The following is a 57,671-nucleotide window of genomic DNA, read 5'->3' on the forward strand; positions in this document are numbered from 1 at the left end:
CGCTTCCTGGCACACGGTGTGCAGGTTCTCGCGTTCGACGAGGGCGGCGAGGTCCCGGTATTCGGGGCCTGTCCGCATCTGCACCTTCATCCACGACGGTTTGCGTTCGACCGGGGTCTGAGCGTTGCGGACTTCGAGGCGGAGCAGTCGGCGGCCGTCAGGGGCGAGCGGAGCGACGGGGAATCGTTCAGGGGCGAGCGGAGCGACGGGGGGTGACTCAGGCTGTGCAGTCATGTGGGGAACTCCTAGGGCCGGTCGAAACCGGTCGGTATGCGTCGTCGGACCCGCGCGGTGGACAGCGCGGAACCGGGGCAGGCGATTGGGGAGAGCGAGCACACTTCGACAACCGTTGCGGCTGCGGGCATCTGGGCTCTCATCGTCCGGCGTGTGCGGTCACGTCGGAGCGAAGATGCATCGAGGATGCCAAACGACGAGGACTTTTGGCAAGACCGTCGGTCCGAGGAGACAAACCCGCGGCGTCTGTGTACTGTTTGGCCAATCACAACTGAAGACGCCGTTGACGCGCAGCGGGAGAACCTCCGTTTCGGAGGCGCCGTAGGAGCAACTTCCTCCCCGGGAATCTCTCAGGCCCCAGTACCGCAGCGCAGAGGCAACTCTGGAGAAAGTATCGGCCGTTAAGCCGGAACTTACCGAAGGTGAAGAGCACGCCGTAGTTGCGGTGCGCCCAAACTCTCAGGTTTCAGGACAGAGCGGGGAGGTGCCCCCTTGTCGATGTCCGGTGCGGTCCGGACTCAACGAAACCGGAGTCACCTCGTGCCAGCAGAACCCCGCACCGCCACCCACGGCGTGCCCCTCACCAGCGACTTTCCGTCCCGCCACATCGGTCCTGACGCCTCCGCGTCGCGGCGGATGCTCGACGCCCTCGGTTACGACAGTCTCGCGAACCTGATCGACAGCGCGGTGCCGGACCAGATCCGCAGCTCACAGCCCTTGAATCTGCCCGCGGCGCGGTCCGAGCAGCAGGTGCTCGCCGACCTGCGGGCACTGTCGGAGCGCAACGAGATCCGCGTCCAGATGATCGGCCTCGGGTACTCCGACACCATCACGCCCGCGGTGTTGCGGCGGAACATGCTCGAGTCCCCCGCCTGGTACACCGCCTACACGCCGTACCAGCCGGAGATCTCCCAGGGCCGGCTGGAGGCGCTGCTGACGTTCCAGACCGTCATCGAGGATCTCACCGCCCTTCCGCTGGCCGGGGCATCGCTGCTCGACGAGGCCACCGCCGTGATGGAGGCGGTGCTGCTGATGCGGCGCGCGAACAAGCCGAAGGCCGGCACCAACCGCGTCGTCCTCGACGCAGACTGCCTGCCGCAGACGCTGGCCGTCGTCCGGGGACGAGCGAAGGCGGTGGGCATCGAGGTGGTGGTCGCGGAACTGTCCGGGGAACTGCCCGACGGTGACATGTTCGGGGTGGTCTTCCAGGCGCCCGGTGCGAGCGGCGCGGTGCGCGACCTGGCTCCGATGATCGCCGCGGCGAAGGCGCGCGGCGCGCTGACCACCGTCGCGGCGGACCTGCTGTCGCTGACGATCCTGACGCCGCCCGGCGAGCAGGGTGCCGACATCGCCGTCGGGTCGGCGCAGCGTTTCGGTGTGCCGTTGTTCTTCGGCGGACCGCACGCCGGCTACATGGCCGTGCGCGGCGGGCTCGAGCGCATGCTGCCCGGCCGCCTCGTCGGAGTGTCCGTCGACGTCGACGGGAAGACGGCCTACCGGCTGGCTCTGCAGACCCGCGAACAGCACATCCGGCGTGACAAGGCGACCAGCAACATCTGCACGGCGCAGGCACTGCTCGCCAACGTCGCCGCGATGTACGCCGCCTACCACGGTCCGGAAGGGTTGCGCGCCATCGCAAATAGGGTGCACGCCCACGCAACGACCATTGCCGGAAGCCTGCGCGCCGCCGGTCACACGATCGTGCACGACAGCTTCTTCGACACGGTTCTCGTCCGGGTCCCGGCGGGCGCCGGGGCGATAGTGGAGTCGGCCGACCGGGACGGCATCAACCTCCGTCTCGTCGACGCCGATCACGTCGCGATCGCCTGCGACGAGTGCACCACCGACGACATCGTCCGGCGGGTGGTTACCGTGTTCGGTGCGCAGCCGACGACCGTCGCGGCGGCAGAACTGCCGTCGGCACTCGCCAGGACGTCGAACTACCTGCAGCACCCCGTGTTCCACGATCACCGCTCGGAAACCGCGATGCTCCGCTTCCTGCGCACGCTGTCGGACAAGGACCTCGCGCTCGACCGCACCATGATCCCGCTCGGATCGTGCACGATGAAACTCAACTCCGCCGTCGAGATGGAACCCATCAGCTGGCCCGGGTTCGCGTCCATCCACCCGTACGCCCCGGTCGCGCAGACGGCCGGCTACCTCGAGCTCGTCGCCGACCTGGAACGCTGGCTCGGCGAGATCACCGGCTACGACCGGGTGTCGTTGCAGCCCAATGCCGGATCCCAGGGCGAGCTGGCCGGGCTGCTCGCGATCCACGGCTATCACGAATCCCGCGGCGACTTCGGACGCAACGTCTGCCTCATCCCCCAGTCCGCGCACGGCACGAACGCCGCATCCGCGGTTCTCGCGGGCATGAAGGTCGTCGTCGTCGCGACCGCGGAGAACGGCAACATCGAGTTGGGCGACCTGCGCGCGAAGATCGCGGCGCACGAGGACGCGGTGGCCGCGATCATGTTGACCTACCCGTCCACGCACGGCGTGTACGAGAACGACGTGCGGACGGTCTGCGATCTGGTGCACGAGGCCGGCGGGCAGGTGTACGTCGACGGCGCGAACCTCAATGCGCTGGTCGGTCTCGCGCAGCCCGGCAAGTTCGGCGGCGACGTGTCACACCTGAACCTGCACAAGACGTTCTGCATCCCGCACGGCGGCGGCGGTCCCGGTGTCGGGCCTGTCGCGGTGCGCGAGCATCTGGCGCCGTTCCTGCCCGGTAATCCGCTGGGCGGCGACGACCTCGGCACCCCGGTGTCGGCCGCCAATTACGGATCGGCCGGCATCCTGCCCATCACCTGGGCGTACATCGCACTCATGGGACCCGACGGGCTGACGAGCGCCACCGAAACCGCGGTGCTCGCCGCCAATTACGTCGCCAGGTCACTGGATCAGCAGTTCCCGGTCCTGTACACGGGCCCGTCCGGTCTGGTTGCGCACGAGTGCATCCTCGACCTGCGCCCGGTCACCAAGGCGACCGGCGTCACCGCCGAGGATGTCGCGAAGCGATTGATCGACTACGGCTTCCACGCGCCCACCCTGTCGTTCCCCGTCAACGGCACGCTGATGGTGGAACCGACCGAGTCCGAGGATCTGGCCGAACTCGACCGCTTCATCGAGGCGATGATTTCGATCCGCCGCGAGATCGACCTGGTCGGTGACGGTGTGTGGCCGCTCGAGCGCAGCCCGCTGCGTCAGGCCCCGCACACCGCCGAACAGGTGACTGCGGACGAATGGGACCTGCCCTACCCGCGTCACCTGGCCGCCTACCCCGTCGCGTCGCTTCGCGCCGCCAAGTACTGGCCCCCGGTGCGTCGCATCGACGGCGTCCACGGCGACCGCAACCTCGTCTGCTCGTGCCCGGCGCCCGAGGCCTTCGAGAACACCACCGACATCGACACTTCGGCCATTGCCGAGACCCCCGAGGAGGCCTTCGCATGACCCTCACCACGACGCCCGCGTCCCCGCTGCTCGGCGAGCACGGCGCGCTGGGAGCCCATTTCACCGACTTCGCGGGCTGGCAGATGCCGCTGAAGTACGACAGCGAACTCGCCGAGCATCACGCCGTCCGGACCGCGGCAGGGTTGTTCGACCTCTCGCACATGGGCGAGATCGCGGTCACCGGCCCCGAATCCGGAGCGGTCCTGGATTACGCTCTGGCCGGCGAACTCTCGAAGATCGGCGTCGGCAGGGCCAAGTACTCCCTCCTGTGCAATGCGGACGGCGGAGTCATCGACGATCTGGTCGTCTACCGTCTCGCCAACGAGCATTTCCTCGTGGTGGCCAATGCGGCCAACGCGCCGACGGTGCACCGCGAACTGGCGGCACGCGTCGAGGGTTTCTCCGCGAACGTCGACGATCAGTCCTCGGAGACCGCACTGATCGCGGTGCAGGGACCGGCCGCGCAGGACATCGTGCAGTCCCTCGTTCCCGCCGAGCAGGTCGACACGGTGGCGGAGTTGAAGTACTACGCGGTCACGCGCGCGGTGGTCGCCGGCATCGACGTCCTCCTCGCCCGCACCGGGTACACCGGGGAGGACGGGTTCGAGCTCTACGTGCCGGACGAACTGTCCGTGCCGTTGTGGCGCGCACTGCTCGACGCCACCACGACCCGCGGTGGCGTCCCCGCCGGGCTCGCGTGCCGCGACACCCTCCGACTCGAGGCCGGAATGGCGCTGTACGGCCACGAACTGAACCTCGGCACGAATCCGTACGAGGCCGGGCTCGGCAAGGTGGTCCGGCTGAACAAGGAATTCGTCGGCCGCGATGCCCTGCAGAAGTTGTCGGATCAGTCCCCGCAGCGGGTGCTCGTCGGCCTCGCCGGAAGCGGCCGCCGGGCCGCCCGTGCCGAGTACACCGTGTTGGACGCGTCCGGCGGATCGGCGGTCGGCACCATCACGTCCGGGGCGCTGTCTCCGACGCTCGGGCATCCGATCGCGCTCGCGTTCGTAGACGTCGCGTTCCGCGAACCGGGCACCGAACTCACCGTGGACATCCGCGGCAAGAAGGAACCGTTCGTGGTCACGCCGTCGCCGTTCTACCGCCGCTCCTGAGCCGTTCCCACCCACTTCAGCCCCGAAAGGGTCACACATGTCTTCGCACGCCTTCCCTGACGACCGCAGCTACACCGACGATCACGAGTGGGTCCTGATCGAGCCGGGCGCCACGCTCCCCGACGAGCCGGTCCGCGTCGGCATCACCTCGGTCGCCGTCAACTCGCTCGGCGAGCTCGTCTTCGTCGACCTGCCGGAGGTCGGTGCGACCATCGTCGCCGGCGAATCGTGCGGCGAGGTCGAGTCGACCAAGACCGTGTCCGAGCTGTATCCGCCGGTGAGCGGCCGGGTCACCCTGATCAACACCGCCGCCGTCGACGACCCGGGACTGGTCACCTCCGACCCGTACGGCGAGGGCTGGCTGTTCGCCGTCCAGCCGTCCGCCGCCGGCGAGCTCCTCACCGCGGCCGAGTACGCCGAGAAGAACGGGGTGCAGGCATGAGCGTCCTGAACCGCGATCTCGCGGATTTCGATCCGGACGTCGCCGCACTGATCGGCAAGGAGCTGGGGCGCCAGCGCACCGGCCTCGAGATGATCGCGTCGGAGAACCACGCACCGCTTTCGGTGATGCAGGCGCAGGGGTCCGTGCTGACCAACAAGTACGCCGAGGGGTACCCGGGCCGGCGCTACTACGGCGGCTGCGAGCACGTTGACACGATCGAGCAGCTCGCCATCGACCGCGTCAAGGCGCTGTTCGCCGCCGAATACGCCAACGTGCAACCGCATTCCGGTGCCACCGCGAACGCGTCGGTGATGCACGCGCTGATCAAGCCGGGCGACACGATCCTCGGACTATCCCTCGCCGACGGCGGCCACCTCACGCACGGCATGCGCCTCAACTTCTCCGGCAAGCTCTACAACGTCGCCGCCTACGGGGTGTCCGAGCAGGACTACCGCATCGACATGGACGAGGTGGCGAAGGCGGCACGCGAGCACCGGCCGCAACTGATCATCGCCGGCTGGTCCGCCTACCCCCGGCACCTGGACTTCGCCCGCTTCCGGGAAATCGCCGACGAGGTCGGCGCATACCTGATGGTCGACATGGCCCACTTCGCGGGCCTGGTCGCCACCGGATTCCACCCGTCCCCCGTCCCGCACGCACACGTCGTCACGTCGACGACGCACAAAACCCTCGGCGGCCCCCGCGGCGGCATCATCCTGACCAACGACGCCGCCATCGCGAAGAAGATCAACTCCGCAGTGTTCCCCGGCCAGCAGGGCGGCCCACTGGAAAACGTGATCGCAGGCAAGGCAACGGCATTCAAGATGGCGGCCGAACCCGACTTCGCGGAGCGTCAGGAACGCTGCCTCGACGGTGCGAAGGTCCTCGCCGAACGGCTCAGCCGACCCGACGTCAAGGAAGCCGGAATCAGCGTCCTCACCGGCGGCACGGACGTGCACCTCGTCCTGGTCGACCTGCGGGATGCCGCCATCGACGGGCAGCAGGCCGAGGACCGCCTCGACGCGATCGGAATCACCGTCAACCGCAACGCCGTCCCGTTCGATCCGCGGCCGCCGATGGTGACGTCCGGTCTGCGCATCGGCACGCCGGCACTCGCCGCCCGCGGCTTCGGCCGCGACGACTTCGTGACGGTCGCCGACCTGATCGCCCAGGCACTGGTCGCGCCCGCCGACGCGGACACGTCCGGGTTGGCCGCCCAGGTCCGGGTGCTCGCGGACAAGTACCCGCTCTACCCGGGCTTGTAACTCGTGACGATCAGTGTGTTCGACCTGTTCTCGGTCGGTATCGGACCCTCGAGTTCGCATACGGTCGGGCCGATGCGGGCGGCGGGCACGTTCGTCGACGACCTCGACACACTCGGCCTTCTCGGGGACGTCGCCGGTGTCCGTGTCGATCTGTACGGATCGCTCGCGGCCACCGGCGCCGGCCACGGCACCATGTCGGCGATCCTCCTCGGCCTCGAGGGGTATCGGCCCGAAACCATCGCCACGGAGGAGATGGAGACGCGACTCGACGAGGTGCGGGCGAGTCGGCGGATCCGTCTCGGCGGGACGGTCGACATCCCGCTCGCCGAAGACGAGATGGTGTTGCACCCGTTGACGGTCCTGGACTTTCACCCCAACGGCATGACCCTCACCGCCACCAGCGTGACCGGCCGTGAACTGCACGCGCAGACGTACTATTCGATCGGCGGCGGATTCGTCGTCACCGGCGCCGAACCGGAGCTGCCCGTCGACGCGGGCGCGAATTCGCTGTCGTTCGGGTCGGCGCGCGAACTGCTCGCCCTCAGCGAGCACTACGGTCTCACGATCAGCGAGGTCATGCTCGAACACGAACGCGCCCTCCGGCCCGAGTCGGAGGTCCGGGCGCGGCTCCTGCACATCCGCGACGTGATGGTCGAGTGTCAGCAACGGGGCATCAGCCGGGACGGGTACCTGCCCGGCAGTCTGCGGGTGCGCCGACGCGCCCGCGGCTGGTACGAGCGGCTGAATGTGGAGGATCCGGGTCGTGATCCCGCGTTCGCCGAGGACTGGGTGAACCTGGTGGCGCTCGCCGTCAACGAGGAGAACGCGTCCGGCGGACGCATCGTCACCGCCCCCACCAACGGCGCGGCCGGCATCATCCCGGCGGTGTTGCACTACGCGCTGCACTACACCCCCGCCGGGAACGCCGACCCGGACGCAACGACGGTGCGATTCCTGTTGGCGGCAGGCGCAATCGGATCCCTGTACAAGGAACGGGCCTCGATCTCCGGGGCCGAGGTGGGCTGTCAGGGCGAGGTGGGTTCCGCGGCGTCCATGGCCGCCGCCGGGCTCGCCGAGATCCTCGGCGGCAGCCCGGAGCAGGTGGAGAACTCGGCGGAGATCGCGATGGAACACAGTCTCGGTCTCACCTGTGATCCCATCGGCGGCCTGGTGCAGATTCCGTGCATCGAGCGCAACGCCATTTCGGCGGGCAAGGCGATCAACGCCGCCCGGATGGCTCTGCGCGGTGACGGCACCCACCGGGTCAGCCTGGATCAGGTGATCGAGACGATGCGGGCCACCGGCGCCGACATGAGCTCGAAGTACAAGGAGACCTCCACCGGCGGTCTCGCGGTGAACGTGTCGGTGAATCTCGTCGAATGCTGACGTTAGTCCGCGCGGACCAGTGAATGGACGCGGTGCCGGGGATCCGATCGGGATCCCCGGCACCGCGGTCACGCATGTGCGGGCTGCAACAGACCGATCCGGTCGAATCGCTCCGCACGGTCGGAGAGTCGCTGGGTGGTGTCTGCCGCATCGAGGAGCGACAGTTCGCGGTGGAGTACCGCACCCACCCGGGTGCAGAACGCCGTGGATTCGTCTGCCGCGTCCGGGAATTCGGGGATCACCTCGTCCACGATGCCGCTCGCGAGGAGATCGGACGACCGGATTCCCTGCCGGGCGGCCATGTCCGGAGCGTGCGCGATGTCGTGGTGCAGGATCGCGCTCGCACCTTCGGGTGGCAGGGGTGAGAGCCAGCCGTGCTGGGCCGCGAGCACCCGGTCGGCCGGGATCAACGCGAGCGCGCCGCCGCCGGTGCCCTGCCCGAGCAGTAGGGAGATGGTGGGGACGTCGAGCGAGACCATGTCGGCGATGCAGCGCGCGATCTCACCGGCCAGACCGCCTTCCTCCGCCTCCTTCGACAATGCCGCGCCCGCGGTGTCGATGACCGTCACCAACGGCAGGTTCAGTTCCGCCGCCAGCCGCATTCCCCGGCGGGCTTCCCGCAGAGCGCCCGGGCCGAGCGGCGACCGCGTGGTCTGCCCTCGACGGTCCTGGCCGAGCAGGACGCACGGCATATCACCGAACCGGACGAGGGCGAGGATCAAGCCCGGATCGACCTCACCCTGACCGGTTCCGTTGAGCGGAAGAACATCCGATGCGGAGTGGAACATCACCTCCCGCACCCCCGGCCGGTCCTCGCGGCGCGAGGCGACCACCGAATCCCAGGCGGGGACGTCCGGCAGACTCTCGTGGACGGGGGCGTCCGCGAGCGACGGCCGGCAGGCACGGCTGGAGGTTATGATGCGCAGCGCGCGGTCGACGATCTCGGCGAGCTGATCCGGCGGCCGCACCGCGTCGATGAGTCCGTGCGCGTGCAGGTTCTCGGCGGTCTGGACCCCCGCCGGGAACGGCGACTCGTACAGCGCCTCGAACACGCGCGGTCCGAGGAAACCGACGAGCGCTCCGGGTTCCGCGATGGTGACGTGCCCCAGCGACCCCCAGGACGCGAACACTCCGCCGGTCGTGGGGCTCCGCAGGTAGACGAGGTACGGCAGGTGCGCCTCCTTGTGCTTGATCACCGCCGCCGTGATCTTGACCATCTGCAGGAACGCGGTCGTTCCCTCCTGCATTCGCGTGCCACCGGACGTGGGCAGGGCGAGCAGCGGAAGGCGTTCGCGCGTGGCGCGCCGGATCGCGGCGACGAGACGCTCGCCGGCGGCCACTCCGATGGAGCCGCCGAGAAAGCCGAATTCGCAGACGAGGATTGCCGTTCGGCGGCCACGGATGGTGGCCACTCCGGTCAGCACCGCCTCGTCGAGGCCGGTCTTCTCCTGTGCGCGAAGAAGTTCGTCGGCGTACTCGGGGTCCGCCGCGACCTGGATCGGGGGCGTGTCCCACGACTCCCACGTGCCGGCGTCGACTACCAGGTCGAGCAGTTCGGGAGCGGTCAGGCGAGCCATCAGCTGCACTCTTTCAGCCACGACAGCACGGTGTCGTTGTCCGCACCGAGGACCGGTGGTGCGGTGTGCCGGGTCTCGGTGACCTCGGTGCCGTCCGGTTCGAAGAACCGCAGGGGCGGGCCCGGCAGCGTGATGTTGCCGAGTGTGCGGTGGTCGACGTCGACGAGCAGTCCCTGCGACTTGGTCTGCTCCCATTCGTAGACTTCGGAGATCGTCCGGACGCGTCCCGCGGGCACCCCGATGCGGTCGAGTTCGATGAGAAGTTCGTCGCTGGTGTACGCGCCGAACGCGTCCTCGACCAGTTCCAGGACCTGCTTGTGGTTCTCGACGCGTTCGGGATTCGTGGCCATTCCGGGGGTTTCCGGATCGAGGTGGAAGCCCGCGCAGAACCGCTTCCACAGTCCTTCGCTGCCGACCGAGATCTGGACGGCGCCGTCGGCGGTGCGGAACAGCCCGTAAGGCGAGATCGACGGATGGTGGTTGCCCTGCGCCTCACCGACCTCGCCGGCGACGGTCCACTTCGTCCCCTGGAAGGCGTGCACGCCGACGACGCTGGCCAGCAACGACGTTCGCACGACGCGGCCCCGTCCGGTGCGCTCACGTTCCTGCAGGGCGGCGACGACGCCGAACGCCCCGTACATGCCGGCGAGCAGGTCCGCGATCGGCACGCCGACGCGCTGGACGTCGTCGGGATTGGGGCCGGTCAGCGACATCAGTCCGGCCTCGCCCTGCGCGATCTGGTCGTACCCCGCGCGTCCGCCTTCGGGTCCGTCGTGACCGAAACCGCTGATGGACAGGACGACCAGGCGCGGGTTCAGCTCCGCGAGCCGTTCGGTGGTGAATCCCAACCGGTCGAGGACGCCGGTGCGGAAGTTCTCCATGAGGACGTCGGCGCGCCGGACGAGGGATTCGAGGGTGGCCCGTCCGTCTTCGGCCTTGAGGTCGAGGGTGATCGACTTCTTGTTCCGATTCGCGGACAGGAAGTACGTCGATTCCCGCTTGGAGTCAGCAGGGTTCACGAAGGGCGGCCCCCATCCGCGGGTGTCGTCGCCGCCGTGCGGGGTCTCGATCTTGATGACGTCGGCGCCGAGGTCGCCGAGCATCATCGCCGCGTGGGGGCCCGCGAGTGCGCGGGTCAGATCGACGACGACCACTCCTTGCAGCGGACCTGTGCGCTCCATCGTGTTCGTGGACATGTGAAACCACCCGTTACTTCCTGGCGAGAGCCGCGAGAGCTGGACTGTTGGTGCAGTGACCTAGTGGACTAGCCAATTAAATGAAACATCTGATTCGGCCGATGTCAAGAGGTGAAAAGTCGATGCAACGACGCGGGGAGGCGGGCCGGTCGCCTCCCCGCCGGCCGTCAGAGCCAGCCGGGCACCACGAGAATCGCCCAGGCCACGAGTGGCCCGATGGCCACGACGAGGGCGCTGTACTTCAGGATCTGCTTGTAGAAACGGTCTCGATCGACATTCTGTGCGTTCGCGAGGACCAGCGCTCCGTTGGTCGAGAACGGGCTTACGTCCACGATGGTCGAGGAGATGGCAAGCGCGACGATGACGCCCACCGCGCCCACCTCGCCGGCGAGGAGGAAGGGGACGGCGAGCGGAATGGTCGCTCCCAGAATCGCCGTGGACGACGCGAATGCGGAGACGATGGCCCCGATGTAGCAGAGCAGAAGAGCGACGAGAAGAGGCATCCCCAGGCTGGCCACCGCGTTTCCGACGTACTCGACGGTGCCCGCCTCCTGCAGGACCCCCACGAAGGTGAGCACGCCGCCGATGAGCAGAACCGTCGACCAGCTGATCTGAGCGATCGCACCCTTCTGCGCCTTAGGCGAGGCGAGCGCCAGGACGACGGCCACCGTCATCGAGATGAACCCCACGTCCAGGTCGAGGATCAGCGAGAACACCGCGAGCGCGGCGAGACCGACCAGAGTGAGGGCCTGATCGAATGTGACTCCGGGGCGTGCGGGTGCGCCCGCGAGGGTCGCCGTCGGGCGCACCTTGGTCGCGGTGGCCCCTCCGGACCCCGAGCCACCTCCGGTCGCGGGCACTCCTCCGCCCGAGCCACCGGCACCAGTTCGTTCGGTGTTCTCGGCGCCGTCGTCGTGCACGCTGCGCCCGATCAGGTCCCGACCGCCCAGGAAGACGAACAGGAGCACCCCGATAGCGGCGTTGAACAGGAGGCTTCCGAGGAACAGGGTGAGCGGGCTGTTGGTCAATCCCGCCTTGGACGCGATGTCGTTGACCGTGACGCCGTAGATGCTGATCGGCGAGAAGCCGCCTGCCTGCGCTCCGTGGACGACCATCATGCCCATCAGGAGGGCGTTGATCTTGTAGCGGGCGGCGAAGCCGAGAGCGATCGGCGCGACGATCGCGACGGCGGCAGGGCCGAGCGCGCCGATCGAGGTGAGTACCGCCGTGATCCCGAACATCACCCAGGGGATCAGCGCGACACGACCGCGGACCAGCCGGACCGCCCCGCGGACCATGAGGTCGACGGTCCCGTTGTTCTGGGCGATCGCGAAGAGGTAGGTGATGCCGACCAGCGTCAGGAACAGGCTGCTGGGGAATCCGGCGATGATGTCGTCGCTGCTCATGTGCAGCGACAAGGTTCCGACGAAGAAGGCGGCAACGAAGCCGAGAGCGCCCATGTTCACGGGCAGCACGGTCGCCGCCAGGAACATGACAGCGAGCGCAAGTATGGGGATCAACTCGGTCGACATGAAAGTCTCCGGTTCTGTGGCAGTGGCATCTGGTCTCGACCGCCGCCGGCGAGCAAATTGACTCAGTGGCAGATTGGCCTAGCCACTTCATAAAAGCAGTGTCGTGGATCACTGTCAATAGGAACTGTGGATGCGGTTACATGCCTGTGCGAGATACCGTGGAGTAGTTTCAGTGGAATGGAGAGTGGGTGGCCCAGTGGCTGAGCAACTGCGTCCGGTAGCACGACCGCGGCTGTACGAGGTGATCGTCGAACAGCTCTGCGCCCATATCGCCGACCACGAGATGACGCCGGGCGACCGACTCCCCGCCGAGCGTGAACTCGCCGCTCAACTGGGCGTGAGTCGCGCTTCCCTGAGTCAGGCGCTCGTCGCCCTCGAGGTACAGGGTGTGGTGTCGGTGCGGCACGGGGACGGTGCCGTGCTCGTCCGCCGCCCCATCGAGGAACGAGCCGTCAAGGCGCTGCGCGAACACGCCGATCGTCTCCCCGAGGTGATCGAGGCCCGCGAGGCACTCGAGGTGAAGCTTGCCGGGCTCGCCGCCGAGCGCCGGACCGACGCGGAAATGGCGGCGATCGATGCCGCCCTCGCGACGATGGAAGCCGAGATCGCCGCCGGCGATCGCGGCGTCGTCGGCGACGAACAGTTCCACGAGGCCATCACCGTCGCGGCGCACTCGTCACTGCTGGCCAAGCTGATGCACGAGATTTCCGGGCTGATCCGGGAGACCCGGATCGAATCCCTGTCCCAAGCAGAACGCCCGCGGGCCTCGCTCGAAGGGCACCGCCGCATCGCGACGGCGATTCGAGACCAGGACTCCGCGGGCGCTTCCCGTGCGATGGCCGATCACATCCGGATGGTGTCCGACGTCGCGCTGCTGCGCGAGGGCGGATAACCGGGTCTACCCGCCGACCACCGACTGCGGCCGGTGGGCACCGAGGATCTCGTCGGTGTCGGCGCCGAGTACCGGCGGCGCGGACGTCAGACGCGGGCGCTCGCCTGCGAAACTGACCGGGAACGCGATCTGCTGCAGGCTGCCCAGCGTCGGGTGGTCGACCGTGCCGATCATCCCGAGTGCCGCAGTGTGCGGGTCGGCGTAGATCTCGTCGAGGTGCCGGATCGGTGACACGGGCACGGCGTGAGCGGCGAGTGTGTCGCACCAGTGCTCCACGGTTCCCGACGCGAAGGCCGTCGACAGTTCCCGCTCGAGATCGGAGCGATTCGCGACGCGGTCACGGTTGCGCTCGAATCGCGGGTCTGTCGTCAGGTCTTCGCGTGCGATCGCGGAGCACAGGCTCCCCCACTGATTGTCGTTGCCCACCGCGAGGACGAAGTATCCGTCGCTCGCGGGAAATGCTTGGTACGGAGCGAGATTGGGATGACCGGAGCCCAGCGCGCCGGGACGCTCGCCGGTCGCGAAGTAATTGGTCGCCCAGTTCACGTGCAGGGCGAGCTGGCATTCGAACAGTGACGTCGTCACGTACTGCCCTCGGCCGGTCCGCGACCGCTCCACCAGGGCAGCAAGCACTCCGATCAGACCGAAGAGTGCCGCCCCCAGATCACCCATCGCGAATCCTGCCTTCATCGGCGCCCCGCCCGGCTCACCGGTGAGAGACATCAGCCCGCCTGCGGCCTGCGCGATCATGTCGTAACCCGGTTCGTCGCGCAGCGGACCGTCCTCGCCGAACGCGGAGATGTGCAGCACGACCAGATGCGGGTACCGCTCGGACAGCGTCCGGTAGTCGAAGATTCGCTGCAATCCGCTGCCGGGCTTGAAGTTCTCGACGACGACGTCGGTCTCCTCCAGGATGCGATGGATGACGTCCTGTCCCTCTTCCGATTTGAGGTCGACGGTCACCGACTTCTTGCCCCGGTTGATCGCGAGGTAGTACGTGGCGTCGGGGCCGACGAACGGCGGACCCCACGACCGTGTCGGGTCGCCGCCGTCGGGGTGTTCGACCTTCGTGACGTCGGCGCCGAGGTCCGCGAGCGACATGGTGGCGTACGGTCCCGCGAGGATCTTCGAGAGGTCCAGCACCCGCACACCCGCGAGGGGCGCCGGGCCGGTGTGGGTGGTGTTCACAGGAGAACTCCTGTCGCAGAGTCGGATCGGGGTGCGGCGGTCTGCGCGGCATCGGCGGTGACATCGGTGTCGTCGACGACGGCAGCGAGGTGGTCGAGGGCAGCCCCCGGGAGATGTCCGGTGTCGCCGGACAGGTAGGCGTTCGCGACGAGCAGCGACCGGTAGCCGCTGCCCGAGGTGATCGCGAAGTCGGCGAGGTCGTAGAGCAGAGTGGCCATCGCCGCGCGGGCCAACTCGTTCGCGTAGCGCGCGCATCCGGCCTGCGCGGTGTCGTCGTCTCCGGCGACCAGCAGATCGCCTTCCTCGACCAGGTCGTCCCAGCGTCGGCGGAGAACATCGGCGCCGGTGCCGCAGTCGGGTCCGAGTCCGGCGAGGATGCCGCGCATCGTGTCCGCCAGCCGGCGATGCGCACCGAGCTTGCGCATGCACCGCAGCACGTCCAGGGCGATGACGTTGCTCGACCCTTCCCAGATCGACCCCAGGTGGGCGTCGCGGACCAGGCGCGCGTGGGCCCATTCCTCGATGTAACCGTTGCCGCCCCGCACCTCCATGGCCTCGCCGGTGACCACGCGCGCCCGCTTGCAGATGTAATGCTTCGCGAGCGGGGTGAGGACCCGGATCAGGGCACGAGCGGAGTCGTCGCCGGCGTCCGCCGCCTGCAGACACTGCGCGCTGTACGCCACCAGGGCGAGCGCCGCCTCGGCGTCGAGGGCGAGCGGCAGCAGGGTTGCCCGCATCAGGGGCTGGTCGAACAGGGCCTTGCCGAACACGACCCGCTCCCGGGTGTGGTCGACTGCGTCCCGCACGGCTCGTCGCATCAGCGCACTCGACCGCATCGCGTTCGACAGCCGCGACGTGTTCACCATCTCGGCCATCTGCCGGAACCCGCGGTCGAGTTCGCCCACCTGAAGGGCGTACGCACCGGCCAGCGACACTTCACCGCTGGGCATCGAGCGGGTGCCGAGCTTGTCCTTCAGCCTGTCGATCGTGTAACTGTTGCGGTCGCCGTTCGCCAAAACCTTGGGCACCATGAACATTCCGACGCCGCGGGTGGACTGGTCGTCGCCGCCGGGGAACCGGGCGAGGGTCACGATGACGTCGGCGTCGGGATTGGACGCGAACCACTTCTTCCCGGTCAGCCGCCACGCGTCGCCGTCACGCTCGGCCCGGGTCTCCGTGCGGGCGATGTCGGTGCCGGCCTGCGGTTCGGTCATGAACATCGCACCGGTCATCGCGCCGTCGGGGTCCGTCGACGTCAGTGCGTCGATCCACGGTCCGAACACGTCCGGGTCGCCGAACATGCGCAGCGTGCGGGCGGCGGCATCCGTCATCGACACCGGGCACGCCAGCCCGAACTCGGCCTGCACGAACACGTACGACGCGAGGTACTTCACCAGGTGCGGTGGGACGTCGTCCCAGCCGTGCAGGCCGCCGCGGTGCGACAGTGCCGACAGTCCGTATTCGCTGTAGGCGGCTCGGCACAGTTCCTGGTAGGAGGGGTGGTACGCGATCCGGTCGATGCGTTCGCCGTCCCGGTCGAACTGCTGCAGCACCGGCGGATTCTTGTCGGCGGTGGCGGCGAGGGCGTCGAGCCGGTCGCCGGCGTCGGCGCCCAGCCGGTCGAGCAGGGTGTTCAACTTGTCGCGGTCCGACGGTGCGGTCCACCGGTCGACGACGGCGCGCAGGGCGGGATCGGTGTGAGCGAAATTCATGAGTGGGCAGCATCTTTCCGGGTCGAGGTGTGTTCGGGGCGGGGCTCGGCGTCGGCCCGGTCCGAACGGGCTTTCCCGCGGCGGAGCAGCAGGGTCATGCAGGCGAGCGAGAGCACGACGTAGCCGAGTCCGAGGGCGACCACCGGCCAGATCGAGTCGGTGTGGGTGAGCAGGAACTGGCAGAGCACCGGGGCGGTTCCGGCGAAGATCGCCGTCGACAGCTGATACGACAGCGAGATTCCGGTGTAGCGGACGTTGGTCGGGAAGACCTGGGCGAGGATGCCGGCGAGGGCGGCGTAGTACATCGCGTGCGGCGCGGTGGCCAGCACCATGCCGAGCATGGCCAGGGGCACCGACCCGGTCTGCACGAGGAGGAACATCAACGGCAGCAACACGAGTTCGGGCAGCAGCATCCACCGGATCGCCCGCGACGGATCGATTTTCGTGGCCAGTACGGCGCCGAACGGCTGCACGAGTACCTGCGCGACGAGCGCGATCGTGATCACGAGCAGGAAGTCCCCGCGGTCGAATCCGAGGTCGGCGGTGGCCCACGCGAGTGCGAACGTGGTCTTCACGTAGGTGATGGCGACACCCGCGACCACGGCCCCCACGCCGAGGACGAGTTCGACCGGGTGCGAGCGCAGCACCTCCACGAGCGGCATCCGGGTGCGCTCCTGGGCGACGACGGCCTTCTTCATCTCCGGCGTCTCCGAGATCCGCAGCCGGATATACAGCGCGACGACGACGAGCGCGGCGGACGCGAGGAACGGCAGACGCCAGCCCCAGGACTCGAACACGCGGTCCGACAACAGCGTCAGCGCCAGGAACGCGAGGGTCGCGAGCAGATTGCCGACGGGCGAACCCTGCTGCGCGAATGCGCCGTACAGCACCTTCTTGTTCGGTGGCGCGAATTCGGTGGCGATGAGCACGGCGCCACCCCACTCACCGCCCATCGCGATGCCCTGGACCACGCGGAGCGCGACGAGGAGGATGGGTGCCCAGATCCCGATCTGCGAGTAGGTGGGGAGGCAGCCGACGCCGACCGTTCCGATCCCCATCAGGATCAGCGTGATGATGACGGCGTTCTTGCGTCCGAACTTGTCGCCGAAGTGGCCGAACACGATCCCGCCGAGTGGGCGGGCCACGAAACCGATCGCGAACGTCGCGAATGCGGCGAGGGTGCCCACCGCAGGCGAGGCGTCGGGGAAGAACAACCGGCCCAGCACGAGTGCGGAGGCGGTGCCGTAGATGTAGAAATCGAACCACTCGATGGTGGTGCCGACGAACGCGGTGACACCGGCCTTGCGGGCCTGCTTGGTGCTGTATTCGGGTGGTGCCGCGTCGCGGCCGGGATTCGGGTTCACGGTTCTCCCTGACTTTCGTGGGGCGTCACGCCGACGCAGAGGTGGTGTGCATCACTATGGTCGGGATTCCGTGTAGAGTCCAAGACTTAATTCAGCTTGTTTAGGTGATTCAGACACATAGTCTCGGGGAGGGGTCGTGGAGCTCCGTCACCTGCACGCGTTTCTCGCGGTCGCGGAAGAACTGCATTTCGGGCGGGCCGCCGAGCGTCTCCACGTGGCGCAGTCCCCGCTCAGCCAGACCGTGCGGGCCCTCGAACGGGAACTGGGAACCGATCTGTTCGTCCGCACCACCCGCTCCGTGCGGCTCACGGCCGCCGGCGAGGCGCTGGTGGGTCCGGCCCGGACCATCGAGGCGCAGGTCGGGATCGTGAAGGGCATCGCGCAGGCGGCGGCAGCCGGGGAGACCGGCCGCGTCACCGTCGGCTTCGGCGGCGCGGGCGGCTACACGGTGCTGTCCGTTCTCGCCCGCTCCCTCGCCGACGCCTACCCCGGCATCGAACTGGACCTACGCCCGCAGATGTACTCCGGTGAGGTGCTCGACGGCCTCACCCGCGGAACCCTGGACATGGGCATCGTGGGGTTGCCGATCCCGCGGGGCTTCGCCACCCACACCGTGCGTGTAGAGGCACTGATGGTCGCGGTCCCGGCCGGGCACCGTCTCGTCGACGCGGGCGCCGTCGTGCCGCAGGAACTGGCGAGCGAACGGTTCGTGATCTACCCCGCCGAACACGGTTCCGTGGTCCGCGACGCCACGCTCGCCCTGTGTGCAGCAGCAGGATTCGCCCCCGTCGTCGCGCACGAGGCGCCCGACCCGTACAGCCTGCTCGCGATGGTCGGCGCCGGGGTCGGAGTCGCCGTCGTAGTGGATTCGACCGCGCACCTCACGATGGACGGCGTCGAATACCTGCCCATCGCCGGCGACGCCCCCACCCTCCCCATCGCCATGGCCTGGCAGGACTCCAATCCCTCACCTGCGGTGCAGACGGTCACGCGGGTTCTGCGCGACGTTATCGGGGAGGTCGGGTAGCCGCTGCACGGGGGAAGCTCAGGCCGACACCGAGAAGACGTCGGCCAGGTGGGTGATTCGCAGGGCACGCGCGAGCTTCGGGCGATCGCTGCCGTCGGCGATGTTCTCACCCTGCGCGCCGAGGTGTGCGATGACCTCGGCAGCCCAGGCCACATCGCTCTGTAGCGGGGACAGTTCGCGATTGACGATCGGTGTGTGGCCGACATGCATGCAGAGCTTGCCGGTCATGCCCATCGACCTGGTGACGGCCAATGCCTCGGACAGATCGGGTTCGCCTGTCAGGCACGGGCCGTCGATGGGACCGGGGAGGTCGGCCGCCCGACTGGCGACGACGAGCCGTCCCCGTGCGTAGGCCAGCGCGTCGGGGTCGGCGCCCGCATTGGTGTCGCGGCGGAAGTCGCCGGTGCCGAATGCAATTCGGGTCGTGGCATCGGCCGAGGCGATGTCGAAAGCGAATTCGACGCCACGCGCCGATTCGACCAGGGCGAGGATCGGGATGCCGGGCAGCTCGGCAGCCGTGCGATCGATGTGGTCCGCGGATTCGGCCTTGGCGAGCATCACGCCACTCAGTCCCGGGAGCCCCCGGATCGCGTCCAGATCAGCGGTCCAGTCCGCGGTGGTGACGTCGTTGATGCGCACCCACCCGGTACCCCCACCGGCCAGAAAACGCGCAACATCCTCGCGGGCTTGTGTTTTCGAGGACGGAACGACACCGTCCTCGAGGTCGAAGATCACCGCGTCAGCCGCCGAGTTCGTGGCTGCGGCGAACTCGTCCGGACGTGAGCCCGCGACCAGGAGCCAGGAGCGCGCATGTGTCGCGGGGACTATGGCGGCGTGTGCCGACGATGTGAGGGTCATCCGATTCTCGTTTCCTCTCGATGTGACTTCTACTCGGGCGAGGACTGCGCTGTCCTGTATTCGAGGTGCTGGTTGTGAAGCGTCGATCAGTGCGCGGCGACACCGGTGAGATGGTCGAGTGCGGAGAATTCGCTGTCCACGGTGGGCGCGGTGAGCAGGCCGGCGAGTCGCCGGGGGGACAGGATGTCATCGACCTGCGCGCGAGTGAGCAGACCGTCGTCGACGGCGAGGTCGCCGACGTAGGCGCCGGTCGCCAGCGCCCTCTTGGCGATGTCCGCGCTGGCGGCATAGCCGATGAACGGCGAGAGCGCGGTGACGATGCCGATCGAGCGCCGAACACCCCGCTCGAGGTGGTCGCGGTTGGCGGTGATCCCGTCGACGCACTTCACCGCCAGGGTGTCCGATGCCGCGGCCAGGTGCGTCGTCGAGCGCAGCAGGCTGTAGACGATCACGGGTTCGAACGCGTTGAGCTGGAGTTGCCCACCCTCGGCGGCCATCGTGACCGTCAGATCGTTGCCGATCACCTCGAACGCGACCTGGTTCACCATTTCGGGGATGACCGGGTTGACCTTGCCGGGCATGATCGACGAACCGGCTTGGGCCGGAGGCAGATTGATCTCACCGAGTCCGGCGGTCGGCCCGGAGGAGGTGAGCCGCAGGTCGTTGCACGTCTTGGACAGTTTCACGGCGACACGTTTGAGGATTCCGGATACCTGCACGAATGCTCCGCAGTCCTGGGTTGCCTCGATCAGATTGCCGGCCGGGACGACCGGTTCACCGGTCAGCTCGCGCAAGTAGTTGCAGGCGAGCGCGGAGTACTCGGGATGCCCGTTGATCCCCGTGCCGATGGCGGTGCCGCCGAGGTTCGATTCCAGCAGCAGAAGCGCTCCCTCGGAGAGCCGGGCGCAGTCCTCGTTCAGCATGATCGAGTAGGCGGCGAACTCCTGCCCCAGGGTCATCGGTACCGCGTCCTGCAGCTGGGTGCGACCCATTTTGACGATGTCGTCGAATTCGATCGATTTGCGCTCGAACGACTCCGCGAGCCGACCGAGCGACGCGATCAACATTCGGAGGTGCTCGACCAGCGCGAGCTTGATCGCGGTCGGGTACACATCGTTGGTGGACTGACCCAGGTTCACGTGAGCGAGCGGGTCGAGTTCGGTGTAGGCGCCGCGCCCGAATCCGAGGATCTCGAGTGCGCGGTTCGCGATGACCTCGTTGACGTTCATGTTCGACGAGGTGCCCGCCCCGCCCTGGATCGGATCGATCGGAAACTGGTCGAGCAGTGCCCCGGCGCGAATCTCCGTGCACGCGGCCACGATCGCATCGGCCCGCCGGTCATCGAGGAGACCCAGGTCCCGGTTCGCCAGGCAGGCAGCCTGTTTCACGGTCGCCAACGCCGCGACCAGCGCCGGGTACTGACCGATGGCAGACCCGGTGATCGCGAAATTGTCCATCGCCCTGGCGGTGTGGACACCGTAGTACGCCCCCGCCGGTACCGCCAGATCTCCGATCGAATCGTGCTCGATCCGCACATCGCTGTCGCTCAACTTTTCCACCAACACCCAACTCGCCGTTCTACTTGACAGGGACTATGACGTCGATCACTGTTGTCGAACAGTACACCACATCCAATATATTGGAGCTGTTGAATGACGACAACCCGAGCCATCCCCGCTGACTCCGCGACCGCACCCGAGGACGCCGACGCGTCTCGCACACCACGCAGGTGGTGGAAGTTCTGGAAGCTGCCGATCGGCGTGCAGTCACTGATCGCCGTCGGCGTCGGCGCACTCATCGGCACGTTCGCCCCCGCCGTCGGCGAGCAACTCAAACTGGCCGGCGACGTGTTCCTCAACCTTGTTCAGATGATCGTCGTCCCCTTGGTCTTCCCGCTCATCGTGCTCGGCATCGCGCGTATGGATTCGGCGAAGAAGGTCGGGCGCATGGCCGCCAAGGCGATCCTGTATTTCGAGGTCGTCACCACGATCATCCTGCTGATGGCCGTCGCGCTTGCGAAGCTGCTCGACATCGGTTCCGGCGCCCCAGTCGCCGGCGCCGACGGTGCGTCCGTCGAGACCCTCGAGCAGGGCATCGACTTCCACGAACTACTCCTGCACGCTGTTCCCAAGAACGTCTTCGCCGCCTTCGCGGAGGGGAACCTGCTGGCAGTGATCGTGTTCGCCGGGTTCGTCGGCGTCGCACTCGCCGCGATCGGTGAGCAGTCGAAGCCGATGACGTCCGTACTCGACTCACTCGCCAGCGCGATGTTCAAGGTGGTCGGTTACGTCATTCGCCTCGCGCCCCTCGGGGTCCTGGGCTTCATCAGCTACGACGTCGCGCACTACGGGTTCGGGAACCTGTCGAGCCTGCTCGGCTTCCTCGCCGTCGTCTACGTCGGTATGGCGATCATCCTCGGCGTCATCTTTCCGATCATCGCCGCGATCTTCCGCGTCGAGTACGTCACCATGCTCAAGGCCATCGGAAATCTGGTCGGCCTCGCGTTCGTCACCCGCAGCTCCGAGGCAGTGCTCGCGCCGCTACTGCTCAAGCTCGAGGGGCTCGGCGTCAGCCGCTCGACGACCTCGTTCGTCGTGCCGCTCGGCTACTCGTTCAACACCGACGGCTCCGTTCTCTACCAGGCTGTCGCCCTGGTCTTCCTCGCCAACGCCTACGACATCGACACCTCGATCCCCACCCTGCTGCTGATGGTCGGCGTCCTGGTCATCTTGTCGAAGGGCATGGCCGGCGTGGCCTCCGCCTCGATCGTGGTGCTCATCGCCGCAGGTAACACCATCGGCCTGCCCGCCGAAGCCGTCGCGCTCCTGCTCGGAGTGGACTTCATCGCCGACATGGCCCGCACCGCGGTCAACGTCGTCGGAAACTCCCTCGCCGCATCAGTGATCGACAAGTCCGAGGAGAAAGCCGAGGCGAAGGCCGGCCGGTCCGCCGCAACGCCGGGCGACGAACTCGGCGACAAGGTCCTCGCCGGGCGACGCAACGCGGATGGGTAGCGGGGGCCCGGACAATGGACAGTCGACGAAGACGCACTCGGTATCGTCACGACAAGGCGCCAGGCACTCGCCCACGCGGCCCCCGGGAGCGTGCGGCGTGCAGAGTACAGTATCCAGTATGTTGCGTGATAATCCGGTGGAGCGCCCCCGCATGAGCGACGTCGCGTTCGAGCGGATCTGCGACGCGATCGTCACCGGTGAGCTCGCGCCCGGATCCAAGGTCAAGGACAGCGAGCTGGCCGAACATCTGGGCCTGAGCCGCACCCCGGTGCGCGAGGCTCTGACACGGCTGATCGACACCGGACTCGTCGAGGCCAAACCCGCCGCCTTCACCCGGATCACCCCGCTGAACCGGGCCGATGTCGAGGCAACGCTGGCGGTGATGGAGGTCCTGGATCAACTGGCCGTGAAAACGGGGGTGCCCAACCTCACCGACGAGATGATCGACGTGATGCGCACCGCCAACGACGACCTCGCGCAGGCGATCAAGACCGACAACATCGGTGCCGCCCTCGCTGCGGACGACACTCTCCACGGCGTCATCGTCGACGCCGCAGGCAACCCACTGCTCAAGCGCCTCATGCACCAGGTGCACCCGCAGATCCACCGGATCTACTACCGCAAGTTCTCCAGCCTCCGCGGCTGGCAGGACGCCATCGAACACCACGACAACCTGATCACACTGTGCGCGGCCCGGGACGAAGCAGCGGCCGCCGAGATATCGTCGCAACACCGACGGTTCCTCGGCGGCCTGATCGGCGAACTCTTCGACATCGACGAGTCCACCTCGTAAACTGCCGCTACGAACGGCCGCCGCGGGCATGACCGGTCATCACCCGCGGCGGCCGTTCGGCGCGCCGGACCAAGGCATCCAACTGCTCGGTGCCGATCGGACTGCCGGGGAATGCCGCGACGCGGTTCAGCGGCATCGACGCGGCCATGCGCAGCAGTGACGGGTCGTCGAACACACCCGACCCGGCGGTCTGCGCCAGCGCCTCCCCGAGGATCTCGCTCCCCACCGGATGCGCGAGCCATTCACCGATCGTGGACTCCGCCGTGAGCACCGGCAGGGGTGCGTCACCCTCGACCGTCACGACCACCTCCCCGCGCAGGTCCCGCGACGAGGCGCCGACCCACACCCGGTAGTCGCCGCCTTCGACGACCCACCGCGACAGCGCCGCATCGAAGTACGCCAGGTCCTCGAACGGAATCGGGATCCGGACGGATTCGCTCGCACCGGCCGCAATGTCGACGTTCGCGAAACCTTTCAGCTCGCGCACCGGCCTGGTCACTGCCGAACCGGGGACGCCGACGTACACCTGGACCACCTCACGTCCGTCCCGGGGCCCGGTGTTCGTGACCGTCAGCGAAACCTCGAGTCCGGCGGCGGTCCGCGTCGCGGCGGGGCGGAATAGTCGAAGCTCGTGTACGAAAGGCCATGCCCGAAAGGAAAACTCACCGCCACGTCCCGGCTGTCGTAATACCGGTAGCCGACGAACAGGCCTTCCCCGTACCGCACGTGGCCCGCCTCGCCCGGGAAGTCGAGGTACGCCGGGGTGTCCTCGAGTCGAACGGGAATCGTCTCGGCCAGCCGGCCCGACAGGTTGACCACCCCGAAGAGCACGTCGGCGACGGCTCCCCCACCGGCCTGACCGAGGAGCCAGCCCTCCACGATCGCGGGGACTCGCCCGGCCCACCCCGACACTCGCACGACGCTGCCGTTGGACAACACGACGACGACGCGCGGGTTGGCCGCGAGCACCGCGTCGAACAGTTCGGTCTGCGCCGCGGGCAGTTCGAGGTGTTCCCGGTCGAATCCCTCCGACTCGTCCTCCACGGGGAGCCCGAGGAACACGACGGCGACATCGGCGGAGGCGGCCAGCGACACCGCCTCGTCGACCAGTGTATTTGTCGCGCTGACGGATTCATCGAGTGAGTATCCGGGCGCGAACGTGATCTCGGGGCCGGCGGCGAGCGTCCGAATCTCGTCGAGAGCGTTGTCGAGGCGGGTCGGGACGATCTGCGAACTGCCCGCACCCTGGTAGCGCGGAGTGCGTGCGAACTCGCCGATCACGGCGATCCTCGTGCTCGCTGTGGGATCGAGCGGAAGGATTCCGTCGTTCTTCAGCAGCACGACACTGCGGCCGGCGACATCGCGGGCGAGGGCATGATGGGCGTCGCGGTCGTAGTCGGCGGAGGGATCGAGGTTCGACCGCACCTTCTCGACCAGCGCGAGCACCCTTTCCGCCGCAGTGTCGAGTGCGGACTGCGCGAGGGCACCGGACTCGACCGCGGCGACGATCTGGGCGTCGGTGACCCCGTTCGTCGACGGCATCTCGAGATCGAGCCCGGCGGAGAGTGCGGCAACCCGATTCGACACGGCACCCCAGTCGGAGACGACGAGCCCCTCGAAACCCCATTCGCCGCGGAGGACGTCGGTGAGTAGCCACCGGTTCTCCGACGCGTAGACGCCGTTGATGCGGTTGTACGAGCACATCACCGACCACGGAGCCGCGTGCTCGACCACGTGCCGGAACCCGCGCAGGTAGATCTCGTGCAGGGGCCGCGCGTCGATGTCGGCGCTCACCCGGAGCCGGTCGGTCTCCTGGTTGTTGGCGGCGAAATGCTTCAGCGACGCGCCGACCCCCCGCCCCTGCAGTCCGTCGACGAGGGCGGCACCGAGTCGGCCGCCCAGAATCGGGTCTTCGGACAGGTACTCGAAGTTGCGGCCGCAGAGCGGTGAACGCTTGATGTTGATACCCGGCCCCAGCAGGACCCCGACGCCCTCGGACTTCGCCTCGTCACCGAGGGCCCGACCGACCGCCTCGAGCAGGTCCGGGTCCCAGGTCGAACCCAGCGCGACCGCCGGTGGGAAGCACGTCGCGGGCACGCTGTCGCCGATACCGAGGTGGTCGCCGCCGCCGGTCTGCTTCCGCACTCCGTGTGGGCCGTCGGTGAGATAGATCGAGGGGACACCCACCCGGTCGAGCGCCTTTGTCTCCCAGAAGTTCTCACCGCTGGTGAGCGAGGCCTTCTCTTCGGTGGTGAGTTCGGCGGATGCGGACGAACGAGTGTCCATGGTCCCTCTCTCCGTGGCGGCCGGGGTCGGGAGCATCGTATCGGGGGGACCGTCGAATCGGCGCGACTTTCCGCCGTGCCAATACATACGTACGTATGGTTTCCCGCCTACGACGGCCGCACCGCGACCGGCACGGATTCCCACGACCGCAGCGTGTTGTTCAGGTGCCGGCGCACCGGCCCGGCGATCTCCAGCGACTCCACCCGCGACGCCAGCGCCGTCAGCAGCGCCTCCGATTCGAGCCGGGCGACGTGCTGGCCGACGCACTGGTGAATTCCCATCCCATACCCCACGTGCCCCGACGGGTTGCGGCCGAGATCGAACACGTCCGGGTTCTCCCACCTGCGGGGGTCCCGATTCGCGGCGCCGAGGAACATCAGGATCTTCTTGCCGTCCGGGATGGTCGCACCGCCGATCTCGGTGTCGCGGGTGGCAGTGCGGAAGAACGTCTGGACCGGCGACTCCCACCGGACCGCCTCGTCGAACGCCGTCCGGGCCAGCGTGCGGTTCTCGCGCAGCCTCGCCCACTGCTCCGGATGCGTCGCGAACGCGTAGAGCACGGCCGCGAGACCGTTGACCGTGGTGTCCACCCCCGCCGTCAGCAACGAGCGCACGACGAGCGGCGCCTGCTCGTACGTGATGTCACCGCGGTCCGCCGCCGCCCAGATCTGCGCGCCGAAGCCGTCGCCGGTGAGCGCGTCGCGGGCACACTGCGCCTTCACCCATCCGGACAGTTCGGCCACCCGCGGCGCCCCCTTCTCCACCAGACTGTTGGCGGGACCGAAACTGTTGAATGCGTGATCCCCGTACGGCAGCAGGTTCTCCCGTCCGGCGTCGGAAATGCCGACGGCATCCGGAAAGACCCGCAGCGGAAACGCGGCGGCGAGGGCGGTGACCGCATCGAATTCGGTTGTGTTCGCGAGCAACTGGTCGACGAGGGCCTCCGCGTCCCGGAACCACGCTGCCCGCAGTTTCTGCAGCGCGCGGGGGCCCAGAATCTTGCTCAGCACCACCCGCGGAGCGTCGTGGTGCGGCGGGTCGGCCTCGAGCAGGACACTCGGGGGACGCCACGGCGTCTCGTACCGGAAGTTGCTCAGGCCTACCCCGGCAGCGGATTGGAACGACTGCCAGTCGGTCAGCGCGGCATGGACCTGCTCGTAGCGGCCCAGCGCAAAGACGTCGTACCGCCGCAGGTACACGACGGGGCCGGCATCCCGCAGACTTTCCTGGAACGGCAACGGGTCCTGCAGGACGTCGAGGGCGAACGGGTCGGCGTCGCTGACGGGCAACGCGGGAGCGGGGGCGAACATCGTCACGGTGAGTCCTTCGGGGTGGGGGTGTCAGAGGTCGAGCACGAGGCGGTCGGAGCAGGACCGGGAAACGCAGATGAGCATGCAGTCGCCGGCGGACCGCTCCTCGTCGTCGAGGACGGAATCGCGGTGGTCGGGGGCGCCGGCGAGGACGGTGGTCTCGCAGGTCCCGCACGTGCCCTCGCGGCACGAGGACAGAACGTCGACCCCGGCCGCCTGCACGGCGTCGAGGACGCTGGCGCCGGGCGTCACCGTCACCGCGAGGCCGGAGCGCGCGAGTTCGACCTCGAACGGTTCGTCGCGCAGCGGCGCGCCGGTGTCCTTCGGCACGAAGCGTTCGGCCCGCAGCGTACCGACAGGCCAATCCGCGCAGCAGTTTTCGACGGCGGCGAGCAGCGGCCCGGGCCCGCAGACGTAGACCTTCGCGTCGGCGGCGGCCGCGGCGAGACACGCGGGGAGGTCGAGGTGGCCCTGCTCGTCGCGAGGCACGACGGACACCCGGTCGCCGTAGGCGGCGAGTTCGTCCCGGAACGCCATGGACGTGCGGGTGCGGCCGCCGTACAGGAGTTGCCAGTCGATTCCCATCAGCTCCGCCTGGCGGACCATCGGCAGCAGCGGGGTGATCCCGATACCGCCGGCGATGAACAGGTACCTCGGTGCGGGGACGAGCGGGAAGTTGTTGCGCGGACCGCCGACCCCGACGAGATCACCCTCCGCGAGTACGTCGTGGACGTACGCCGACCCGCCCCGGCCCGCCGGTTCCCGCAGCACCCCGACCCGGTAGCTGTACGCGTCCCACCGGTCACCGCACAGCGAGTACTGCCGCGTCAGCCCGTTCGGGAGCAGCAGGTCGATGTGGGCCCCCGGCGCCCAGTCCGGGAGGCGCCGGCCGTCGGGGTGACGCAGGGTCAGTGCGACAACACCGTCCGCGACAAGCTCTTTGGCGACAACTCGCAGCGCCGCGTCCGCTGGCGCACCGGAACAAACCGGGTTCTGTGGCATCTCGACTCCTCGATCTCGCGTTTGTTCGAGGATCTTCCGAGCCGGGGGTGAGCCGCCAGATCATTTTCAATAGTTGAAAGTCGGGATGTAACCGGGGTCACTCAACGAGGCTGCCCGCCCGGACGCCGCCGAGGCTGAGTTATCAGGTGTGCGCCCTTCGGCTGATGTCTTTGTCGACGGCGGTGGCGATGTCGTGGACGAGCCGGGAGTGCCAGAGTTTGTGTGCCTCGAGGTCCGCGGTGAGCGCGTGGCAGTCCGGGCATTCCCGGGGGCTGGGTTGCGAGGTGCTTTCCATGATGCTGCGCTTTCTGGGAGAAGTGGTTCCGATTCCACCGTGGCACGGGCGGGGCGGATAGTCCACCGCGCACAGCGTCACAGACATTGGTCAGCCGCCCGCGCAATTGCGCCGGATTCCGGCAAATCCGTGGGAATCTGCCACCTGGGCTTGCCTCATGTCGACGCCGCCGCCATCACGCGGGTGATGCCCTTCGAGGCCGCCCGCAGCGCGGGGATCTGCGCGTACGCCTTCTCGTCGTTCGGCACGATGACCGACAGCGCGGCGACCACCTTGCCGTGGCCGTCCCGCACCGGGACCGCGACGCCCGTGGTGTCCGGGTAGAGGTGGCCGGCGCAGAGGATGTAGCCGTGCCGGCGCACGTCGGCCAGGACTCCCCTCAGCTGTCGTGCCGTGCGAATCGTGTTGTCGGTGTATACCTTCAACGGTTCGCTCAGGATGCGCTCCTGCAGCTCCGACGGTCCGTGCGCGAGCAGGACCAGCCCGGACGAGGACACGTGGAGCGGCATCCGGCCCGCGATGCGCGTGTAGTTGACCACGGCGCCCGGTGCCGTGAGCCGCTCGATGAACAACACCTCGTCGCCTTCGAGGACACCGAGCTGAGTGTGCTGTCCGACGACGGCGTGCAGGTCCTCCATGAACGGCATCGCCGCTTCCCTGAGTCCGAGGGTCGGGGACGCCCGCGACGCGACCTCCCACAGGCGGACCCCGATCCGCACCTTCCGGTCCTCACGCTCGAGCCAGCCGCACCCCACCAGCTCGTCGATCAACCGCGACGTCGTGGAGATGTGGAGACCGGACCGTCGCGCGATCTCGGACACCGTGAGCAGCGAATCGTCCGAACGGAACGATTCGACTATCCGCACCGTCCGGGCCAGGACGGATTCGCCGGTGTGCACACGTGCCATGAGTTCAGTGTGCACACCGGCCGGCGCTCAGCGCAGGTCGCGCCGCCGGAACGCCGCCACGCCCACCACGAGCAGCACCACCGTGATCAGGAGCAGCCACACGATCGGCGTCGCCTCGAACTGCCCACCCGGCAGCTTCGGGGCGTGGCTGAACGGCTCCAGATTCAGCACCGCCTGCGGGAACTGCGCGATCGACCCGACCATGAAGATCAGGAGGAACGCGACGAGCACGCCCCACGCCACCGGCGTGAACCGCGGGACCACACCGAACAGCAGGACCGTCACGCCGGCGAGCATCCAGATCGCGGGAAGTTGCACGAGCGCCGCCCCGATCACGTCGGGCAGGGCTCCTCCCACGTCGCCGATGGATGCGCCGTACGTGAGTCCGGCGGCCGCTCCGGCCACGATCATCGCGACCGCAGGTCCGAGCAGCGCGAACAGGATGTGGCTCGACGCCCACCGGACGCGGCCGACGGAACCGGCCGTCACGGGTTCGAGGCGCTGGGCGTTCTCCTCGGAGTACAGCCGCAACGACGCGGAGATCGCGTAGGCCGCGGCGGCGACCGCGAGCATCGTGAACGCGTAGCCGATGAACGATTCCTCCAGCGACTGCGAGCCGCCCATCCGGGTGATGATGTCCCGGATCGTCTGGCTGTCGCCGACCTGGCCACCGATCCCCTTCGCGGCGCTGCCGATGAGCAGGCCGTACAGTCCGAGCCCGGCGGTCCAGGCCGCGAGCGTCCCGCGGTGCATCCGCCACGCCAGTCCCAGAGTTCCGGCGAGCGCCGGCGACGCGTCCGTGGGGCCGGGGCGTTCGGCGATCAGACCGGCGCCGACATCACGTCGACGCAGGAGAGCGTATGCCGCCCAGGTGAGTACGACTGCCGTGACGAGACTGGGGACGACGACCCACCAGCGTTCGTCGGCATACGGCCGGATCTGCAGATCCCAGCCGAGCGGCGACAACCACGACAGGGTGCCGGACCCGGCGTCACCGACCGCGCGCAGCGCGAACGCGACCCCGAGCACCGTCAACGCGACGCCGCGTGCGACGCGGGCGCCGGTGCTCACCTGCGCCGCAACGGCGGCGACCGCAGTGAACACCAGACCGGAGCAGGCCAGTGACGTCCCGAAGGCGACCGAACCGCCCGCCGGAAGGTCGCCGGCGAGCAACGCTGCCGCACAGAGGATTCCGGTGACTACGGACGCGCCGCCGGCGAGGAGCAGCGCCGCGGTCAGGCCCGAGTACCGTCCGACGGAGGTGGAGTCGAGAAGCTCCGCCCGGCCGGTCTCCTCCTCGGCGCGGGTGTGCCGGATGACCGTCAGGATCACCACCAGCCCGATCAGCGTGTAGTAGATGCCGGCCTTCCAGACGCCCACCGAGCCGAGGCTGGAGTTGAAGATCGGCCCGTACATGGCGATCTGCGCGGGGCTGGCCGCGGTGGTGGCCGCGAACTCCGCCAACTGGGCGTCGGAGGTGTAGATGTCGGCGATGCTCGCGACGTACAGCGCGGGCGCGAACGCGAAGATCAGGATCCACAGCGGCAGCGCGATCCGATCCCGGCGCAGGAACAACCGCAGAAAGTGCAGTGTCCCCGTGAAATCCGAGGAAGACACCGGCGCCGGCTCCACCGGCCGGTACCGGGACACCGTGGCGGTACTCATGCCCGCACCTTCTCCACCGTGTCGGACGACGTCGTACCGTCGTCGATCTCGTAGTGCCGCAAGAAGAGTTCTTCGAGGGTCGGCGGCTGACTGACGAGGCTGCGTACCCCGGTGTCGCCGAGCACCCGGATGAGCTCGCCGAGATGTTCGCTGTCGACCTGGCAGTGCAGCGTCGACCCGTCGAACCCGATGTCTTCCACGCCGTCGATGCGGCTCAGATCGCCGGGGTCACCGAGAAGTTCGGCGGTGATCGACGTACGGCTGAGGTGCCGCATCGACGCCAGTGTCCCGGATTCGACCGTGCGTCCGGCCCGGATGATGGTGACCCGCTCGCACAGCGCCTCCACCTCGGACAGGATGTGACTGGACAGCAGCACCGTCACACCGCGGTCGCGGGCCTCGGCGACGCACTCACGGAAGACCTGTTCCATCAACGGATCCAGGCCCGACGTCGGTTCGTCGAGCAGCAGCAGGCGAGCGTCGGACGAGAACGCCGACACCAATGCCACCTTCTGACGATTGCCCTTCGAATACGCCCGACCCTTCTTCCGCGGGTCGAGGTCGAAACGCTCGATCAGATCCTGCTTGCGGGTCTCGTCCAGACCGCCGCGCATCCGCGCGAGGAGGTCGATGGTCTCACCGCCGGACAACGACGGCCACAGGGTCACGTCGCCGGGGACGTACGCCATGTCGAGGTGCAGGGCGACGGCGTCGCGCCACGGGTCGCGCCCGAACACGGTGGCCTCACCGCTGTCGGAGTGCAGGCTGCCGAGGAGAACGCGAATGGTGGTGGATTTGCCGGCGCCGTTCGGCCCAAGGAACCCGTGCACCTCCCCTTCACCGACCTCGAGGTCGAGTCCGTCCAACGCCCGGGTTCGTCCGAACGTCTTCACCAGGTTGCGCACTTCGATGATCGCACTCATAGCTGCTCCTAGTTCGGGGAGTCGGTATGTTCTGAGGGAGCCGCGCCCGCCTGCGCGGCGCCGTCTTCGGTGGCCAGATACGCCTCGAGCGTCGACGAATCCGGCAGCAGGCCCTCGGTGTACATCTCGAGGGCGGGCAGCGTGACGTCGGTGGCGAGGTCGCGGATGGCCGTGGCGTAATCGAGCGGAGTTTCCTTGTCGGCGCGTATCTGCAGGTAGAGCAGCATGGCGCCGACGTTGTAGAGGGTGAGGTAGCGCGCCCGCGCCTTCGGGTTGCGGCTGGGCCGGACAGTTCCGGCCGCCACGCCCATCGCGAGATACTGCTCGGTGTCTTCCACCATGTGCTCGAAGAGGGACTCGCCGAGACCTCCACCCGCCTGGAAACTCCGCACGATGTACGCGACGAGCGGGGCGTACTGCTCGATCTCGGCGAGGGCGTGCATTGTGCCCGCCGGCCCGGGGGTCGAAATCGCCTCCGCCTTCTGCTCCCGGATGATTCGCAGGACGTGGTCGTCGCATTCGGCGCGCAGGCCGTCCTTCGAACCGAAGTGGTGAATCACCAGACCGGGTGACACCCCGGCTGCGGTGGCGATCGCCCGTACACCGGTACTGAAGCCGTGATTGCCGAACACCGTGATGGCCGCGTCGCGCACTCGGGCACGCGTGGTCAGATCGGGTTGCGGGACCTCGGAACCGGCACTGGTTGAACGCATGTTTAATACGCTAAACGCGCGTTCAACCGAGCGCAAGGGGTGAGGGCGTCAAGATTTCGTCAACGCGGGGAGTCCCGGCTCGGCCGGGTGTCCGGTGAACGCGACACTCGGGCGGGGATACCGGTTGCGGGCGCACGCCTCGTCCAGGGCCTCGTCGACGACCTCCCGCAGATCGGCCCGGTCTGCGCCCTCCAGGACCAGTTCAGTCAGGATCACCCCGTAGTCGCGCCGGACCTGTTCCATCAGCCCGATCGCGTCGTCGATGGCGTCGAAGTCGGCTGTGCAGCGGAAACCGATCAGCCGTAGTTGCGGCTGTTCCATCACCGCACGCAGCGCGTCCTCGATCCCCGGGCCGAGCGCCGAAGGGTCGAGCACGGTGTTCTGCTGTGACTGCTCGTGCACGAACGGGTGGGGAAGATGAAGCGTCATCGGAACCTCCTCGGGGATTCAGTTCCAGATCTACCCCCGCCACGCGAGGTCGCGGCCGTTCTTGACGGCACTATGACTCCGATGGCCGCAATCCTGACGCGGTGTTGGCGCCGCGGCGGGTCTTGTCGCGCGCGTTCTTCCCTATGCCGTTGCCTTCTCGACCGCGTCGTGTGTGAGACCGGCCAGCTTCTCGACGTTCTCGGTGGTCGCCGGATAGCCGGCCGAGGTCACCCCGATGATGTTCTCGCCGGCGAGCGCGCCGTACCCGATGTGCGTGTCGTCTCCCTGGGTCACGGAGCCGGCGAAGGCCTTGTCGCCGACGTCGGCCGGCGCCGGTAGCGCCACGAACCCCGGGACGGCTTCGCTGTTGTCGATCGCTTGCTCGAATGCGGTCGCGGCTGCGTCGACGCTGGGATATCGATCGACGGAGACGGTTACCCTTCTGCCGTCGCCCCCTTCGTAGATCACCATTCGCGTCGCGTCGGGGGTACCGGAAGCAGTGGAGTTCTCACTCGTCACCGTCTGTTGTTCTATCTCCGGGAAGTACGTCTGGACGACGTCCAACCCCACCACAATCTCCTGAGGCAACAGGATCGCCTCGGATGTCGTCGCGTCCTGCTGCGATTCGGCGTCAGACTGCGTGTCCTGCTGCCCACACGCACCCGCGAAAAAGACTCCGGCCAGGATGATCGCGAGGACGGCGAGAGCCGCGCTACTGCCGATCCTTCGCATGCGGTACCGCTCCGCTGGTTGCACCATGCTCGATACCCCCTGTTGCTCGGGACAATGCCTCGTCGGGTGGCCAACTGGTAGCTGACCGACCGGAACTCGCACGGCGTTAATTCTCGCCGATCCGGGCGCCGTGGACACTCACTTCGCTACGTTCGGCCGTTCCGCAAGCTCACCGGGGTCGATGTCAGAACGGGTTGTAGATCCAGACACCGCGGTATTCCCACTCGGTCGACCCCGTCGGAATCTTCATCTTGTACAGATCGTGTTCGTTCCCGACGTGATCGAACTGGCGACACCAACTCTGCCCGTGAAAGGACGCACACTCGATCGTCCGGCTCGTGCCGTACGGACTCAGGATGATCGATTTGCCTGCGTTCGCTCCGAACACCCCGGGATCCAGAGGTATGACGAAGTCGGATGTCCGGTCCTTGTAACCGAACGGGTCGGGATCGACGGGGTCGGCGAATGCCGCCGGCACACAGAGGCCCAACGGGATCAGGGATAAGATCGCTACTGCGATAAACCTTTTCACTTGCACTCCGTTCACGTTGGGACACGATCGCCGCATTGGCTGAATCACCGCCTGCTCGAGTGCCTCCGCGCGCGCGTCACGGGACGGCGAACGTCCCACCGGCCGGATGGAGAACGGGCCATGGAGAGTTCAGCGTTGCCACCGCTACAACCTGACCGGCTCCCGTTCGTACCGCGGCCGATCGACGTTCGCACGAATAAAGGGCGCCCGGTTCCAGTAGGACGGACCCGCGAGCGCCGGTTTCGAGGTTGAGCCAATGAACCCACGCGCTCTCGCAGTACGCGCCTGTGGGAAGCGGTTCTCGCGCTTCGAACACGACCATTCCGGATTCCCCGCCCGAAGTCGCTGTGGGAGTCATCGCGACCACCCACGGGAGCATGCACGTGGCGAGCCCGCCACACCGAGACAGATAGGGCGACGACACCTGGAACGGCACTGTGGTCTCGCGCGTCGTGTCGGTTGGCGCCGCAGACGCTTCAAATGCGTTGAACGCGAGAAGGCCGAACATCATCACCGCCAGAACAACGACTTGTGCGAGAGGTGCACGGCGTCTTCGACACCAGATCTCCACTGCCGACCTCCTGACAGCCCGCGCGCTGCATCGGGCAACTGCCCTGTACATCGAGAGCCACCGTAGGCCGTTACTGCCGGCGCGTTGGCGGGCAGTTCCACCCCTTGAATCGGGCTCGGACGACGGTGATCGTCAGGTCGGTCACGCGTTCGGGGGCGCCTGCGGGATGTGCTGGGGTCCGATGACGGAGAGAAGCTGTAGTTTTTCGTGGCTTTCGCTGCCGGGGATGGCGGTGTAGACGAGAAGGAGGTGCGACTGGTCGGGGTCGAGAAGTGTCTGGCAGGTCAGTTCCAGGGCGCCGACCTCGGGGTGCATGTAGCGTTTGACGCCGTTGTAATGGATGCCGATTTCGTGTTCGTTCCAGACGGTGCGGAATTCTTCGTTGTGGGCGAGCAGCAGTTCCATGAGGTGAGCGGCCCGTGATCTGGGGCCGCGGAGCGCGACCATCGCGCGTAGTCCGGAGGCGAAGACGCGGGAGTGCAGCGCGTGGTCGTCGGGGTGGTAGGGCGCGCGGGTGGCCGGGTCGGTGAACCACCGGTAACCGATGCTGCGGGCAGGGCCGGTGTACCGGGTGGTGTCGCCGGTGAGAGCGACGCCGAGCGGGGTCTGCCGAAGTGTCTCGCCGAGCTCGGTGACGACCTCGGCGGGGGTGTCGGTGAGCCGGTCGAAGATGCGGAGCAGGCCGGGACTGATGTGTTCGCTGGTCGCGCCTCTCGCGGGTGGGTTGTGCCCGGCGAGGCGGAACAGGTGGTCGCGTTCGTCGAGGGACAGATGCAGCCCCTGCGCGATCGAGGCGATCATCTGCTCGGACGGGTGCGGGCCGCGCTCCCGCTCGAGCCGGCTGTAGTAGTCGGCGGAGATGTGGCAGAGCGTGGCGACTTCTTCGCGGCGCAGACCAGCGGTTCTGCGCCGTTGCCCACGCGGGAGTCCGACGTCTTCAGGTTGAAGTGACTCTCGGCGGCGGCGCAGGAACTCGGCGAGCCCCGCTCGATCGATCACGACTGCTTCCTCCTTGCTTCCAGTTCTGGTTTCAGTCTGCCCTCGGTACCGGAGGGCTGCCTGGGATCGACAGGCCGTGGATGTCTCGGTGGATCGGGCGCAGCCTGAGACCACGTCCACATTGCAGAGAAAACAGGAGCAGGACATGACACGCACACGACCGGACATCACCGTCCCCGACCTCTCCGGGAAACTCGCCGTGGTCACCGGCGCAAGCGACGGCGTCGGACTGGGCCTGGCGGCGCGCCTCGCCGCCGCCGGCGCCGAGGTCGAGGTCGTCATGCCAGTCCGCAACCCTCGCAAGGGCAACGCGGCGGTCGCGAAGATCAAGCAGCAGCACCCGGAAGCGGCCGTGTCCCTGCGGGACCTCGACCTGTCGTCGCTGGGCTCGGTCGCCGCGCTGGGCGCCACGCTGCGCGACGAGAACCGTCCGATCCAATCCTCGTCAACAACGCCGGCGTGATGACACCCCCGGACCGGCAGACCACCACCGACGGGTTCGAGCTGCAATTCGGCAGCAATTACCTGGGGCACTTCGCGCTCGTCGCCGACCTACTACCCCTGCTGCGCGCGGGACACGCGCATGTGACCTCGCAGATCAGTGTCGCCGCGAACCAGCACGCCATCAACTGGGACGACCTGAACTGGGAACGGTCCTACCACGGCCAGCGCGCGTACAGCCAGTCCAAGATCGCGCTCGGCCTGTTCGGACTCGAGCTGGACCGGCGCAGCCAGGCAGGAGGCTGGGGGATCACCAGCAACCTTTCCCACCCCGGCATAGCGCCCACCAATCTCCTGGCCGCACGCCCCGAGGTCGGCCGCGCGCGAGACACCGCCGGCAGGCGCCTCATCCACGCACTCTCCCGCCGCGGCATCCTCGTCGGAACGGTAGAGACCGCACTGCTTCCGGCCCTGCTGGCCGCCACCTCACCGGACGCACGCGGCGCCCGCCTGTACGGTCCCAGCGGTCTCGGTCACCTGTCCGGCCCGCCCGCCGAACAGTCCGTCTACTCCCGGCTTCGCAGCGACGACGACGCCACACGCATCTGGCAGATCTCCGAGCACCTCACCCACACCTCCTTCCCGACCGGCGACAGCGTCCGTCCCCGCCTCGGATCGACAGGCCCTGACAACCGTCGACCGCGGTGACCACCTCGCGGTCGCCCTCGGGGAGCCGCGCCGCCACAGTCATTCGTGGTGTTCCACGACACGCCGAGGCCCTGGGCGCCCCGAGCGGGGGTGTATCCGGCTGCCAGATAAGCATTCTCGTTGCGTCGGTAGCCGCCGTCGATGTATCGGTTGTCGCCGATACCGCAGGGAGGGTCTGAGGGACTCAGCGGCTGGTTGCCGAATACAGCTGCGTGAGTGGCGGTCCAGTTTGCACGATTTGTAACAGATCCTGTCCCGCTGCCGAAATGGAATGGGGGGCGACGGACGTCTCAATTCTCGTGGTCACGAACGAATGGAGCGCTGATGAACAAGCAGCTGGGACGACGGGTCTGTGCTGCGGCACTCACTGCTGTCGGACTGGGAACCGCGGTGGCAACCGGAGGAGGCGCTGTTGCGAGTGCTCAGCCCGCGCCACCGACATCGACGACGATGACGTGCTCGAGCGCGAATCCCCTCGTCTGGGCACCGCCGTTCACGTGGACCATCAACGCCGCGTCCGGGGAGTCGCTGCGACCGGGTGGGTCTGCACTGGAGCCGGCAATTCTGCTCAGCGGCGGCAACGAACTGCCGACGCCGCCCGGCGGTCTCATCCCGAGCATCGGCGTCAACTGGTACGGCACGCGGGTGTCTGTCGACTGGCACAACACGACAACCGGCGCGACCGGACACAGCGTCAGCGATGAGGCGGCCTGGCAGCAGAAACCCGGCATCCCGATCAACCGAACGTGGACGGGAACCGGGACGGTGGCGTTCACCGTCACCGTCCAGACCGGCGCGGGATGGTGGTTCGTCAATTCGCAGAACGCCGTCTGCCAGGGAACGATTTCCGTCGTGCCCGGTCGGTGACCTCGGACGCCCCTCGGCTACAGGTCAGGCGAGGGGCCGTTCGCCGTTCGCCTCGGCGAGTTCGGCAAGCCTGTCGACTGAGGCCAGAAGCATGTCCGACGTGGTGGCCCGGGCGCGCTCGAGGCGTTTCTCGTCGGTCAATCGCGACCAGTCGTAGGTATGCGTGACGCGGACGTGCGCCTCGTCGACTCGGTCGAGTTCCCAGCGCCACAGATGACCCGGCGGCTGATCGCCTTGCACCGAGGGCAGCCAGGCAATCAAGCGCCCCTCCTCGAATTCCACCACGTGGTTGTCGCGGATGCCGCCGTTGGTGAGCGTCATGGTGAACACGTCACCGACGGCGCGCACCCGCTGCCCGACGGGGGCCTCGGCCAGGTTGTCGTTGCCGTCCCAACGCGGCTGTTGCGCCGGGTCGGCGATCAGTTCGAAGACCGTCCGCGCCGGGGCTGCGATAATGCGGCCGGCGGTCACGACGGTGGGAATTCCGTTCTCCTCAGTCATAACTCGATCCAACCATGAGACGTCCGCAGATCCCGAGCATCATGTCTCTTCGCACGCGCGGCAAGTCGGTCTGTGGAGGGGTGATCGACTTCCCGGCGACACGGAGATCAACGTGTATCGAGTTCGCGAACCGGCCGACGTCTGGATCGCGGATCCGGAGTCGAGCCCGTATGTTCTGAACAAATGTCCATCGAGGGATGGTGACCGTGACAACTGGAACAAGGATCGAGCGACCGCGATGCTGTTGCACGGGGTGTGGGACTCCATGGGTGCTCTGGTGCGGGGGCACACGACTCTGCTCTTCGTGCTGATGTTCGCAGTCATCGTCACCGCACTGGCAGTTGCGATCAAAGGCTTCGCGATGACGGCCCGACAGAACGCCAATTCTTGCGCGCGAGCGTGGCGCTCGAGGTCGCCCGGGGCGTGCTGACCGCCGCCGAACTCGAGGCGATGTGCGGCGACCGCAAGGCGCGAAAGGCGTTCCGCAAGGCCGGAGCCGGTCGAATGGAGCGGACCCGCGCCGTACATGTCCTCGACGCCGCCGACGAGCTCGCCGACGAACTTGCCGGTGCCCGCGGCGCGGACACCGACCGTGTCGCGTTTGCCCGGTCCGAACTCGCCCGCATCCGCAACGGCGCCCCGCCACCTACGAGGGACGCCGCCCCGACGATGTGAGCGCACCCGGTCCACGCCACGGGCGGGTGGGCGACAGTAGCGTACCGATCGGGACAATCCGGACAACCAAGGAAAGGGCACAACCATGCGCAATTTTCGACGTACGGCAGCAGTGGGAGCCATGCTCGCGGGACTGATGACTGCCGGGGCGGCAACGGCGTCCGCCGCTCCGTTCGGCTCCCTCGGCGACGGACCCGACCTCGTGATAGCGCAAGCGAACGCCGAGGGTGTCAACGCGTGCGCCGTGCGTGTCACGAACGAGGGCGACGGGACCGCCACCGGAGTCACGGTCCACACGCCGCTCGTTTACGAGAGCAGAAGCCTCGGCACGCTCGCCCCCGGCGAATCGAAGATCGCCGAATACTTCGATTGCGGATTCTCGGAGCGGATCTTCTACTTCGCGACGACGAGCGGCGAAACGAATTGGGCCGACAACTTCCTGTACATCGAACTCTGAGCGCCGCCGACAGCCCGGAACGGAAGAACTGTCGGCATTCGTCCCTGTTGGACATTTGTGCATGTGGCGGAAAGCGTGACTGTGCTGTAGAACATAAACAGCGAGACCGGTTTGTGATATGAACCACATCTAAACGTTACTTTGCGACACCACTACACAGACATGAACAACAGTTCCGGGGGGAGCGGATCCGCGCAGGTGGATCCGGGTTCGGGAACGGTAAGGACACCACATGCTGTTACCGATGGCACCGACCGATTCACTGTTTCTGCTCGGCGAGTCCCGCGAGCATCCGATGCACGTCGGCGGCCTGGCGGTGTTCACTCCACCCGAGGGGGCGTCCGCGGCCGATGTGCGCGCGATGTTCGATGCCGCGCTGATCGGTGACCAGGTGGCGGTGCCGTTCCGTAAGCGGGCCCGCCGTTCGGTGACGTCGCTCGGCCAGTGGGGCTGGGACACCCTCCCGCACCACGAGGTCGACCTGGAACACCACGTGCGCCGGGACGCCCTGCCTCAGCCGGGCGGAATGGCCGAACTGATGACCCTGGTGTCGAGGCTGCACGGCACCCTGCTCGACCGCAGCCGCCCCCTGTGGGAGATGCACCTGATCGAGGGCCTCGCCGACGGCCGCTACGCGATCTACACCAAGATCCACCACGCCCTCGCTGACGGTGCATCCGCGATGAGGCTGCTCCGCGACAGCATGAGCGAGGACCCGCATCGTCGGAACATGCCCACACCGTGGCAACCCCGCAACCCGCTGACGGCCGTGCCGGACGCGGGCGTCGCGGTTTCGGGTGGGCTCGGCTCGGCACTGCCCGCGATGGCGTGGGACGCCGCCCGCGCCGCGGTCGGCGAGGTGGCCGGACTCCTGCCCGCAGCGGTCGGCACCGTGGATCGCGCCCTGCACGGCAAGGGTGGTGCGGTGTCGCTGACCGCACCGCACACCCTGTTCAACGTGCCGATCAGCGGAGCCCGGCACGTCGCCGCCCGGTCCTTCCCCCTCGAACGGATCCGCCTGCTGGCCAAGCACGCCGACGCCACCATCAACGACATCGTGCTGACGATGTGCGCGGGCACCCTCCGTGCCTATCTGCACACCCGCGACGCGTTACCGGACAATCCGCTGATCGCGATGGTCCCCGTCTCCCTCCGCGCGCCGAATACCGGGGCCGGAGGCAATCGGGTGGGAGTACTCATGTGCAACCTGGCCACCCACCTCCCCGACCCCGCGCACCGCCTCGAGACCGTGCGCAACTGCATGAACGAGGGCAAGGCGGCCCTCCAGGCGATGAGTCCCGCCCAGGTGCTCGCGATGAGCGCCCTCGGCGCCGCCCCGCTCGGAGTCGAGATGTTCCTCGGCCGCCGCGGCCCGCTGCGGCCACCGTTCAACGTCGTCATCTCCAACGTCGCCGGCCCCCGAACCCCGTTGTACTGGAACGGGGCCCGGCTCGAATCCCTCTACCCGCTCTCCATCCCCACCACCGGGCAGGCACTCAACATCACGTGCACCAGCAGCGACGACCAGATCGTCTTCGGCCTCACCGGTTGCCGCCGCACCGTCCCGGATCTGCACCCCATGCTCGATCAGCTCGACGCCGAACTCGATCTCCTCGAGACCGCCGTCGGACTGTGACCTCGGCGGAGCATCTGCGCGATCACACCGTCACCGTGCTCGCGGCGGCCACGCGCACCTGAAATTCGAGGCGTGACACGGCCTCCCGGGCGGCGTCGAGCGCCTGCTCGGCGGTGTCCCCGACCGCGCGTGCGCATGCGACACGCGAATCGGACGATTCCAGGACGCTGACCGCGCCGCCCGGGCGGACCAGGAGTTGTACGTCGGTCACGCCGTCGACGTTCCGGGCGTCGTCGACGCCGCTGACATCGGTGAGAACACCCGCGACCGGTGCGGCGGCGAACCAGATCGCGGAACAGCGGGCCGGCCGCTCCTCGGCGAGGACGGCCCGGATCCCGGGTAGAACCTTCTCCCCGACGGTCTGCCGCACAACGCATTCGGCGAGGTCCACGCCGGTGGCATCGAGGGCCAGGGACGGTATCTCGTCGCCGCCCATCCGCACATGGGTTTCGATCACCCGGGGACCGGTCGGGGTGAGCACGATCTCGGTGTGGGTCGCACCGAACTCCACACCGACGGCGTCGAGCACACTCGTCACGTACGTATGGATCCGTTCTTCCTGCTCCGCGGAGAGGGCTGCCGGTGCCACGTGCCCGAGTTCGACGAAGGTCGCCGGGTCGGAGAACTTGCGAGTGACGGCGACGATCTGGTGTTCGCCGCATTCCGAGAAGGCCTCCACGCTGAACTGCGGGCCCTCGTGGAACCGCTCGACGAGCACCCCGCTGGTAGTCAGGCCGTCGAAGTCGCCCCCGGCGCGCGCGAACGCCGCGGCCAGTGCGCTCTCCTCCCGAACCACGGCCACCCCGGCGCTGCCCGCGCCGCACACCGGTTTGACGACGCACGGAAACCCGTGTTCGAACGCGAAGGAACGCAACGCCTCCACGTCGGCGACGACGGCGGAGGCGGTGGCGTCGACGCCGGACTCGCGAAGCGCGGCCCGCATGGCGTTCTTGTCGTGGACCGACGTCACGGTGCGGCGTGAATGGGTGGACAGACCGAGGGCCTCCCCGATCGCGGCGCAGCGGTCCTGGTCGCGCTCGCCGAACGTGGCGATCCGGGTGAACGGATGCTGCGCATGCGCGGCCGCGGCCAGGGCGATCCACTCCTCGTCCGGCGCGTCGTGCCGCACGGCGATGACCCGCGAGTGCTCGGTCAGACAGCGAAGCTTGGCGACGAATTCCAGTCGGCAGATCACCGAGGTCTGTGTGCCGGGAAGGGCGTCGCGGACCCGGCCCGGGAGGTCGCGGCCGCTGCCGACGACGAGGACGTGTTCGGTCATTTCTTCACCTCGAGTAGCGAGAAGGGAGACAGTGCAGGAAGGTCGCCGGCCGGGCGTTCCTTCGTCCGTGCGCGTTCCGCGAGACTGCGACGCGCCGCCGTCCGGGAGACCAGTGCCGCGGCGCCGAACGTCCCGGCCAGGACGGGCCACGCCAGGAGACCGGCCGGCAACAGGACGACGACCAGAACGGCGGGGCCGAGCACCTTCTGGCCCGTCATGCCGAGGCTGAACGCGCCGAGATAGCGGGCCACGGCCGGCTGCGGGGACAGTTCGGCCGACAGTTCCCAGGCGGCCACGGAGTGGATGTTCTCGGCGATCGACAGTGCCACCACCGCAACGACGACGGCGGCGATCGCCGGTCCGGTGTCGGCCATCTGGCCGACGGCGAGTGCACCGCAGCAGAAGGCCATCAGCGCCCCGGTCCACGTCAGGAGTCGCGCCGCCGCGGTCGTGCCGTCGGCGAACCGGGAGACGTAGACCTGCAGGACCACCGTCAGCACGGTGTTGACCGCCATGAGCACCGGAACCCACCCGAGCGGCACCGACGTGTACTCGATGACCCAGATCGGGAGCAGAACGATCAGCACGGTGTCGTACAGCGACAGCACACCGTTGCCGACCGTGAAGACCATGAACCACCAGTCGCGGAACGGCGAGCGCACCGCGGTTCCGGCCGGCCCGGGATCAGCCGGGAGAGCCTTACGTTGCACCACCGTTCCCGTCCTCCGGAGTACGAACCGGACGGCGAACGCGATGACCACGAAGGAGATTCCGTTGCCCAGGAACAGCGCCGTGAACGCGGCGGAGGTGCCGGTCACGAAGACGACGCCCGCCAGCAGGAACCCCGCGGTGAGACCCACGTTCCGGATGGCGCGGATGGTGGCCATCGTCCGGGTCCGGTCGCGGCCGCCGATCACTGCCGTCACGACGGCCTGCTGGATCGGGCTGCTCGCCCGGTCGGCCGCGGTGAGCAGCACGGTGAGCACCAGGTAGCCGGTGAAGTCGGATACGACCGCGAAGCATCCGTAACCGATACCGCGCACCAGCAGGAGGGCCACATAGAACCGGCCCGGTCCCACCCGGTCGGCCAGCCTGCCGAGGGGCACCGGGGCGAGCAGGGCGAGCGCACCCGCTGTCGTGGTGGCCAGGGCGATCTGGTTCGCGGTGAGACCGACGACGCCGATGAAGTATAGGGCGAAGGACGCGAAGAACATCCCGGTGCCCAGCGAGTCGATGCCGGCGCCGACGGCGAGCGTGCGACCGGCCGGGCTGTCGGGGAGCAGCGCATCACCCAGCCGTCGCAGGCGGGCGTTCACGGGATGCTCCCCGGCGTCAGGAAGGCGTGCACCAGATCGGCCGACCGCTGCACGTGGGTGGGTGTCGCCGCCTCGGGCGCCGGACGCCGCAGGTGGTTCCAGGCGTACCGCCGGGCCGCGTTGACGAGTAGTTCGGCGTCCTGAGCCGACTCGGCCGACGCGGACTGCGCGACCAGCGCCGCCGCGATGAGGAGCCGGCTCATCCGGTCGACGAGCACCCACCCGGCGGCGGCGACGGTCGCGGGGTCTGCCCCCACCCATTCGTGGCGGGTTCTGTCCAGGGCACCGAGCGCGTCGTCCACCATCTGCCAGGCCGCGAGCAACCTGCCCTGGGGGGCCGCTCCGAGAAGCTCCCTGGCCCGGTGGGCGGCCGCGTCGAAGTGTTCGCGAATCGTCAGCAATTCCAACGCATGGGTGGTCAGGGTCCAGCAGTCGGACCGGGCGGTGCCGCTCCCATCGGCGCGGGTGGTGTCCGCGGCAAGGGAGTAGGCGATGCAGCGCCGGGCCACTCTCCGGGCGCGGCCGTGCGACTGCTCCGGGAGGGCCTGCCACGCCCGGGCGGCCATCACGTCGACGACCCGGTCGGCGATCTCCTCGCGACGCGCATTCGCCCACGCGCTGCCGTCGAGCAGGTATGCCGCGCTGGCGAATCCGGTGACGGCACCTTCCAGGATGCCGAGACCCTCGGCATCCCAGATCGCCGCGACCCGATCCGGTACGGCCGAAGACAGTAGACGCGTGCTCATGCGAACTCCAGCCAGTGCCGGTAGGTGGGCTCACGCCCGCGGACCACGTCGTGGAAGACGTCACGCAACTGTTTGGTGATCGGACCGCACCCGCCCGCCGCCACCGGGCGGTCGTCGACCGACGCCACCTGGACCACCTCGGCGGCCGTGCCGGTGAGAAACGCCTCGTCGGCGACGTAGAGCTCGCTGCGGGTCAGGCTCTGCTCCCTCACCGTGATCCCCAGGTCGCGGGCGAGCGTGATCACGGTGTCGCGGGTGAGACCGGGCAGGATGTTGTCGCCGACCGGCGGGGTGATCAGCTCACCGTCGCGGACGGCGAAGATGTTCGCGGCGGACGCTTCGGCCACGTGCCCGGTGGAGGTGAGCATCAGCGCGTCGTCGTAACCGGCGCGCAGCGCCCCGACCTTGGCCAGAGCCGAATTGACATAGGCTCCCGTCGCTTTGGCGAGCGGTGGGACCGAGTGGACACCGTTTCGTTGCCAGCTGCTGACGACGAGTCGGCAGCCCTCCTGGTCCGCGGTTTCGCCGAGGTACGAACCCCACGGCCACGCCGCGATCGCCACCCGGGCAGTGTCCAGCGCGGGCGCGACACCCATCGAGCCGTAGCCGAGGTAGACGATCGGTCGCAGATAACCGGAGTCCAGGCCCGTCCGGCGCAGCAGTTCGAGTGAGATCTCGGTGAGCTCGTCCACCGACCACCCGGGGTCCATCAGGTACACCCGTGCCGAGTCGTGCAGCCTTCGCAGGTGGTCGCGCAGCCGGAACACGGCCGGACCGCGGTCGGTCGCGTAGGCCCGGATGCCCTCGTAGACACCCCAGCCGTAGTGCAGACTCGGTGTCAGCACGTGGACCTGCGCCTGGTCCCAGGCGACGAATTCACCGTCCATCCAGACGGTGCCGGTCGGGATCAGTTCCATTGTTCTGCTTTCGGTTCGGTGGCGGCGGGCCGCCGGGACGGGACAGGGGCTGCCGGTGCACCGACCAGGTCCAGCCGCCGCTCGATGCTGCGCGACTGCAGCGTCAGAGCCTCTCGATACTTGTCGGCCCCTTCACCGCGGAAGGCGAACCAGCCCCAGCGGGGTCGCAGTTCGCATCCGCGGGCGATCTTGGCCTCGTAGGCGGCGAGTCCGTAGTGGACGCGACGGATGCCGTGCTCCACCGCCCAGCGCGCCGTCTCGTGGTAGGTCAGTGTCAGGTAGCAGCCACGAATCCCCGGGGCGAAGCCCGCGGTCCTGGCGAACAACGTGTCAGGGGTGCGGAGGTAGAGCACGAATCCCACGAGCCGACCGTCGAGTTCGGCACCGAGCACGACACACGAGTCACCCAATTCTTCACGGACGGCGTCGAAATCGCGTCGGACCCGGTCCTCGCCGCCGGGCAGTCCGTACTTGGCCCGGTGCGCGACCTGGAGGGCGACGACATCGTCGTCGATCGCCTCGCCACCCCAGCGGACCACCGTGCGGATGCCGACGTCGGTGTAGTCGGCGACCTCCTTGCGGAGCCGGGCGCGACGGCGTTTGCTCAGGCTCGCGACGTACTCCGGCCAGCTGTGGCCGCTCAGGTCCTGCACACCCTCGGCGCCCAGCAGGGCCGCCGTGTACCCGGTGCGGGTGGCGGACCCGTCCACATCGTCGGCGTCAGGACACCCGACGTACAGCAATGCCGCACTGCGGCAGCCGAGTTCGTCGCCGGCCTGGTGGAGCAGGCCGGGCAGGGCCGCCATGACCGCGCGGCGCTGATCGCGGGAACGGCCGGGCGCGTGCGCGACACCGTGGTGGTTTCCGAACGTCGCGAGCGCCACCGACGGGTACTGATCGTCGCGGGCACCGGACAGCGCCGCGGTCAGCTCGGCCCAGCGCAGCCGATCGGGGTGATCGAGCAATTCCGGTTCTGCCATCGGCCCTGCGGTTCCCGCCAGCCGGGGCGCGTCGTAGAAGAGCAGGCCCCCTGGCCGCGCCGTGATCAGCAGCGGCGCGACCGCGACGGTCCGGCCGTCCGCGCGCACCTCGAGGTATCGCACCTCGTGCAGGTCGGTGCGTTCGGTGAACCGCCACCACCGCGCGTCCTCCCAGATGATGTCCGGGTCGGCGATGCCCGCGAAGTCGGCGGCAGTCGGGCGGGCGCCGCGGGGCAGGACGTTGCCGGTGATCCCGTCGACATCGGTGGCGGTCATGCTGCGCCCTCGCTTTCGGCACGGTCCCAATCGAATCCGGCGCTGACCTGTTCTCCGGTGGCGATCAGCCGATTGCCCAGCGCCGTGAAATCGGGGTCGGTCACTACCCAGTAGGCGAGGAAGTCCGCCGACTTGCGCTCGTTGTACCGGGCAGGGGTCCAGTCGTCGCCGACGTGGGTGTTCAGCGTGAAGTCGTGCACGCCCGGCGGAGCGTCCGGCAGTCGCAGCACCCGGCCCCGGCGCGGCGGCACGCCGTAGAACGCTGCGTGCGGGGCGGTCGCCACCCGGTCCCGGACCGCGTCCAGGTCGGTCGGCAGCCCGCATTCCACCCGCGCCCAGAGATGCCGGGGGTCGATGCCCAGGACGTGGCGGAGCATCGTCGGGATCGGTCCGCCGCCGATCCGCGCGGCCACTTCGCAAAGCACGATGTCGCCGCCGGCGGTGACGAAGAACTCGGCGTGCACGCAGACGGTGAGCGGCGAGCCGAGTGCATCGACGAGCCGCCAGGTCTCGTCCACCAGGCGTGCGCAGACCGGGTCGGCGGTGTCGACCGACCGGGAGCCGAACGGGGCGTCGGTCCAGTGCTCGAGGCACCCCTGGCCGGTGTAGCGGGATGCGATGGCGGCCAACGGGTCTCCGGCTACGCGGAACGCGTCCACGTGGTGCACCGCACCGTCGACGAATTCCTCGACTTCGTACGGTGTCGCCGTGACGATGTCGGTGAGTCCGGCTGCCTGCGTCGGCGAATCGAGCACGTACACGCCGGTGGAGCCGGAACCGCAGCGCGGTTTGACGACGACGCGGCCCGGGTTCTCGGCCATGAAGTCGACGATGTCCGCCGGGCCGCGCACGGGGGCGAAGGCCGGGACGAGAAGCCCTGCGGCCTGCGCCAATTCCTTCATCCGGATCTTGTCGCGGTAGGCCCCTGCCGTGGCGGTCTCCAGGCCGGGGAGGCCGAGTTCGCCGCGCAGTCCGGCGGCCCGCTCCACGTCCACCTCGGCCAGCGCGAAGACCGCGGTCGGCCGGTGCCGTCCGGCGAGTTCCCGAGCGGCGGCCAGCACCGCGTTGTCGTCGTAGTAGTCGGTGACCGTGACGATCTCGGCGAATCCCTCACTCGGATCCGATCCCTCGGCGCAGACCGCCACCAGACGTCCGCGCATCTCCGGCAGCCACTGGGCGAAGGGCAGCCCGGCGGCGCGCGGGCTGATCAGTACGAGAATCATCGAGAAGCCTCCTTTCTCGTCACGGCCAATCCGTCGAAAGTTGTTTCCAGCGTGGCAAAGACCTCCGCGGTCCGGGGGTCGAGCGGTATTCCCCGCACCCGCCGTTCGCGCTCGTGGGCGCGTTGCGGATCGCCCGGGGCCACCACCGGTGTCCCGGTGGCGGGCGTTGATCCGCGGACGGTGCCGAGCAGGTCTGCCAGCCCGGCCGCGAAGTGCGCATGCCCGCTGAACGCTCCGGGATCGAGGGCGAGGACGAAATGGCCGACCCCTCGGCTTCGACCGGGCGTTCCCTCACCCACTTGCTCGAGCTGCCAGTCGGGCGGCGACCCGGTCAACACGGCCCCCAGCAGAGTGACCGCCATTGCCAGGCCCTGTCCCTTGTAGCCGCCGAGGGGTGACAGGGCGTACGCCTCGCCGGGTTCCGCGGTGGGCTGCCCGTCGCGGTCGGTGGCCCAGCCGCTGCCCAGTGGTCGCCCCTCGGCCCGGCGGTGCTTCACCTCACCGAAACACACCTGGCTGGTGGCCATGTCGAGGGCGAGCCCGTCGTCCCCCGTGCCCGCGGCCACGCTGATCGGGTTGGTGCCGAACAGCGGCTCGACCCCGCCGTACGGAGCGACCCGGGAGGCGGCGGACGTGACGGCGATGCCGATCATCCCCTGCCCGGCCAGGTGCCGGGTGTACACCGACGCCGCGCCGAAGTGGTTGGAATTGCGCACACCCACCGCCGCGACGCCGAAGGCCTTGGCCCGGTCGGCTGCCAGGCGGGCGGCGGCGAGTCCGGCGAGCACGCCGAGTGCGCCGTCCGCGTCCAGCAGCAGTCCGGCCCCACGGTCCCGGACCACGGTCGGGCACGCCGCCGCATTCGCGACGCCGGTCGCGAGTTCGTCCAGGTATTGCGGCAGCAGCCGCAGACCGTGGGTGTCGATGCCGCGCAGGGAGGTGTCGACGAGCGCGGCAGCCACCTGATCGGCGTCGTCCTCCGGCACTCCCGCCTCGACGAGTGCGATCGAGGCGAGCCAGTGGGCCTCCTGCTCGTCGATCAGCGAACCAGTGTTCGGTGTCTGGTGGATCATGAAGCACTCCAATGCATGAAGACGTGGGGCCCGATGCCCGGGATGTCGAATTCCGGGCCCAGAATCCGGAAGCCCTGCTTGACGTAGAAGCCGGCGGCGGTGGTGCGGGCGTTGCACCAGACCGCACCGGCGCCGGCCAGCGCGGCGTTCGTGAGTACGGTGCGCAGGAGTGTGGTCCCCGGACCGGTACCGCGAACCTCCTCGAGGGTGGCCATACCGCGGAGGCGCCACCCCCGGCCGGGGAGAAGACCCGGCACGGCGTGCGTTTCGGGGGGATCCTCGTGGTACAGCGAGGCCACGCCGACCGGGCGCCCCGCGACGAGGATGGCGAAGTGCCGGGTGCCGGCGTGCGCGTCCTCGGGGTAGACGCAGGTCTCGGCCGGCTGACCGGGCCGGAGCACGGTATGTCGGATCGGTCGCACGTCGGCGGCGGACACCGGCCGAACCCGCCAGCCGTGGGCGGCCGGATCGGGAAGGTAACCGGAACCGGGACGATCCGGCAGGGTGACGCGTCCGGCGCCGTCGAGCGTCAGTCCACGGCCGGTGTTCACCGCCAGAAGATCGACTGCGTCGACATCCAGGTGGTCGGCCAATCCCCCGAGATGGGCTGTGGCCGACACCCCGGCCGCGGATTCGGGCATGCACCCGAGCATCGTGATCAGACCGCGTTCACGCGCCCGGCGCAGCAGCGCGAGCGACGGGGTGATGCCTCCGGCCTTCATCGGCTTCACGTTGATGCCGTCGAACGCGTCGGTGCAGGCGTCCAGGTCTTGCGGCGACGCGATGCTCTCGTCCGCGATCACCGGGATCGGGCTGCGCTCCTTCAGGATCCGGGCATCGCGCCACGCCGAGCGCGGAAACGGCTGCTCGATCAGCTGCACGCCGAGTTCCTGCAGGCCGGGCAGGACGGGGAGCAGCCGGGACAGCTCCCACCCGCAGTTGCCGTCCAGGGAGAACGGCGCGGTCGTATGGCAGCGGAGTTCCTTGACGACGGTGAGGTCGCCCGGATCGGCGAGCTTGATCTTGTACGCCGACCACCCGGGTCGCTCGCGGAGTTTGCGGACCATCACCTCGGTCTCGTCGAGCCCGATGCTGAAGCTGGAGCGCAACTCCTGCGGGCGTCCCAGCCCGAGGGACTGCCACAGCGGCACACCGAGCAGCCGTGCCCGCAGGTCGTGCACCGCGGTGTCGAGGGCGGCCAGGACGAACGGCGAATCGGGAAGCTCCGCGGACAGGGCTCGCCACACGGCGAACGGGTCGTCGGGACCGAGGTCGATCAGTAACGCCGCAATCCGCCGCAGATCCGCGTGCATCCGGTCCAGGCCCGAGTTGTAGTGGTCGGTCATGAACGCGGATGCCTCGCCGAACCCGGCGACACCGTCCTGCTCCACCTCCACCACCAGGCCCCGCTGCACCGGAATCGCTTCTCGGGCAGAGCGCCACAGATGCCGTTGCGTCAAGCTGATCTCGTGCGCGGTGACCTTCACGCGGTGCCTCCGACGCCGAAGAACTCGCGGTCGCGCGGGCCGTGCGGGCGGAGGTCGTCCCACCACTGCGCGTGCTCGTCGTATTTCGCGAAGAACGGTTTGCCGACCAGGTCGGGCCGGCGTGCCTGCAGGAACCGCAGCGCGAACGCACGTCCGCCGTCGAGATCGACGACGCCGTCGACCACGACCTTCCCCGGCGACGCCGACATCACCGGACCCCGCGCGGTCCGCCCGAGTCCGGAGACCCGTTGCAGCGCTTCGCGGTAGATGTCGACCGCTCGCGCCAGTGGCAGACCGAAATACGGTCGCGCACCGGTGTCCCGCTCGACGAACATGTAGTACGGCACGACCCGGTTGCGGACCTGCGCCTGCCAGAGGTCGGCCCACGTGCGCGGGTCGTCGTTGACGTGACGCACCACCGGCGCCTGAGCGCGGAGCACCGCGCCGGTCGACGCCAGCCGGGCCAGCGCCGTCCGGGCGGCATCGGTCTGCAGTTCCGCGACGTGCGACAGGTGCAGCATCATCGCGACGTGTTTCCCGGCGGCGGTCAGCCGCTCGAGCAACCGCAACAGGTCGTCGGCTTCCGGCCCGGCCAACAGCCGGTACGGCCAGAACGAGACGGCCTTCGTGCCGATCCGGATCGTCTCGACGTGTTCTCGCCCCGGTTCGAGTAGCGGCTGCAGATACGAGGCCAGCAACTCGGTCCGCATGACCAGTGGGTCGCCGCCGGTCAACAGCACGTCGGTGATACCGGGGTGCAGGTCGAGGTACCGGGTCATCGCCTCCGGCCCGGACATGGCCATCTTCAGGTCCGGGGTGTCGACGAACTGCGCCCAGCGGAAGCAGTAGCCGCAATAGCTGTGGCAGGTCTGCCCCTGGCGGGGGAACACCAGCAGGGTCTCGGCGTACTTGTGCTGCATGCCCGAACCGTCGATGTCGTCGTGCTGCGGAACGTTCATGCTCAGCTGGTCGCCGGGATGCGGGTTCAGCGCGGCCCGGACCGTGTCGACGGCCTGCCGGACGGTGCCCCGATCTCTTTGCGCCACAGCCCGTTCGATCAGCGCGAAGTGCTCGGGCTCGAGCATGTCGCGGTGCGGGAACGTCAGCCGGTAGATCGGGTCGTCCGGCGCACGGCCCCAGTCGATCAGTTCGTCGACGACGTAGCTGCTGACCTTGAACGGCAGCACCTGGGAGACCACGTGGGCCTCGTGCCCCAGGGTCGGATCGCCGGTTCGTTCGGCGACGAGCTTGCGGAGCCGGTCGCCGCTGATCGATCGCGGAGCGAGGGCTGTGCGGGTGTCGATATCGAGCACGGTCATTTGTCCGTCACCGCCAGGCCCCAGTCGAAGTCGACTTCGCCCAGAACATTCATGTCCGACATCAGCGAATACAGACCGCTGTAGTCGCGCACGAGCCGCGAACCGGACTTCTCGGCCCGCACGTCGGCGAGCATCTTCTCCCATCCGGTGACCTTCTCGATCCGGAAGATCGCCTCCCACGTCGAGTAGTCCGTGGCGACGAACGCGTTCAGTCCGGCGACCAGCATGTCCAGGAAGAATCGGCGTTTGACGGGGTCCAGCATGTCGTACACCAGCTTCGCCATCTCGTCGGAAATGGATGCGTGGCAGTACTCGTCCCGGTTGTGCAGCTTTGCGGTGGTGGAGTTGACCACCTGGATGTCATGATCGTCGGCGAGCAGATCGAGATACGCGTTGATCGAGATCTCGGACACCGTGGCGAAGGCCAGCGTGGTCAGGCTGCGCTGCCAGCGTTCGGCGGCACGGGCCCGCAGCCGACGGTGTGCCCGTGAGGTGTGGGATTCGGGTAACGCGCTGTCGGGGAACGGGTTCCCTCGTTTACGTCTGGTCAGCGCACTCGCGTTGATGTGCATCAGGGTGTGGTACTGCTCGTCGACCATGGCCTGGGCGAGGGCGATATCCATGTCCTGGCCGCCGAGACCGGGGAACTCCCCGTCCATGACGAGCGCGAACGCCGGGTTGGCGACGCGTTGCTCGGCGAGCACCGTGTGCCGGTTGTACGCGATCCAGGCCCAGCTCAGCAGCCGCGACCGCAGCGCGTCGGGCATCGCCTGCCACGTCGGATGGTCGCGGAACGGCACGATGCCCTCGGGGTAGTCGGCCCGGCCGGCGTCGAACAACTCGTCGAGGTCGGGCTCGTCGCGCTTCACCGTCGACCGTCGGTGCCAGTTGCCGGCGAGGCGGCTGATGACGGCGTTCTCGGCTTCGTCGGCGGGGTCGAACGACGGCAGTCCGGGGAGGTGGACCAGGCCGTCGGCGTCGGAGCACTGCAGGTCGTCGATGATCATGCGCGGGTCCGGTCGCCGGCCCAGAAACGGGTGAGGTGACGGGCGCGGTCGGCGTACTCCGAGCGCGCGTGCAGCATGCGCTGGTTGTCCCAGATGAGCAGCGCATTCTCGGGAATCAGCACGCGGGTGCGCAGTTCGTGGAACAGGTCGCTGACGCGATGCGCCAACCTGCGACCGGCCAGGCCGAGCGGCAGCCGAGTGTCGTCGACGTCGGAGTCGTGGTGTGGGTCGTAGTCGGCCGCGGTGAGCAGGTTGTAGCTGAAGCGCAGGGCGGTGCGGCCGGTGTCGTCCGCGCCCAGCATCGCGGTGCGTACACCCCCGTCCGGGCCCGGGAAGGTCAGTTCGGCGTCCGTCATCAAGGTGAGCTCGGCCGGTTCCAGGGCGTCGACGAGCCGCCGGATGTCGAGCAGATCGGTGTGGCCGCCGCCGCAGCGCGCCTGCCGGTGGCAGAACAGCGCCAGGTACGCCGGGCTGGGATTCCAGCCCGGGGCCTCGGTATGCGCCAGAATCGTGTTCGCGCTCTGCGAGTACGCCCGATGATCGTTGCCGGGACGGTACGTCACCTCGTGGGTGAGCAGACCGTTGTATTGCGGGACCAGATCACCCAGGGAGCCAACCACTTCCGCTGCAGCGGTGCGGTCGGGCACGTCGTGGACGACGACATAGCCGTCCTCCCCCAGCCGGGACCGGTCGAGACGGCCTTCCACCGTTTCCATACCCGCAGAAACGACATGACAATTCGGCGACATCCATTCCTCCATTCCGAAAACCCGACTGGGATACGTACCCCGTGATGCCGGTCGTTCGAGACCGGGATCGTCGTGATCGGTTTCAAGAATGTGGTCGTGCCGCCACGCACACCAGGCACCCTAGGGGAGCCAAAACGTCACCCGGAACGAACTGCCGGGGCTGTAACAACAGGGTGCGGGTGAGATTGCGCCGCCGGAACGAGCGGTGGTCGCTGTAGCGTTCTGCGGTCGTTCTCGATGGCGGAAACGGTGCAGATCCCCAGAGGGCCGTCGCGGTCGAACATGGTTGCCGAGCCCACCGCGACTCCGTCGCACGCGCGGTGGCTGTCGGCTTCCAGTCCGAGTTCGATCCCCTCCGGCAGTCTGGTCAGCGCCAGCGTGACGTCACCGTTGATGTATCCGATGCCCTCGGTGCCCATGTTGGTTACCAAATTGGTCAAGTCGGCGATCATTGCTGCACGCACGAAGGGGGTGGTCGCTTCTCCTGCGATCACCGACCACCCTGTCGTCCAGATCCGTTTCCGATCAGAGGTTCGCCAAGCCGGTCCTCCGTGCGGCAACGGCCCCCAGTCGGAATTCTCCCCACTGGTGCCGATCAACCGTTCGCCGACATGCTCGGCCGGCGAGGGAGGCTGAGGGACGCGGGAGTCGACCCAATGCGCTCCTGCTGCGTTCCTCGATTTCCGGTAGAAAGCAACCGTGGCCCTGGCCACGGCTTCATCCGACTGAATCAATTCGGCTTCGACAAGTCGAATTCGGTTTCCCCACCGGATGATCCGTGATCGAACATCGATCCGACCCATCCTCACCGGACGAAAGAGATCCGCGGTCACTCGGGTGGCGAAGAATTCATCCTGCTTGTACTCACCCTCGATGGCGTGGGCAAGCAAACCCAGCACCGCCGGACCGGACACCATGTCCGCCGCCCATCCGCTGATGGCGGCCGCCCTCGGCTCGTACCCCGAACCTGCACGAGCGAAGAACGGTTGAGCGGTGTGTGCCGATCTGGCTGTCGCCTGTTCCGCGTCGAGCTGCGCGTCGGCTGTCACTTCAGTTCCACAGCGTGGCGGTGTCGACCGCTTCGGTGGCCGGGGGGCCGGGTAGGCCGGGCTCGCTGCGGGAGAATCGCGGCGCGGGCCGGTGCTGGGTGACCCGGTCCAGTTCGACGAGGGATCCGCGGGCGGCGATGTGCGGGTTCTGCGGTGCCTCGGCGAAGGTCAGCACCGGGGTGGTGCAGGCGTCGGTGCCGTCGAAGATCGCCGCCCACTCGTCGCGGGTCTTGGTGAGGAACACCTCGGCGAACTGTTTCTGCAGCTGCGGCCAGCCGCTCCGGTCGTTCTGGGCCGGTAAGTCGGCCGGGTCGAGTCCCAGACCCTCCACCAGCAGTGCGTAGAACTGTGGTTCGACCGCACCGACGGCCATGTATCGGCCGTCCGCGGTTTCGTAGGTGTCGTAGTACGGCGCACCGGTGTCGAGCATGTTCACCCCGCGCTCGTCCGACCACCGGCCCATACCGCGGAAGCTCCAGATCATGTGCGACAACGCCAGGGTGCCGTCCACCATGGCCGCGTCGACGACCTGACCCTTGCCCGACGTGTGACGCTCGATCAGCGCGGCGAGGATGCCGAACACGAGGAACATCGAGCCGCCGCCGAAGTCGCCGACCATGTTCAGCGGCGGCACCGGGCGCTCGCCCTTCCTGCCGATCGCGTGCAGCACACCGGTCAGCGAGATGTAGTTGATGTCGTGGCCGGCCGTCTGGGCGAGTGGACCTTCCTGGCCCCAGCCGGTCATCCGGCCGTAGATCAGGCGCGGGTTGTGCGCCAGTGCGACGTCCGGGCCCAGGCCCAGGCGCTCGGTGACGCCGGGGCGGAAGCCTTCGATGAGCACGTCTGCCCGCTCGACGAGGCCGAGGACGAGTTCGATGTCGGCGGGGTCTTTGAGGTTCGCTTCGACGACGCGGCGGCCGCGGTGGGTCTGGTCGCGGGGCTGCCCGGCTGTCGGCAGCAGGCCGGCGCGCTGTACACGGACCACGTCGGCGCCGAGGTCGGCGAGCAACGTCGCAGCGTGCGGGCCGGGACCGATGCCGGCGAGTTCGACAATGCGGACACCGGTGAGTGGTCCGGTGCCGGTGGTGGTCGCCATGAATTCTCCCTCTACTTCTGGGCGATGGAACATGTTGTGACGCTGAATGTTCAGCCGACTCGAGCGGGTTGCGTGGTGGACAGCAGGGTGGGCAGTGCCCGAGCGAGGTTGCGCTCGTGGATCTGCGAGGCACCCTCGTAGATGCGCAGCGCCCGCACGTCACGCCACATGCGCGGCACCGGGTGTTCGCCCACGATGCCGGCTCCGCCGAGCACCTGGACCGCCCGGTCGGCCACGACGGATGCCATCTCGGTGCAATAGAGTTTCGCCGCCGAAATGCGATGCCGCGGCGGGGTGCCGGCGTCGAATTCGCGGGCGCAATCCAGGATCATCGACCGTCCCGCCTCGAGTTCTGCGTAGCTGCGACCGAGCATGGTCTGGACGGCGCCGAACTCGGCCAGGGGTTGCCCGAATTGCTCCCGCTCACCGGCGTGCCGTGCGGCCTCGGTGAGCAAGCGCGTGGCCTGACCGACGGCGGTGGCCGCGACGTGGGTGCGGGCCTGGTTGATCCCGCGCATGGCGTGCGTCATTCCCAGGCCTTCCACCCCTCCGATCAGCCGGTCTGCGTCTACTCGCACCGCACGCAGACTGACCTCGGCGACGGGCCCCTCGGCGTGACCGTTCATCAACTCGGGCAACCGGGTCTGCACGCCGGGAGTGTCCCGATCCACCAGGAACGACGAGACACCGCCGTCCTCGGTGCGGGCGAACACCACCAGCACGTCCGCCCACCCGCCGTTGGTGATGTAGCGCTTCTCCCCGTCGATGACGTAGCCGCCACGCGTCCGGGTCGCGGTGGTCCGTACCGCGGACGCGTCGCTCCCGGCGTACTCCTCGGTGAGCGCGAAGGCCATCACGCACTCCCCGGCCGCCATCGCGGGGAGGTACCTCTCGCGCTGCGCGTCGGTGCCGTATTCGAGCAGGATCTGCGCGGCCAGCCCGATGCTCGTCGAGAACCGCGACCGGTACACCGCCGAGGATCGGGTGAACTCGAACGTCAGAAGCACCTGCTGCTCGACGGTCCACCCCAGACCCCCGACGCTGGTGGGCAGGGTGATGCCGAACAGACCGAGCTCGCTCATCCGTCGGACGAGGTCCGGGGGCACCGCACCGGCGGCGACCATCTCATGCTCCCGCGGGATCAGTTCGTCGTCGGTGAAGTCGCGAATCACCTGCCGGTACGTCTCGAAGTCGAGGGCGCGGACCCGGGGATCGATCACGTGAATGCTCCTGTTCGTGAGGGCGAAAGCTCCTGCGGGACTGGGTCAGAAACCCGCCGACTTGGCGATGATCGTCTTCATGACCTCGTTGGTGCCGCCGTAGATCCGCGAGACGCGGGTGTCCGCGTACAGCCGGGCGATGGGGTATTCGAGCATGTAGCCGTATCCGCCGTGCAGCTGCAGGCACTTGTCGATGATCTCGCCGGCGTTCTCGGTGCAGAACAGCTTCGCCTTGGCGGCATCGGCGACGCTCAGGTCGCCGGTCTCGTGCAGCTCGATGGCCCGGTCCACCATGGCTTGCGCGGCCTCCACCTTGGCGATGCATTCGGCGATGACGAATTTGGTGTTCTGGAAGTCGGCGACGGGCTTGCCGAACACCTTGCGGTCACGCACGTAGTCGGAGGCGAACGTGATGGCGCCGGTGGCGGCGGCGGTTGTGGTGACCGCGATCATCAGGCGCTCCTGCGGAAGGTTGTTGGCCAGGTAGCCGAACGCCGCGCCCTCTTCGCCGAGCAGATCCTCGACAGGCACCCGCACGTCAGTGAAGGAAAGCTCGGCGGTGTCGGAGGTGCGCATGCCGATCTTCTCGAGCTTGCGACCCACCTCGTAGCCCTCGCTCGTGGTGTCCACGGCGAGGATGCTGAGGCCGGCGCGGCGGTTCTCCTCGGTAGCCGGGGAGGTGCGGCAGACGACGAGGACGCGGTCGGCTTGAACGCCTCCGGTGATGAAGGTCTTGGCGCCGTTGAGGATGTAGTGGGTGCGGTCCTCCGACAGCCGGGCGGTGGTCTTGATGCCGGCGAGGTCCGAGCCGGTGCCCGGCTCGGTCATCGCGATGGCGGTCATCATGTCCCCGCTGACGAACCCTGGCAGCCAGCGCTGCTTCTGCTCCTCGGTGCCGTAGGTGAGCAAGTAGGGCAGCACCAGGCCGGTGTGCACGCCGAATGCACCGAAACTGACTGCGGCGCGGGCGGTCTCCTCGGAGAGCACCGCCTGGTACTTGAAGCTGGTCTCACCGGCTCCACCGTAGGACTCGGGTACGGTCATTCCGAGCACGCCCAGCTTGCCGAGCTGACGGTAGAAGTCGCGCGGCACCATGCCCTCGCGCTCCCAGTCGGCGAAGTTCGGCGTGACCTGCGACTCGATGAAGTCACGGATGACTTTGCGGAAGTCTTCATGTTCCTGGTTGAACACGATGCGCTGCATGTCTTTTCCTTCTTTCTGCGGACTAACGTGGACGGG

At 68.2% G+C, this 57,671-nt stretch carries 49 protein-coding genes, 2 pseudogenes and 1 riboswitch (1 of these 52 cut by a window edge); of the genes and pseudogenes, 14 read left to right on the plus strand and 37 right to left on the minus strand.

Going from position 1 to position 57,671, the window contains the following annotated elements:
• A protein-coding gene (gene lipA / locus QM841_RS12455) for a lipoyl synthase (RefSeq protein WP_283332225.1) crosses the window boundary here: on the minus strand, window positions 1-234 show its 5' portion. Its footprint begins 756 nt before the window's first position; the window shows 234 of its 990 coding nt (coding positions 1-234); it begins with the start codon at window positions 232-234; the stop codon falls past the left edge of the window.
• Window positions 235-518: 284 nt separating this feature from the next.
• A riboswitch (glycine riboswitch) is annotated at window positions 519-610 on the plus strand.
• 197 nt (window positions 611-807) lie between these two features.
• On the opposite strand from lipA, the gene gcvP reads away from it, so the two are divergent.
• The 5 genes from gcvP to QM841_RS12480 are packed head-to-tail and all read left to right on the plus strand — an operon-like array spanning window position 808 to window position 7,892.
• Window positions 808-3,687: an aminomethyl-transferring glycine dehydrogenase gene (gcvP, locus tag QM841_RS12460; protein WP_283332307.1), complete on the plus strand. Its 2,880-nt coding sequence runs from the start codon at window positions 808-810 to the stop codon at window positions 3,685-3,687.
• Window positions 3,684-4,799: a glycine cleavage system aminomethyltransferase GcvT gene (gene gcvT / locus QM841_RS12465; RefSeq protein ID WP_283332226.1), complete on the plus strand. Its 1,116-nt coding sequence runs from the start codon at window positions 3,684-3,686 to the stop codon at window positions 4,797-4,799. The genes gcvP and gcvT overlap by 4 nt, the downstream gene beginning before the upstream one ends.
• Window positions 4,800-4,836: 37 nt before the next feature.
• Window positions 4,837-5,241 (plus strand): glycine cleavage system protein GcvH, encoded by a 405-nt coding sequence (gene gcvH, locus QM841_RS12470; protein WP_005250549.1) that lies wholly within the window; start codon window positions 4,837-4,839, stop codon window positions 5,239-5,241.
• Window positions 5,238-6,506 carry a serine hydroxymethyltransferase gene (gene glyA / locus QM841_RS12475; RefSeq protein WP_283332227.1) on the plus strand — a complete coding sequence of 423 codons (1,269 nt, stop codon included), beginning with the start codon at window positions 5,238-5,240 and terminating at the stop codon, window positions 6,504-6,506. Before gcvH ends, glyA begins: the two co-directional genes overlap by 4 nt.
• A 3-nt stretch (window positions 6,507-6,509) precedes the next feature.
• Entirely contained in the window at window positions 6,510-7,892 is a 1,383-nt protein-coding gene (locus QM841_RS12480) for an L-serine ammonia-lyase (protein ID WP_283332228.1), read from the plus strand.
• Between the two features lie 68 nt (window positions 7,893-7,960).
• Here QM841_RS12480 and QM841_RS12485 read toward each other — a convergent pair whose 3' ends face one another.
• From QM841_RS12485 to QM841_RS12495, 3 genes are all read right to left on the minus strand, one after another.
• Window positions 7,961-9,469 carry a carboxyl transferase domain-containing protein gene (locus QM841_RS12485; protein WP_283332308.1) on the minus strand — a complete coding sequence of 503 codons (1,509 nt, stop codon included), beginning with the start codon at window positions 9,467-9,469 and terminating at the stop codon, window positions 7,961-7,963.
• Window positions 9,469-10,665 carry a CaiB/BaiF CoA transferase family protein gene (locus tag QM841_RS12490; RefSeq protein WP_283332229.1) on the minus strand — a complete coding sequence of 399 codons (1,197 nt, stop codon included), beginning with the start codon at window positions 10,663-10,665 and terminating at the stop codon, window positions 9,469-9,471. Before QM841_RS12490 ends, QM841_RS12485 begins: the two co-directional genes overlap by 1 nt.
• A gap of 167 nt (window positions 10,666-10,832) precedes the next feature.
• The gene (locus QM841_RS12495; RefSeq protein WP_283332230.1) at window positions 10,833-12,197 is read right to left on the minus strand and encodes an SLC13 family permease; all 1,365 of its coding nucleotides are present in this window, start codon (window positions 12,195-12,197) and stop codon (window positions 10,833-10,835) included.
• Window positions 12,198-12,393: 196 nt separating this feature from the next.
• On the opposite strand from QM841_RS12495, the gene QM841_RS12500 reads away from it, so the two are divergent.
• Entirely contained in the window at window positions 12,394-13,089 is a 696-nt protein-coding gene (locus QM841_RS12500) for a FadR/GntR family transcriptional regulator (protein WP_283332231.1), read from the plus strand.
• Between the two features lie 6 nt (window positions 13,090-13,095).
• Here the strand turns inward: QM841_RS12500 and QM841_RS12505 are convergent, their stop codons facing one another.
• The 3 genes from QM841_RS12505 to QM841_RS12515 are packed head-to-tail and all read right to left on the minus strand — an operon-like array spanning window position 13,096 to window position 17,353.
• On the minus strand, window positions 13,096-14,277 hold the full coding sequence (locus QM841_RS12505) for a CaiB/BaiF CoA transferase family protein (protein WP_283332232.1): 1,182 nt from the start codon (window positions 14,275-14,277) through the stop codon (window positions 13,096-13,098).
• On the minus strand, window positions 14,274-15,989 hold the full coding sequence (locus QM841_RS12510; protein WP_283332233.1) for an acyl-CoA dehydrogenase family protein: 1,716 nt from the start codon (window positions 15,987-15,989) through the stop codon (window positions 14,274-14,276). Before QM841_RS12510 ends, QM841_RS12505 begins: the two co-directional genes overlap by 4 nt.
• On the minus strand, window positions 15,986-17,353 hold the full coding sequence (locus QM841_RS12515; protein ID WP_283332234.1) for an MFS transporter: 1,368 nt from the start codon (window positions 17,351-17,353) through the stop codon (window positions 15,986-15,988). The genes QM841_RS12510 and QM841_RS12515 overlap by 4 nt, the downstream gene beginning before the upstream one ends.
• A 136-nt stretch (window positions 17,354-17,489) precedes the next feature.
• Here QM841_RS12515 and QM841_RS12520 point away from each other — a divergent pair, with 136 nt between their 5' ends.
• Window positions 17,490-18,380 (plus strand): LysR family transcriptional regulator, encoded by an 891-nt coding sequence (locus tag QM841_RS12520; RefSeq protein WP_283332235.1) that lies wholly within the window; start codon window positions 17,490-17,492, stop codon window positions 18,378-18,380.
• Between the two features lie 18 nt (window positions 18,381-18,398).
• Here the strand turns inward: QM841_RS12520 and QM841_RS12525 are convergent, their stop codons facing one another.
• Both QM841_RS12525 and QM841_RS12530 read right to left on the minus strand, forming a co-directional pair.
• Window positions 18,399-19,238 carry an HpcH/HpaI aldolase/citrate lyase family protein gene (locus QM841_RS12525; RefSeq protein ID WP_283332236.1) on the minus strand — a complete coding sequence of 280 codons (840 nt, stop codon included), beginning with the start codon at window positions 19,236-19,238 and terminating at the stop codon, window positions 18,399-18,401.
• 86 nt (window positions 19,239-19,324) lie between these two features.
• Window positions 19,325-20,773, minus strand: a complete 1,449-nt coding sequence (locus QM841_RS12530) for an aspartate ammonia-lyase (RefSeq protein ID WP_283332309.1) — start codon at window positions 20,771-20,773, stop codon at window positions 19,325-19,327.
• A 117-nt stretch (window positions 20,774-20,890) separates the two neighbouring features.
• Between QM841_RS12530 and QM841_RS12535 the strand changes: the two genes are divergently transcribed.
• Both QM841_RS12535 and QM841_RS12540 read left to right on the plus strand, forming a co-directional pair.
• Entirely contained in the window at window positions 20,891-22,252 is a 1,362-nt protein-coding gene (locus QM841_RS12535) for a dicarboxylate/amino acid:cation symporter (protein ID WP_283332237.1), read from the plus strand.
• Between the two features lie 151 nt (window positions 22,253-22,403).
• On the plus strand, window positions 22,404-23,045 hold the full coding sequence (locus tag QM841_RS12540; protein WP_283332238.1) for a GntR family transcriptional regulator: 642 nt from the start codon (window positions 22,404-22,406) through the stop codon (window positions 23,043-23,045).
• Window positions 23,046-23,052: 7 nt separating this feature from the next.
• Here QM841_RS12540 and QM841_RS12545 read toward each other — a convergent pair.
• From QM841_RS12545 to QM841_RS12600, 12 genes and pseudogenes are all read right to left on the minus strand, one after another.
• Window positions 23,053-25,331, minus strand: a pseudogene (locus tag QM841_RS12545) (glycoside hydrolase family 3 C-terminal domain-containing protein).
• A gap of 107 nt (window positions 25,332-25,438) precedes the next feature.
• Window positions 25,439-26,641, minus strand: a complete 1,203-nt coding sequence (locus QM841_RS12550) for a cytochrome P450 (protein ID WP_283332310.1) — start codon at window positions 26,639-26,641, stop codon at window positions 25,439-25,441.
• A 30-nt stretch (window positions 26,642-26,671) separates the two neighbouring features.
• Window positions 26,672-27,643, minus strand: a complete 972-nt coding sequence (locus QM841_RS12555) for a PDR/VanB family oxidoreductase (RefSeq protein WP_283332239.1) — start codon at window positions 27,641-27,643, stop codon at window positions 26,672-26,674.
• Window positions 27,644-27,785: 142 nt separating this feature from the next.
• Window positions 27,786-27,938: a hypothetical protein gene (locus QM841_RS12560; protein WP_005256569.1), complete on the minus strand. Its 153-nt coding sequence runs from the start codon at window positions 27,936-27,938 to the stop codon at window positions 27,786-27,788.
• 155 nt (window positions 27,939-28,093) lie between these two features.
• Complete coding sequence (locus tag QM841_RS12565; protein ID WP_283332240.1) at window positions 28,094-28,846, minus strand: IclR family transcriptional regulator; 753 nt, start codon at window positions 28,844-28,846, stop codon at window positions 28,094-28,096.
• Between the two features lie 27 nt (window positions 28,847-28,873).
• Window positions 28,874-30,511: an ABC transporter permease gene (locus QM841_RS12570; RefSeq protein WP_283332241.1), complete on the minus strand. Its 1,638-nt coding sequence runs from the start codon at window positions 30,509-30,511 to the stop codon at window positions 28,874-28,876.
• Window positions 30,508-31,434: an ABC transporter ATP-binding protein gene (locus QM841_RS12575; protein WP_283332242.1), complete on the minus strand. Its 927-nt coding sequence runs from the start codon at window positions 31,432-31,434 to the stop codon at window positions 30,508-30,510. The genes QM841_RS12570 and QM841_RS12575 overlap by 4 nt, the downstream gene beginning before the upstream one ends.
• A gap of 8 nt (window positions 31,435-31,442) precedes the next feature.
• On the minus strand, window positions 31,443-32,147 hold the full coding sequence (locus QM841_RS12580; RefSeq protein ID WP_283332243.1) for a TetR/AcrR family transcriptional regulator: 705 nt from the start codon (window positions 32,145-32,147) through the stop codon (window positions 31,443-31,445).
• Window positions 32,148-32,195: 48 nt separating this feature from the next.
• The gene (locus QM841_RS12585; RefSeq protein ID WP_283332244.1) at window positions 32,196-32,576 is read right to left on the minus strand and encodes a decarboxylase; all 381 of its coding nucleotides are present in this window, start codon (window positions 32,574-32,576) and stop codon (window positions 32,196-32,198) included.
• A gap of 141 nt (window positions 32,577-32,717) precedes the next feature.
• Window positions 32,718-33,335, minus strand: coding sequence for a hypothetical protein (locus QM841_RS12590; RefSeq protein WP_283332245.1), 618 nt, complete (start codon window positions 33,333-33,335; stop codon window positions 32,718-32,720).
• Window positions 33,336-33,492: 157 nt separating this feature from the next.
• Complete coding sequence (locus QM841_RS12595; RefSeq protein WP_283332246.1) at window positions 33,493-33,840, minus strand: hypothetical protein; 348 nt, start codon at window positions 33,838-33,840, stop codon at window positions 33,493-33,495.
• 712 nt (window positions 33,841-34,552) lie between these two features.
• A complete protein-coding gene (locus tag QM841_RS12600) occupies window positions 34,553-35,410 on the minus strand; it encodes a helix-turn-helix transcriptional regulator (RefSeq protein WP_283332247.1) in 858 nt (285 codons plus the stop codon).
• A 145-nt stretch (window positions 35,411-35,555) separates the two neighbouring features.
• Here QM841_RS12600 and QM841_RS12605 point away from each other — a divergent pair.
• Together QM841_RS12605 and QM841_RS12610 are read left to right on the plus strand one after the other, a co-directional pair.
• Window positions 35,556-36,559: pseudogene (locus tag QM841_RS12605) on the plus strand (SDR family oxidoreductase).
• Window positions 36,560-36,883: 324 nt separating this feature from the next.
• A complete protein-coding gene (locus tag QM841_RS12610) occupies window positions 36,884-37,426 on the plus strand; it encodes a hypothetical protein (RefSeq protein WP_043789763.1) in 543 nt (180 codons plus the stop codon).
• A gap of 24 nt (window positions 37,427-37,450) precedes the next feature.
• On the opposite strand, the gene QM841_RS12615 is transcribed toward QM841_RS12610, so the two are convergent.
• Entirely contained in the window at window positions 37,451-37,927 is a 477-nt protein-coding gene (locus QM841_RS12615) for an SRPBCC family protein (RefSeq protein ID WP_283332248.1), read from the minus strand.
• 387 nt (window positions 37,928-38,314) lie between these two features.
• Here QM841_RS12615 and QM841_RS12620 point away from each other — a divergent pair, with 387 nt between their 5' ends.
• From QM841_RS12620 to QM841_RS12630, 3 genes are all read left to right on the plus strand, one after another.
• Window positions 38,315-38,602 carry a hypothetical protein gene (locus QM841_RS12620; protein WP_283332249.1) on the plus strand — a complete coding sequence of 96 codons (288 nt, stop codon included), beginning with the start codon at window positions 38,315-38,317 and terminating at the stop codon, window positions 38,600-38,602.
• 85 nt (window positions 38,603-38,687) lie between these two features.
• Window positions 38,688-39,059 carry a hypothetical protein gene (locus QM841_RS12625; RefSeq protein WP_283332250.1) on the plus strand — a complete coding sequence of 124 codons (372 nt, stop codon included), beginning with the start codon at window positions 38,688-38,690 and terminating at the stop codon, window positions 39,057-39,059.
• 232 nt (window positions 39,060-39,291) lie between these two features.
• The gene (locus tag QM841_RS12630; RefSeq protein WP_283332251.1) at window positions 39,292-40,695 is read left to right on the plus strand and encodes a WS/DGAT/MGAT family O-acyltransferase; all 1,404 of its coding nucleotides are present in this window, start codon (window positions 39,292-39,294) and stop codon (window positions 40,693-40,695) included.
• A 22-nt stretch (window positions 40,696-40,717) separates the two neighbouring features.
• On the opposite strand, the gene QM841_RS12635 is transcribed toward QM841_RS12630, so the two are convergent.
• The 15 genes from QM841_RS12635 to QM841_RS12705 form a co-directional block, all read right to left on the minus strand.
• The gene (locus QM841_RS12635) at window positions 40,718-41,974 is read right to left on the minus strand and encodes an ATP-grasp domain-containing protein (protein WP_283332252.1); all 1,257 of its coding nucleotides are present in this window, start codon (window positions 41,972-41,974) and stop codon (window positions 40,718-40,720) included.
• On the minus strand, window positions 41,971-43,290 hold the full coding sequence (locus QM841_RS12640) for an MFS transporter (RefSeq protein ID WP_283332253.1): 1,320 nt from the start codon (window positions 43,288-43,290) through the stop codon (window positions 41,971-41,973). The genes QM841_RS12635 and QM841_RS12640 overlap by 4 nt, the downstream gene beginning before the upstream one ends.
• Window positions 43,287-44,036, minus strand: a complete 750-nt coding sequence (locus tag QM841_RS12645; RefSeq protein ID WP_283332254.1) for a hypothetical protein — start codon at window positions 44,034-44,036, stop codon at window positions 43,287-43,289. Before QM841_RS12645 ends, QM841_RS12640 begins: the two co-directional genes overlap by 4 nt.
• Window positions 44,033-44,953 (minus strand): branched-chain amino acid transaminase, encoded by a 921-nt coding sequence (locus QM841_RS12650; protein WP_283332255.1) that lies wholly within the window; start codon window positions 44,951-44,953, stop codon window positions 44,033-44,035. The genes QM841_RS12645 and QM841_RS12650 overlap by 4 nt, the downstream gene beginning before the upstream one ends.
• Window positions 44,944-46,209, minus strand: coding sequence for a GNAT family N-acetyltransferase (locus QM841_RS12655; protein ID WP_283332256.1), 1,266 nt, complete (start codon window positions 46,207-46,209; stop codon window positions 44,944-44,946). The genes QM841_RS12650 and QM841_RS12655 overlap by 10 nt, the downstream gene beginning before the upstream one ends.
• Window positions 46,206-47,432 carry an ATP-grasp domain-containing protein gene (locus QM841_RS12660; RefSeq protein ID WP_283332257.1) on the minus strand — a complete coding sequence of 409 codons (1,227 nt, stop codon included), beginning with the start codon at window positions 47,430-47,432 and terminating at the stop codon, window positions 46,206-46,208. Before QM841_RS12660 ends, QM841_RS12655 begins: the two co-directional genes overlap by 4 nt.
• Entirely contained in the window at window positions 47,429-48,505 is a 1,077-nt protein-coding gene (locus QM841_RS12665; RefSeq protein WP_283332258.1) for an Ldh family oxidoreductase, read from the minus strand. Before QM841_RS12665 ends, QM841_RS12660 begins: the two co-directional genes overlap by 4 nt.
• Window positions 48,502-49,992, minus strand: a complete 1,491-nt coding sequence (locus tag QM841_RS12670) for a GNAT family N-acetyltransferase (RefSeq protein ID WP_283332259.1) — start codon at window positions 49,990-49,992, stop codon at window positions 48,502-48,504. Before QM841_RS12670 ends, QM841_RS12665 begins: the two co-directional genes overlap by 4 nt.
• Window positions 49,989-51,311: a KamA family radical SAM protein gene (locus QM841_RS12675; RefSeq protein WP_283332260.1), complete on the minus strand. Its 1,323-nt coding sequence runs from the start codon at window positions 51,309-51,311 to the stop codon at window positions 49,989-49,991. The genes QM841_RS12670 and QM841_RS12675 overlap by 4 nt, the downstream gene beginning before the upstream one ends.
• The gene (locus tag QM841_RS12680; protein WP_283332261.1) at window positions 51,308-52,318 is read right to left on the minus strand and encodes an AurF N-oxygenase family protein; all 1,011 of its coding nucleotides are present in this window, start codon (window positions 52,316-52,318) and stop codon (window positions 51,308-51,310) included. The genes QM841_RS12675 and QM841_RS12680 overlap by 4 nt, the downstream gene beginning before the upstream one ends.
• Entirely contained in the window at window positions 52,315-53,034 is a 720-nt protein-coding gene (locus tag QM841_RS12685) for a TauD/TfdA family dioxygenase (protein WP_283332262.1), read from the minus strand. Before QM841_RS12685 ends, QM841_RS12680 begins: the two co-directional genes overlap by 4 nt.
• A gap of 170 nt (window positions 53,035-53,204) precedes the next feature.
• Window positions 53,205-54,116, minus strand: a complete 912-nt coding sequence (locus QM841_RS12690) for an acyl-CoA thioesterase domain-containing protein (protein ID WP_283332263.1) — start codon at window positions 54,114-54,116, stop codon at window positions 53,205-53,207.
• A 1-nt stretch (window position 54,117) separates the two neighbouring features.
• Window positions 54,118-55,212, minus strand: coding sequence for a CaiB/BaiF CoA transferase family protein (locus QM841_RS12695; RefSeq protein WP_283332264.1), 1,095 nt, complete (start codon window positions 55,210-55,212; stop codon window positions 54,118-54,120).
• A 50-nt stretch (window positions 55,213-55,262) separates the two neighbouring features.
• Window positions 55,263-56,432, minus strand: a complete 1,170-nt coding sequence (locus QM841_RS12700; RefSeq protein WP_283332265.1) for an acyl-CoA dehydrogenase family protein — start codon at window positions 56,430-56,432, stop codon at window positions 55,263-55,265.
• 45 nt (window positions 56,433-56,477) lie between these two features.
• Window positions 56,478-57,635: an acyl-CoA dehydrogenase family protein gene (locus QM841_RS12705; RefSeq protein ID WP_283332266.1), complete on the minus strand. Its 1,158-nt coding sequence runs from the start codon at window positions 57,633-57,635 to the stop codon at window positions 56,478-56,480.
• Window positions 57,636-57,671 lie beyond the last annotated feature (36 nt).

The sequence above is a fragment of the Rhodococcus sp. IEGM 1307 genome, from assembly GCF_030056915.1.
In the GTDB taxonomy this organism is placed as follows: Bacteria; Actinomycetota; Actinomycetes; order Mycobacteriales; family Mycobacteriaceae; genus Rhodococcus_F; species Rhodococcus_F opacus_D.

What these genes read in the sequence shown, in the direction of transcription:
- QM841_RS12650 (WP_283332255.1), bottom strand. Translation starts at nt 44,953, where the DNA reads ATGGAACTGATCCCGACCGGCACCGTCTGGATGGACGGTGAATTCGTC.
- gcvT (WP_283332226.1), top strand. Translation starts at nt 3,684, where the DNA reads ATGACCCTCACCACGACGCCCGCGTCCCCGCTGCTCGGCGAGCACGGC.
- QM841_RS12625 (WP_283332250.1), top strand. Translation starts at nt 38,688, where the DNA reads ATGCGCAATTTTCGACGTACGGCAGCAGTGGGAGCCATGCTCGCGGGA.
- QM841_RS12655 (WP_283332256.1), bottom strand. Translation starts at nt 46,209, where the DNA reads ATGACCGCCACCGATGTCGACGGGATCACCGGCAACGTCCTGCCCCGC.
- QM841_RS12490 (WP_283332229.1), bottom strand. Translation starts at nt 10,665, where the DNA reads ATGTCCACGAACACGATGGAGCGCACAGGTCCGCTGCAAGGAGTGGTC.
- QM841_RS12705 (WP_283332266.1), bottom strand. Translation starts at nt 57,635, where the DNA reads ATGCAGCGCATCGTGTTCAACCAGGAACATGAAGACTTCCGCAAAGTC.
- QM841_RS12540 (WP_283332238.1), top strand. Translation starts at nt 22,404, where the DNA reads ATGAGCGACGTCGCGTTCGAGCGGATCTGCGACGCGATCGTCACCGGT.
- QM841_RS12570 (WP_283332241.1), bottom strand. Translation starts at nt 30,511, where the DNA reads ATGAGTACCGCCACGGTGTCCCGGTACCGGCCGGTGGAGCCGGCGCCG.
- QM841_RS12680 (WP_283332261.1), bottom strand. Translation starts at nt 52,318, where the DNA reads ATGATCATCGACGACCTGCAGTGCTCCGACGCCGACGGCCTGGTCCAC.
- glyA (WP_283332227.1), top strand. Translation starts at nt 5,238, where the DNA reads ATGAGCGTCCTGAACCGCGATCTCGCGGATTTCGATCCGGACGTCGCC.
- QM841_RS12525 (WP_283332236.1), bottom strand. Translation starts at nt 19,238, where the DNA reads ATGACCCTCACATCGTCGGCACACGCCGCCATAGTCCCCGCGACACAT.
- QM841_RS12495 (WP_283332230.1), bottom strand. Translation starts at nt 12,197, where the DNA reads ATGTCGACCGAGTTGATCCCCATACTTGCGCTCGCTGTCATGTTCCTG.
- QM841_RS12590 (WP_283332245.1), bottom strand. Translation starts at nt 33,335, where the DNA reads ATGGTGCAACCAGCGGAGCGGTACCGCATGCGAAGGATCGGCAGTAGC.
- QM841_RS12535 (WP_283332237.1), top strand. Translation starts at nt 20,891, where the DNA reads ATGACGACAACCCGAGCCATCCCCGCTGACTCCGCGACCGCACCCGAG.
- QM841_RS12575 (WP_283332242.1), bottom strand. Translation starts at nt 31,434, where the DNA reads ATGAGTGCGATCATCGAAGTGCGCAACCTGGTGAAGACGTTCGGACGA.
- QM841_RS12510 (WP_283332233.1), bottom strand. Translation starts at nt 15,989, where the DNA reads ATGAATTTCGCTCACACCGATCCCGCCCTGCGCGCCGTCGTCGACCGG.
- QM841_RS12610 (WP_043789763.1), top strand. Translation starts at nt 36,884, where the DNA reads ATGAACAAGCAGCTGGGACGACGGGTCTGTGCTGCGGCACTCACTGCT.
- gcvH (WP_005250549.1), top strand. Translation starts at nt 4,837, where the DNA reads ATGTCTTCGCACGCCTTCCCTGACGACCGCAGCTACACCGACGATCAC.
- QM841_RS12565 (WP_283332240.1), bottom strand. Translation starts at nt 28,846, where the DNA reads ATGGCACGTGTGCACACCGGCGAATCCGTCCTGGCCCGGACGGTGCGG.
- QM841_RS12585 (WP_283332244.1), bottom strand. Translation starts at nt 32,576, where the DNA reads ATGACGCTTCATCTTCCCCACCCGTTCGTGCACGAGCAGTCACAGCAG.
- QM841_RS12660 (WP_283332257.1), bottom strand. Translation starts at nt 47,432, where the DNA reads ATGATTCTCGTACTGATCAGCCCGCGCGCCGCCGGGCTGCCCTTCGCC.
- QM841_RS12615 (WP_283332248.1), bottom strand. Translation starts at nt 37,927, where the DNA reads ATGACTGAGGAGAACGGAATTCCCACCGTCGTGACCGCCGGCCGCATT.
- QM841_RS12560 (WP_005256569.1), bottom strand. Translation starts at nt 27,938, where the DNA reads ATGGAAAGCACCTCGCAACCCAGCCCCCGGGAATGCCCGGACTGCCAC.
- QM841_RS12685 (WP_283332262.1), bottom strand. Translation starts at nt 53,034, where the DNA reads ATGGAAACGGTGGAAGGCCGTCTCGACCGGTCCCGGCTGGGGGAGGAC.
- QM841_RS12675 (WP_283332260.1), bottom strand. Translation starts at nt 51,311, where the DNA reads ATGACCGTGCTCGATATCGACACCCGCACAGCCCTCGCTCCGCGATCG.
- QM841_RS12550 (WP_283332310.1), bottom strand. Translation starts at nt 26,641, where the DNA reads ATGTTCGCCCCCGCTCCCGCGTTGCCCGTCAGCGACGCCGACCCGTTC.
- QM841_RS12665 (WP_283332258.1), bottom strand. Translation starts at nt 48,505, where the DNA reads ATGATCCACCAGACACCGAACACTGGTTCGCTGATCGACGAGCAGGAG.
- QM841_RS12645 (WP_283332254.1), bottom strand. Translation starts at nt 44,036, where the DNA reads ATGAGCACGCGTCTACTGTCTTCGGCCGTACCGGATCGGGTCGCGGCG.
- QM841_RS12485 (WP_283332308.1), bottom strand. Translation starts at nt 9,469, where the DNA reads ATGGCTCGCCTGACCGCTCCCGAACTGCTCGACCTGGTAGTCGACGCC.
- QM841_RS12630 (WP_283332251.1), top strand. Translation starts at nt 39,292, where the DNA reads ATGCTGTTACCGATGGCACCGACCGATTCACTGTTTCTGCTCGGCGAG.
- QM841_RS12695 (WP_283332264.1), bottom strand. Translation starts at nt 55,212, where the DNA reads ATGGCGACCACCACCGGCACCGGACCACTCACCGGTGTCCGCATTGTC.
- QM841_RS12635 (WP_283332252.1), bottom strand. Translation starts at nt 41,974, where the DNA reads ATGACCGAACACGTCCTCGTCGTCGGCAGCGGCCGCGACCTCCCGGGC.
- QM841_RS12555 (WP_283332239.1), bottom strand. Translation starts at nt 27,643, where the DNA reads ATGCCACAGAACCCGGTTTGTTCCGGTGCGCCAGCGGACGCGGCGCTG.
- QM841_RS12580 (WP_283332243.1), bottom strand. Translation starts at nt 32,147, where the DNA reads ATGCGTTCAACCAGTGCCGGTTCCGAGGTCCCGCAACCCGATCTGACC.